Annotated in this window: 60 protein-coding genes and 3 pseudogenes (1 of these 63 cut by a window edge); 35 read left to right on the top strand and 28 right to left on the bottom strand. The window is 62.5% G+C overall.

The window, feature by feature from the left end:
* From HB777_19705 to HB777_19680, 6 genes and pseudogenes are all read right to left on the bottom strand, one after another.
* A pseudogene (locus HB777_19705) lies at positions 1-427 on the bottom strand (SDR family oxidoreductase); it reaches 330 nt to the left of the window's first position.
* A gap of 16 nt (positions 428-443) precedes the next feature.
* The gene (locus tag HB777_19700; protein QND65910.1) at positions 444-1,175 is read right to left on the bottom strand and encodes a sugar ABC transporter ATP-binding protein; all 732 of its coding nucleotides are present in this window, start codon (positions 1,173-1,175) and stop codon (positions 444-446) included.
* A 3-nt stretch (positions 1,176-1,178) separates the two neighbouring features.
* A pseudogene (locus HB777_19695) lies at positions 1,179-2,157 on the bottom strand (ABC transporter permease).
* Between the two features lie 77 nt (positions 2,158-2,234).
* Positions 2,235-3,212 (bottom strand): sugar ABC transporter substrate-binding protein, encoded by a 978-nt coding sequence (locus HB777_19690; protein ID QND65909.1) that lies wholly within the window; start codon positions 3,210-3,212, stop codon positions 2,235-2,237.
* Between the two features lie 25 nt (positions 3,213-3,237).
* A complete protein-coding gene (locus HB777_19685; GenBank protein ID QND65908.1) occupies positions 3,238-4,440 on the bottom strand; it encodes a mandelate racemase/muconate lactonizing enzyme family protein in 1,203 nt (400 codons plus the stop codon).
* On the bottom strand, positions 4,437-5,141 hold the full coding sequence (locus HB777_19680; GenBank protein QND68832.1) for a FadR family transcriptional regulator: 705 nt from the start codon (positions 5,139-5,141) through the stop codon (positions 4,437-4,439). Before HB777_19680 ends, HB777_19685 begins: the two co-directional genes overlap by 4 nt.
* A gap of 118 nt (positions 5,142-5,259) precedes the next feature.
* Between HB777_19680 and HB777_19675 the strand changes: the two genes are divergently transcribed.
* From HB777_19675 to HB777_19635, 9 genes and pseudogenes are all read left to right on the top strand, one after another.
* On the top strand, positions 5,260-6,165 hold the full coding sequence (locus HB777_19675; protein QND65907.1) for an SMP-30/gluconolactonase/LRE family protein: 906 nt from the start codon (positions 5,260-5,262) through the stop codon (positions 6,163-6,165).
* A gap of 111 nt (positions 6,166-6,276) precedes the next feature.
* The gene (locus HB777_19670; GenBank protein ID QND65906.1) at positions 6,277-7,560 is read left to right on the top strand and encodes an FAD-binding oxidoreductase; all 1,284 of its coding nucleotides are present in this window, start codon (positions 6,277-6,279) and stop codon (positions 7,558-7,560) included.
* Positions 7,561-7,664: 104 nt separating this feature from the next.
* Entirely contained in the window at positions 7,665-8,549 is an 885-nt protein-coding gene (locus HB777_19665) for an ABC transporter permease (protein ID QND65905.1), read from the top strand.
* Positions 8,546-9,412, top strand: coding sequence for an ABC transporter permease (locus HB777_19660; protein QND65904.1), 867 nt, complete (start codon positions 8,546-8,548; stop codon positions 9,410-9,412). Before HB777_19665 ends, HB777_19660 begins: the two co-directional genes overlap by 4 nt.
* Positions 9,397-10,491, top strand: a complete 1,095-nt coding sequence (locus HB777_19655; GenBank protein QND65903.1) for an ABC transporter substrate-binding protein — start codon at positions 9,397-9,399, stop codon at positions 10,489-10,491. The genes HB777_19660 and HB777_19655 overlap by 16 nt, the downstream gene beginning before the upstream one ends.
* 269 nt (positions 10,492-10,760) lie before the next feature.
* A complete protein-coding gene (locus tag HB777_19650; GenBank protein QND65902.1) occupies positions 10,761-11,369 on the top strand; it encodes a cupin domain-containing protein in 609 nt (202 codons plus the stop codon).
* Positions 11,359-12,444 carry an ABC transporter ATP-binding protein gene (locus tag HB777_19645; protein QND65901.1) on the top strand — a complete coding sequence of 362 codons (1,086 nt, stop codon included), beginning with the start codon at positions 11,359-11,361 and terminating at the stop codon, positions 12,442-12,444. Before HB777_19650 ends, HB777_19645 begins: the two co-directional genes overlap by 11 nt.
* 178 nt (positions 12,445-12,622) lie before the next feature.
* Positions 12,623-13,227 (top strand): annotated as a pseudogene (locus tag HB777_19640) (2'-5' RNA ligase family protein).
* 147 nt (positions 13,228-13,374) lie between these two features.
* Positions 13,375-13,728, top strand: coding sequence for a nuclear transport factor 2 family protein (locus HB777_19635; protein ID QND65900.1), 354 nt, complete (start codon positions 13,375-13,377; stop codon positions 13,726-13,728).
* Positions 13,729-13,829: 101 nt separating this feature from the next.
* On the opposite strand, the gene HB777_19630 is transcribed toward HB777_19635, so the two are convergent.
* Genes HB777_19630 through HB777_19620 form a run of 3 tightly spaced genes read right to left on the bottom strand, consistent with a single transcriptional unit; the run spans position 13,830 to position 15,231 of the window.
* Entirely contained in the window at positions 13,830-14,309 is a 480-nt protein-coding gene (locus HB777_19630) for an SRPBCC family protein (GenBank protein ID QND65899.1), read from the bottom strand.
* The gene (locus HB777_19625; GenBank protein ID QND65898.1) at positions 14,306-14,662 is read right to left on the bottom strand and encodes a winged helix-turn-helix transcriptional regulator; all 357 of its coding nucleotides are present in this window, start codon (positions 14,660-14,662) and stop codon (positions 14,306-14,308) included. Before HB777_19625 ends, HB777_19630 begins: the two co-directional genes overlap by 4 nt.
* A complete protein-coding gene (locus HB777_19620) occupies positions 14,659-15,231 on the bottom strand; it encodes a dihydrofolate reductase (protein QND65897.1) in 573 nt (190 codons plus the stop codon). The genes HB777_19625 and HB777_19620 overlap by 4 nt, the downstream gene beginning before the upstream one ends.
* 157 nt (positions 15,232-15,388) lie before the next feature.
* Between HB777_19620 and HB777_19615 the strand changes: the two genes are divergently transcribed.
* Complete coding sequence (locus tag HB777_19615; protein QND68831.1) at positions 15,389-15,736, top strand: ArsC family reductase; 348 nt, start codon at positions 15,389-15,391, stop codon at positions 15,734-15,736.
* 91 nt (positions 15,737-15,827) lie between these two features.
* On the opposite strand, the gene HB777_19610 is transcribed toward HB777_19615, so the two are convergent.
* Entirely contained in the window at positions 15,828-17,549 is a 1,722-nt protein-coding gene (locus tag HB777_19610) for a hypothetical protein (protein QND65896.1), read from the bottom strand.
* A 154-nt stretch (positions 17,550-17,703) separates the two neighbouring features.
* Between HB777_19610 and HB777_19605 the strand changes: the two genes are divergently transcribed.
* Entirely contained in the window at positions 17,704-18,054 is a 351-nt protein-coding gene (locus tag HB777_19605) for an ArsC family reductase (GenBank protein QND65895.1), read from the top strand.
* Between the two features lie 215 nt (positions 18,055-18,269).
* Here the strand turns inward: HB777_19605 and HB777_19600 are convergent, their stop codons facing one another.
* Genes HB777_19600 through HB777_19590 form a run of 3 tightly spaced genes read right to left on the bottom strand, consistent with a single transcriptional unit; the run spans position 18,270 to position 20,888 of the window.
* A complete protein-coding gene (locus tag HB777_19600; protein QND65894.1) occupies positions 18,270-18,623 on the bottom strand; it encodes a DUF488 domain-containing protein in 354 nt (117 codons plus the stop codon).
* 19 nt (positions 18,624-18,642) lie between these two features.
* Entirely contained in the window at positions 18,643-19,899 is a 1,257-nt protein-coding gene (locus tag HB777_19595) for an aminopeptidase (protein ID QND65893.1), read from the bottom strand.
* Positions 19,896-20,888 (bottom strand): LysR family transcriptional regulator, encoded by a 993-nt coding sequence (locus HB777_19590; protein ID QND65892.1) that lies wholly within the window; start codon positions 20,886-20,888, stop codon positions 19,896-19,898. Before HB777_19590 ends, HB777_19595 begins: the two co-directional genes overlap by 4 nt.
* A gap of 97 nt (positions 20,889-20,985) precedes the next feature.
* On the opposite strand from HB777_19590, the gene HB777_19585 reads away from it, so the two are divergent.
* The 3 genes from HB777_19585 to sbmA all read left to right on the top strand — a co-directional run bounded on the left by HB777_19585 (position 20,986) and on the right by sbmA (position 23,863).
* Positions 20,986-21,210, top strand: coding sequence for a hypothetical protein (locus tag HB777_19585; GenBank protein ID QND65891.1), 225 nt, complete (start codon positions 20,986-20,988; stop codon positions 21,208-21,210).
* A 117-nt stretch (positions 21,211-21,327) separates the two neighbouring features.
* Positions 21,328-22,488, top strand: a complete 1,161-nt coding sequence (locus HB777_19580) for an MFS transporter (protein ID QND65890.1) — start codon at positions 21,328-21,330, stop codon at positions 22,486-22,488.
* A gap of 115 nt (positions 22,489-22,603) precedes the next feature.
* Positions 22,604-23,863 (top strand): peptide antibiotic transporter SbmA, encoded by a 1,260-nt coding sequence (gene sbmA / locus HB777_19575; protein ID QND65889.1) that lies wholly within the window; start codon positions 22,604-22,606, stop codon positions 23,861-23,863.
* Between the two features lie 33 nt (positions 23,864-23,896).
* Here sbmA and HB777_19570 read toward each other — a convergent pair whose 3' ends face one another.
* Positions 23,897-24,901, bottom strand: a complete 1,005-nt coding sequence (locus tag HB777_19570) for a polysaccharide deacetylase (protein ID QND65888.1) — start codon at positions 24,899-24,901, stop codon at positions 23,897-23,899.
* A gap of 214 nt (positions 24,902-25,115) precedes the next feature.
* On the opposite strand from HB777_19570, the gene HB777_19565 reads away from it, so the two are divergent.
* Both HB777_19565 and HB777_19560 read left to right on the top strand, forming a co-directional pair.
* Entirely contained in the window at positions 25,116-25,781 is a 666-nt protein-coding gene (locus HB777_19565; protein QND65887.1) for a tetratricopeptide repeat protein, read from the top strand.
* Complete coding sequence (locus HB777_19560) at positions 25,778-27,211, top strand: ribosome biogenesis GTPase Der (GenBank protein ID QND65886.1); 1,434 nt, start codon at positions 25,778-25,780, stop codon at positions 27,209-27,211. Before HB777_19565 ends, HB777_19560 begins: the two co-directional genes overlap by 4 nt.
* Positions 27,212-27,239: 28 nt before the next feature.
* Here the strand turns inward: HB777_19560 and HB777_19555 are convergent, their stop codons facing one another.
* On the bottom strand, positions 27,240-28,157 hold the full coding sequence (locus HB777_19555; protein ID QND65885.1) for a LysR family transcriptional regulator: 918 nt from the start codon (positions 28,155-28,157) through the stop codon (positions 27,240-27,242).
* Positions 28,158-28,276: 119 nt separating this feature from the next.
* On the opposite strand from HB777_19555, the gene HB777_19550 reads away from it, so the two are divergent.
* From HB777_19550 to HB777_19520, 7 genes are all read left to right on the top strand, one after another.
* Positions 28,277-29,569, top strand: coding sequence for an MFS transporter (locus HB777_19550; protein QND65884.1), 1,293 nt, complete (start codon positions 28,277-28,279; stop codon positions 29,567-29,569).
* Between the two features lie 142 nt (positions 29,570-29,711).
* Complete coding sequence (locus HB777_19545; protein ID QND65883.1) at positions 29,712-30,893, top strand: cell wall hydrolase; 1,182 nt, start codon at positions 29,712-29,714, stop codon at positions 30,891-30,893.
* A 254-nt stretch (positions 30,894-31,147) separates the two neighbouring features.
* Positions 31,148-31,555 (top strand): ATP F0F1 synthase subunit I, encoded by a 408-nt coding sequence (locus tag HB777_19540; GenBank protein ID QND65882.1) that lies wholly within the window; start codon positions 31,148-31,150, stop codon positions 31,553-31,555.
* Positions 31,556-31,614: 59 nt separating this feature from the next.
* Positions 31,615-32,373, top strand: a complete 759-nt coding sequence (locus HB777_19535; protein QND65881.1) for a F0F1 ATP synthase subunit A — start codon at positions 31,615-31,617, stop codon at positions 32,371-32,373.
* 84 nt (positions 32,374-32,457) lie between these two features.
* Entirely contained in the window at positions 32,458-32,682 is a 225-nt protein-coding gene (locus HB777_19530; GenBank protein QND65880.1) for a F0F1 ATP synthase subunit C, read from the top strand.
* Between the two features lie 63 nt (positions 32,683-32,745).
* Complete coding sequence (locus HB777_19525; protein QND65879.1) at positions 32,746-33,345, top strand: F0F1 ATP synthase subunit B; 600 nt, start codon at positions 32,746-32,748, stop codon at positions 33,343-33,345.
* A gap of 10 nt (positions 33,346-33,355) precedes the next feature.
* Positions 33,356-33,847 (top strand): F0F1 ATP synthase subunit B, encoded by a 492-nt coding sequence (locus HB777_19520; GenBank protein ID QND65878.1) that lies wholly within the window; start codon positions 33,356-33,358, stop codon positions 33,845-33,847.
* Positions 33,848-34,119: 272 nt separating this feature from the next.
* On the opposite strand, the gene HB777_19515 is transcribed toward HB777_19520, so the two are convergent.
* The gene (locus HB777_19515; GenBank protein QND65877.1) at positions 34,120-34,815 is read right to left on the bottom strand and encodes a ribonuclease HII; all 696 of its coding nucleotides are present in this window, start codon (positions 34,813-34,815) and stop codon (positions 34,120-34,122) included.
* Between the two features lie 152 nt (positions 34,816-34,967).
* Positions 34,968-36,122, bottom strand: coding sequence for a PA0069 family radical SAM protein (locus HB777_19510; GenBank protein QND68830.1), 1,155 nt, complete (start codon positions 36,120-36,122; stop codon positions 34,968-34,970).
* A 150-nt stretch (positions 36,123-36,272) separates the two neighbouring features.
* On the opposite strand from HB777_19510, the gene HB777_19505 reads away from it, so the two are divergent.
* Both HB777_19505 and HB777_19500 read left to right on the top strand, forming a co-directional pair.
* Positions 36,273-36,797, top strand: a complete 525-nt coding sequence (locus tag HB777_19505) for a glycosyltransferase (GenBank protein QND68829.1) — start codon at positions 36,273-36,275, stop codon at positions 36,795-36,797.
* A gap of 147 nt (positions 36,798-36,944) precedes the next feature.
* Positions 36,945-37,919 carry a hypothetical protein gene (locus HB777_19500; protein QND65876.1) on the top strand — a complete coding sequence of 325 codons (975 nt, stop codon included), beginning with the start codon at positions 36,945-36,947 and terminating at the stop codon, positions 37,917-37,919.
* 7 nt (positions 37,920-37,926) lie between these two features.
* Here HB777_19500 and HB777_19495 read toward each other — a convergent pair whose 3' ends face one another.
* The 7 genes from HB777_19495 to HB777_19465 form a co-directional block, all read right to left on the bottom strand.
* Positions 37,927-38,370 (bottom strand): aldehyde-activating protein, encoded by a 444-nt coding sequence (locus tag HB777_19495; GenBank protein QND65875.1) that lies wholly within the window; start codon positions 38,368-38,370, stop codon positions 37,927-37,929.
* Between the two features lie 141 nt (positions 38,371-38,511).
* A complete protein-coding gene (moaB, locus tag HB777_19490) occupies positions 38,512-39,066 on the bottom strand; it encodes a molybdenum cofactor biosynthesis protein B (GenBank protein ID QND65874.1) in 555 nt (184 codons plus the stop codon).
* Positions 39,053-39,952 carry a 4-(cytidine 5'-diphospho)-2-C-methyl-D-erythritol kinase gene (locus HB777_19485; protein QND65873.1) on the bottom strand — a complete coding sequence of 300 codons (900 nt, stop codon included), beginning with the start codon at positions 39,950-39,952 and terminating at the stop codon, positions 39,053-39,055. Before HB777_19485 ends, moaB begins: the two co-directional genes overlap by 14 nt.
* 20 nt (positions 39,953-39,972) lie before the next feature.
* Positions 39,973-40,158, bottom strand: coding sequence for a hypothetical protein (locus tag HB777_19480; protein QND65872.1), 186 nt, complete (start codon positions 40,156-40,158; stop codon positions 39,973-39,975).
* Between the two features lie 83 nt (positions 40,159-40,241).
* Positions 40,242-41,105, bottom strand: coding sequence for a S49 family peptidase (locus HB777_19475; protein QND65871.1), 864 nt, complete (start codon positions 41,103-41,105; stop codon positions 40,242-40,244).
* A 77-nt stretch (positions 41,106-41,182) separates the two neighbouring features.
* Positions 41,183-41,983, bottom strand: coding sequence for a methyltransferase (locus HB777_19470; GenBank protein QND65870.1), 801 nt, complete (start codon positions 41,981-41,983; stop codon positions 41,183-41,185).
* On the bottom strand, positions 41,983-42,207 hold the full coding sequence (locus HB777_19465; GenBank protein QND65869.1) for a DUF2007 domain-containing protein: 225 nt from the start codon (positions 42,205-42,207) through the stop codon (positions 41,983-41,985). Before HB777_19465 ends, HB777_19470 begins: the two co-directional genes overlap by 1 nt.
* Positions 42,208-42,407: 200 nt before the next feature.
* On the opposite strand from HB777_19465, the gene HB777_19460 reads away from it, so the two are divergent.
* A complete protein-coding gene (locus tag HB777_19460) occupies positions 42,408-43,424 on the top strand; it encodes a polyprenyl synthetase family protein (GenBank protein ID QND65868.1) in 1,017 nt (338 codons plus the stop codon).
* 25 nt (positions 43,425-43,449) lie between these two features.
* Here the strand turns inward: HB777_19460 and HB777_19455 are convergent, their stop codons facing one another.
* Entirely contained in the window at positions 43,450-44,886 is a 1,437-nt protein-coding gene (locus HB777_19455) for an MFS transporter (protein QND65867.1), read from the bottom strand.
* 100 nt (positions 44,887-44,986) lie between these two features.
* On the opposite strand from HB777_19455, the gene HB777_19450 reads away from it, so the two are divergent.
* From HB777_19450 to HB777_19430, 5 genes are all read left to right on the top strand, one after another.
* Complete coding sequence (locus HB777_19450; GenBank protein ID QND68828.1) at positions 44,987-45,589, top strand: TetR/AcrR family transcriptional regulator; 603 nt, start codon at positions 44,987-44,989, stop codon at positions 45,587-45,589.
* A gap of 77 nt (positions 45,590-45,666) precedes the next feature.
* Positions 45,667-46,335, top strand: coding sequence for a GntR family transcriptional regulator (locus HB777_19445; protein QND65866.1), 669 nt, complete (start codon positions 45,667-45,669; stop codon positions 46,333-46,335).
* Positions 46,336-46,530: 195 nt separating this feature from the next.
* Complete coding sequence (locus HB777_19440) at positions 46,531-47,124, top strand: biotin transporter BioY (protein ID QND65865.1); 594 nt, start codon at positions 46,531-46,533, stop codon at positions 47,122-47,124.
* Positions 47,121-47,564, top strand: a complete 444-nt coding sequence (locus HB777_19435; protein ID QND65864.1) for a DUF1284 domain-containing protein — start codon at positions 47,121-47,123, stop codon at positions 47,562-47,564. The genes HB777_19440 and HB777_19435 overlap by 4 nt, the downstream gene beginning before the upstream one ends.
* Before the next feature lie 235 nt (positions 47,565-47,799).
* Positions 47,800-49,575, top strand: coding sequence for a tetratricopeptide repeat protein (locus HB777_19430; protein ID QND65863.1), 1,776 nt, complete (start codon positions 47,800-47,802; stop codon positions 49,573-49,575).
* Positions 49,576-49,671: 96 nt separating this feature from the next.
* Here the strand turns inward: HB777_19430 and HB777_19425 are convergent, their stop codons facing one another.
* Entirely contained in the window at positions 49,672-50,133 is a 462-nt protein-coding gene (locus HB777_19425; GenBank protein QND65862.1) for a GNAT family N-acetyltransferase, read from the bottom strand.
* Positions 50,134-50,335: 202 nt separating this feature from the next.
* On the opposite strand from HB777_19425, the gene HB777_19420 reads away from it, so the two are divergent.
* Entirely contained in the window at positions 50,336-51,280 is a 945-nt protein-coding gene (locus HB777_19420) for a glycine--tRNA ligase subunit alpha (GenBank protein QND65861.1), read from the top strand.
* A gap of 2 nt (positions 51,281-51,282) precedes the next feature.
* Here HB777_19420 and HB777_19415 read toward each other — a convergent pair whose 3' ends face one another.
* Positions 51,283-51,459 carry a hypothetical protein gene (locus tag HB777_19415; GenBank protein ID QND65860.1) on the bottom strand — a complete coding sequence of 59 codons (177 nt, stop codon included), beginning with the start codon at positions 51,457-51,459 and terminating at the stop codon, positions 51,283-51,285.
* 229 nt (positions 51,460-51,688) lie between these two features.
* Between HB777_19415 and HB777_19410 the strand changes: the two genes are divergently transcribed.
* The 3 genes from HB777_19410 to HB777_19400 all read left to right on the top strand — a co-directional run bounded on the left by HB777_19410 (position 51,689) and on the right by HB777_19400 (position 55,104).
* Positions 51,689-52,090, top strand: a complete 402-nt coding sequence (locus HB777_19410; protein ID QND68827.1) for a DUF559 domain-containing protein — start codon at positions 51,689-51,691, stop codon at positions 52,088-52,090.
* Positions 52,091-52,278: 188 nt separating this feature from the next.
* Positions 52,279-54,657, top strand: coding sequence for a glycine--tRNA ligase subunit beta (locus HB777_19405; GenBank protein ID QND65859.1), 2,379 nt, complete (start codon positions 52,279-52,281; stop codon positions 54,655-54,657).
* A 108-nt stretch (positions 54,658-54,765) separates the two neighbouring features.
* Positions 54,766-55,104, top strand: a complete 339-nt coding sequence (locus HB777_19400) for an ATPase (protein QND65858.1) — start codon at positions 54,766-54,768, stop codon at positions 55,102-55,104.
* Between the two features lie 84 nt (positions 55,105-55,188).
* On the opposite strand, the gene HB777_19395 is transcribed toward HB777_19400, so the two are convergent.
* Entirely contained in the window at positions 55,189-55,578 is a 390-nt protein-coding gene (locus HB777_19395; protein QND65857.1) for a hypothetical protein, read from the bottom strand.
* Positions 55,579-55,743: the final 165 nt, after the last annotated feature.

The following is a 55,743-nucleotide window of genomic DNA, read 5'->3' as shown; positions in this document are numbered from 1 at the left end:
GAAATTGACGATCCTCCCCTGGCCCTTCTTCTTCATGCCAGGAGCGCAGGCGCGCGCCAGCGCGAAGGCAGCCGAGGAATTCACGCAGAATCTGGTCCTCATATTCGGTGAGTGAAAACTCCTCGAACGGACGGTTGATGATAAGCGCCGCGTTGTTGATCAAAATGTCGATCGCGCCTTCTCCGTCGGCGAGCGCCCTGACCGCCGCTTCGGCTTCGGCCAACTGGTTCAGGTCGCAGCCGATATAGACGATCGCACCCTTGTTTGCCGACGCCAATTCAGCTGCGATCCGAGGTCCTTCGACAGTCTCAGGACGGTCAAGCAAAAGCACGCGTGCGCCGGCGCGCGCAAGTGCGGCAGCCTGGGCACGGCCGAGCGAACCAAGACCGCCCGTCAGCAGCGCAACTTTGCCGGAAAGGTCCGTCATCACCATTCCCCGCTTCTCAGAGTACGTTGTGGACTTCGTCGATGGAGGTTTCCTCGATGCGCTTATCGAGCACGACCTCGCCGCGCGCCATCGCGACCACACGATCACAGCAGTCAAAGACGTGATGCATGTTGTGGCTGATGAAGACGCCGGTGACACCCTGCTCTTTCAAGCCCCGGACAAAGCCGATCACCTTGTGCGTTTCCTTGACCGACAGATGGTTGGTCGGCTCGTCGAGAATCATCACCTTCGACTTGAAGTGCATGGCGCGCGCGATGGCGACGCCCTGCCGCTGGCCCCCTGACAGTTCGCCGACCAGTGCATCTGGCGAGCGCAGATGCAGATCGACATTGGCGATCGCCTTGATGCTTTCGCTGCCCATCTTCTTCTGGTCGAGGATGCCCACGCCGAACACGGAAAACCGCGTCGGTTCCCGCCCGATAAACAGGTTCCTGGCAATCGACATGGTGGGAACCATGGAATTGTATTGGTAGATGGTCTCGATACCGAGGTTCATCGCATCGCGCGGCCTGGTGATCCGCACCGGCTTGCCGTCGACCAGGATTTCACCCTCATCGGCTGTTTGGACGCCGGATAGAATGTTGATGAGCGTCGACTTGCCGGCGCCATTGTCGCCAATCAGCCCGAGCGCCTCGCCCCGCTTGAAGTCGAGGCTCACGCCCTTCAGCGCATGCACGCCCGAGTACCATTTGTGAAGATTGCGGACGGAGATGATCGCGTCGTCCATATCTCAATTCTCCATCTTGATCGCCTTGGCGCGCTTGCGCATCCAGGCATTGGCGACGACGGCGAAGATGGTCAGGAAGCCGATCGCGAATTTGAACCAGTTCGCATCGACTTGCGAGAGCACAAGCCCATTGTCGATAATGCGGATCAGGATCGTGCCGATGATACCGCCTGCGACCGTACCGATGCCGCCTGCCAGCGAAGCGCCGCCGATGACCGCTGAGGCGACTGCCTGGAGTTCCAGGCCCTCGCCGATGGAAGGCAGCGGAGACCCCAGTCTCAGCACCTGCAACATGCCGGCGAAACCGGACAGCATCGAGCAAAGCATGAAGCATGCGAGTTTCACTCTCGCGGTCGGAATGCCCATCGAGGCGGCAGCGGGATGGAAGCCGCCGGTGGCCTTTATCCAATTGCCGAAATTGGTCCGGGAAAGCATCAGCGACGTCAGCACGGCAATTCCGGCAAACCACAGGAACGACATGCGGAACATGTGGCCGGGACCGACAAACGAGGTGAACAGCCAGTTCGGCAGATCAGCGGGAAGCAGGGGTGGAAACCCGCCCGAGACGACGATCGTCAGCGAACGGGCGATGAACAGCATGCCGAGCGTGGTGATGAAGCTCGGGATCTCGAACCGGATCGTCACATAGCCGTTGATGAAGCCGATGACCGCGCAAACGCCAAGGCCGGCCAGCAAAGCGAGCGGGAAAGGCACACCCTCGACCATGAGGACGGCCATGGACATCGGCATCAGCGCAAACACCGATCCAACCGACAGGTCGAACTCCCCCGCTGATCATCAGGATCGTGACGCCGATGGCGACGAGGCCCGTCTCCGGCAGAATGCCGAGTATGCCACGAAGGTTGTCCTGGTTGAGGAACACGCCGTCCGAGCGGATCTCGAAAATCACCACCAGAAGCACCAGCAGGATCAGTCCAGCCAGTTCAGGCTTTTCCAGATAGGTCTTGAAGAGGCGTTTCAAGGCAGGCTCCAGGAATTGAGGCGAGGGACCACCCGGCGGCGCGGGCACCGCCGGGTGAACACATGGCGCGTGTAGGCCTAGCGCAGACCTTGCGCGGAAAGCGCCATGATCGCGTCGGCCTGGTCCGGGCGTACGATGCCCTGGCCCGTATCGATGTCGGAGGGCGCCAGACCCACCTTCTTGTTCAGGTAGGCTTCCATCACCGGCATGAAGCCTTGCATGTAGGGCTGCTGGTCCACCAGGGCCTGCACATAACCCTTCTGCATCTGCTGCAGAACTTCCGGCACCAGATCGAAGCCGCCAAGCAGGACCTTGCCGGGCTCGACACCGCGATCCTGCAAGGACCGCGCAACGCCCGCGCACCAGAAGCCGGTGTCGAAATAGGCGGTGGTGTCGGGATGCGCGTTGAGATAGGCGCCGACACGATCGGACGTGATCGCAAGGTCCGTTCCGCTGTCGATCCGCTCCCATGAGACCTGTCGCTCGGGATGGGCCGCCTTGTACTCTTCCAGGAACTGCATCACACCTGCGCCGCGACTTTCCGACCAGTTCTGGCCTGGTGCGGAAATGCCGACCAGAACCTTGATTGGCCCTTCTTTCGGGAAGCTCTCGGAAATCGCCTTGCCGAGCGAATAGCCCGCCGGCTTGAAACCTTGCCCTATGAAGGCCTGCCGGGCATTGCCCTTGGCGCCCTCGGTGTCATCGACATTGACGGCAATCACCAACACACCGGCGTCCCGCGCTTCCTTGATGACGTCGTCGAACGCCTTGTTGTCGACGATCGAGGTCAGCAGCGCATCCGGCTTGGCGGCAAGTGCCGCGCGCATGTTGGCGAGTTGCTGCTCGACCGAACCCTCGGTCTGGGTGAAGATCATGTTGCACTTGGCTTCGACCTTGGCGCAGGCATCGTCATAGCCCTTCTTCACCGCCTGCCAGAAGGTGTTTGAGGCCGACGAATGGTGCGTAAAGACGATGTTGAGCCCGTCGGCGCTGGCGATGGAAGGCCCGGCGAACAGCGTCGTGGCCAGCAAAAGCGTTGCAGTCAGTCGTTTCATTACTATTCCTCCCGTTGAGTGTACTTCAGATGTCCGCCTTGTCGGAGACGCGGCGATGGACGGTGTAGGCCCGACCGAGGTCGGGATTGAGTTCCAGCCCGAGGCCCGGGCCGGGCGGCACGGTGATCATGCCGTCCTTGACTTCCGGCAGCGCGGTCACGAGGTCGCGATACCAGGTCCGGTAGAATGCCCTCACACTCTCCTGTACGAGTGCGTTGGGCGCGTTGAGGGACAAATGTGTGGACGCCGCCAGAACCACGGGCCCGGTGCAGTCGTGCGGGGCGACCGGGAGGTGCCAGGCCTCCGCCATCGCGGCGATCTTGCGTGCTTCCGAAAGTCCACCGCACCAGGAAATGTCCAGCATCACGATGCCTGCGGCGCCGGTCTCCAGCAGATCCCGGAATGCCCAGCGACTGCCCAAGGTTTCTGACGCCGAGATCGGCGCCGGACTCGCGGCCTCATAGCGCTTGAGATCGCCGAGGCTGTCCATGCGGATCGGATCCTCGTGCCAGTATGTGCCGTAAGGTCCGAGCGCTTTGGCGATCTTGATCGCGGGCAGGAGCTGCCACATCGAATGGAACTCGACCATGATGTCTATCTTGTCGCCGACAGCTTTGCGGATCTTCTCGAAAGGCTGTAATGCGGCTTTGAGGTCGGCGGCGCTGATATCCTGCCCCCTGCTTTTCTCGGCGGCATGGTCGAAGGGCCAGATCTTCATGGCCGTGATGCCGTCTTCAAGGAGCTCCGCCGCCAACTCGTCGGCGCGGTGGAGAAACCCGTTCAGATCGTCGTAGCCCTGCTTCGTGCCGAGACCATAATTTACGGTGGTCTGTCCCTTGCCGTCCTTGATGTATTCGGTGCCGGCGCAGGTGTTGTAGGTGCGGATGGACTGCCGTGAAAAGCCTCCAAGAAGCTGCGCTATTGGCTGGTTTGTCGCCTTGCCGAAAATGTCCCAGAGCGCGATGTCGAAGGCGGAATTGCCGCGAACCTCGGCGCCGCTCGAGCGGAAACCGAGATAGCCAACCAGATCCGCGGAAAGCAGATCGATCTGCAGGGGATCGCGGCCGATGACGCGTGGCGCAACATATTCGTGCAGGTATTCCGCGACCGTGCGCGCCATGAAGAATGTTTCGCCAAGGCCGGTGATGCCTTCGTCGGTATGCACCTCGACCCAGAGCAGATTGGGCCGCTCTTCGATGCGAATGGTCTCGATCGCGCGGATTTTCATGCGATCCCCGCGTCGGTCAGCGCCTTGACGCTTTTGTCGAAATGCGCGGCCATGTGTTCGGCGGCAAGTTGCGGATTCCCCGCCATGATCGCCCGGGCAATATCTGCGTGACCCTCGATCATCTTGATCTGATCTTCCACGGAAGCGCGTGTACGCCAGCCGATCACCCAAGTGCGTCGCGTGACCCCGCTGAAGGCGGTGATGATCAACGAGAACACCGGGTTGTGGGAGGCCCGCGCGATCGCCTCATGGAATGAGATGTCGTGCTCCATGACGATCTCGGGCGCATGATAGTTCTCGCGCATCAGTCGCGCGTATTCTTGGATTTCTGCCGCCTCGGCATCGCTTCGCCGGAGTGCGGCGAGCGCCACCGTGCGCATTTCGATGGTGCGGCGAACATCATAAACCTGGTGGACGCTGATCTGTTCGGTGGTGACGCCGTGCTCGATCACCATCGACATGGCACCGATGTCGAGCTTGGCGACGCTGGCGCGCCGACCGGCGCTCATATCGATCAGGCGCATCGCCGACAGCGATCGAAACGCCTCCCGCACCACTGTCCGCGAGACGCTGAGCCTGCGGGTCATATCGGCTTCGCTGGGCAAGAGGTCGCCAGGGCCGAGTCCCTCGACACGGATGTATTGGGTGATCGCCTGAATAGCGGCGCTGACCAACCCAGGATTGGTCTCCTCCGGCATCATGCTACGATTGGCCACCATTTGCCCTCAACCTGTATGACAAGTTTTCTTGAAATGCCTATATCTTTGTGAAATGCTGTCTGTCAAGTGACGTCAACAAGCGCGACAAACGAGGCAATGCATGGATAGCGGAGAGATGCGGGCGGTTCTCGTGTTCGATGCCTGGGATGTCGTCGGGGAGAGCCTGATCTGGGACGAAAACAGGAAAACACTGATCTGGGTGGATATTATCGGGCGGCGTATCCATCAGCTCGATCCGGACACCCTCGATCACCAGAGCTGGCAAGCACCGGACCTCGCAACCTCGATCGGCCTGTGCAGGAACGGTGGCGCCATCGTTGGGCTGCGAAAGGATGTGGCGCTGTGGGATTTCGGGGAAACCTTCAGCACGATCGCGACGATCGAGCCGGATAGCCCGGACACACGGTTGAATGAGGGCGTGGTCGCCCCAGACGGCTCATTGTGGGTCGGAACCATGGAAAACAATATCGGCCGGGACGATCTTCCGCGCGAGATTTCGCGAGATGCGGGGCGGATCTATCGCGTCGACACGACCGGCATTGTGGAGGCGCTCAGCGCCGATCGTTTCGGCATCACCAACACCATGATCTGGACGGCGGATGATGCCTTCGTCACGGCGGACACGATGAAGAACCAGATGTTCCGCTATCGCTGGGACAGGGCGCTATCGCGAATAACCGACAGGCGTCCTTTCTTCTCGGGCTTTCCGCGCGGTCTGCCGGATGGGTCGTGCATGGATGCGGAGGGCTATGTCTGGAATTGCCGCGTTGCGGGCGGCGGCTGCCTCGTCCGCATTTCTCCCGATGGAGTTCTCGACAAGGTCGTGGACCTGCCCTGCAGCTGGCCTACGAGTTGCGCTTTTGGTGGCGAGAATTTCGACACTCTCTTCGTCACGTCGGCGCGATTTACCATGAGCAGGGGACACTTGCAGGCAAATCCGCAAGAGGGCGGATTGTTTGCGGTGCGGACAGGCGTTCGAGGCACGCCGACCAACCGGTTCGGATGAGATAGCTTTTACCCTCGGCTCGATCTGTGAGCCGCCGGATCAAAACCCGCTTTCAAAATGGTGAAATCACATCTAGGATTTTCATTTTGCCAATGAATCCCAGGTGACCCCTTGCCCGCACCATTCTCCGATCCGATCTGGCACAAGCCGCAGGCGGCTTCCAGGTTTCAATCGCTTTTCCCCAGTGGCGAAAAGGCCGATGTCGTCATTGTCGGCGGCGGCATCATGGGCCTGTCGACTGCATTGCATGCTGCCCGGCTTGGCATGTCCGTGCAGGTGCTGGAGGCTGGCGAAATCGGCCAGGGTGCATCAGGCCTCAATGGCGGCCAGGTCATTCCCGGCCTGAAATATGATCCGGAATGGCTGCTGGAGCATTTTGGCCCGGAGCGCGGCGAGGCGCTCGTCAATTTTGCCGCCTCGACCGCCGATGCGGTGTTCGAACTGATCCGCGACGAGAGGCTGGCGGTGCCGTTCGTTCGCAATGGCTGGATCCAGGCGGCGCACACGGAGGTCGCGCTGAAGGCGGCGGCGACCCGTGACCGGCAATGGCGGGCGCGGGGCGCCGATGTCCAACTGCTGAGCGCGACGGAGATTGCAGCCAGGACCGGTGCGCAGGGCTATCTCGGCGGCTGGCTCGACCGCCGCGCCGGTGTCATCGATCCGCTTGCCTATACGTCGGAACTCGCCCGTGTCGCGGCCGCGGCGGGAGTGAGGATAGCCGAGCGCCAAAAGGTCGTGCGGCTCACCAATACCGCCGGCGTTTGGCATATTTCGGCTGAAAACGGTACTGAATTGCAGGCAAAGGCGGTCGTACTAGCGACCAACGCCTATACGGATGGCCTGATCCCTGGTCTCGCCCAGACGATCGTGCCGCTGCATTCCTTTCAGATCGCCACAGCGCCGCTGTCGCCCAACCTGGCCGCAACGATCCTGCCGGAAGGGCAGGCGGTGTCGGACTCCAGGCGCATCCTCGTCTACTACCGCAAGAGCGCCGACGGCCGGCTGGTGCTCGGCGGACGGGGCCGCATGGCGTTGCCGACGAGCGCTGGCGACTGGGCGCATCTCGAGCGTGCTCTGGTACGGCTCTATCCCTCGCTGTCCGGTGTCGCCATCGAGAAGCGCTGGTTCGGCCGGGTGGCGATGACACCGGACCACCTGCCGCACGTCCACGAGCCGGAGCAGGGCCTGCTGGCCGTGGTCGGTTGCCAGGGTCGCGGTGTCGGCCTGATGACCGCGCTTGGCGAGCGCATCGCCGGCTACCTCCAAAGTGGCGACGCCAGGCAATTGCCTTTCCCGGTCTCGCCAATCCGGCCGGTCCCGTTTCACGCCTTCCGCCAGGTCGGCGTCGCCGCGACCATCGCCTGGTATCGCCTGCTCGATGCGCTGGAGCGCTGACCAGGGCGCTTCCTGTCAATGGGATTCCGTTTGGGGATTCTGCTTGACAGTTTCATGAATATGAAAAATTCTAGGCCAATTTCAAAATTTCGATGGACAGGTCGATGTCGGCCATAGTTGCAACATCAGCCCCGGAAGCCCGGTCTTCATCGGGCTTCCGCGTGGCCATGCTGTTGCCGGGCGCGCTGGTCACCTTGCTGCTGATCCTGTTTGCCCTCGGCCTCGTGTTTTTCCTAGCCTTCCGCACCAATGACGGTTCGCTGCTCGGCGCTGGTTTCACCGTGGCGAATTTTGTCACTGTGGTGTCCGATCCGCTGTACTGGACGGTGACGCTGCGCTCGCTGATCATTGCCGCCCTGGTCACGCTGGCCACGGTCGTCACTGCCTATCCCGTCGCCTACTACCTTGCCTTCCACGCCGGCCGGCGGCGCGGCCTGCTGCTGTTCCTGGTGACGCTGCCGTTCTGGACCAGCTATCTCTTGCGCGTCTTCGCCTGGAAGATCGTGCTCGCCTATAATGGCGTGCTGAACTCGGCGCTGATCGAAAGCGGCATCTGGTCCGAGCCGACATTGGCCTTTCTCAACACGCCGGCCGCCGTCGTCGTCACGCTCGCGCACGCCTATGCGCCGTTCGCCATCCTGCCGATCTATGTGGCGCTGGACACGATCCCGAAATCGCTGATCGAGGCCGCTTCCGATCTCGGCGCGCGGCCATTCACCTCTTTCCGCCGTGTCGTGCTGCCCAATTCGATGCCGGGCGTGCTGGCGGCCGCGCTCGTCGTCTTCGTGCCGACGGTCGGCGACTATGTCACGCCGGCTCTCGTCGGCGGTCCGGCCAGCACCATGATCGGTACACTGATCCAGGCGCAATTCGGCAAGGCCAATGACTGGCCGTTTGGCGCAGCACTCTCCGTCGCCGTCATGCTGGTCATCCTCTGTGTGGTGCTGGTCGCGCGCTTCGCCGACCGCAGATTTGGCAGCCGCACATGAGCGAGGGGCGGCACACACAGCGAGGCGGCGGCTGGCTTGGCGTCTACGTCATTGCCTATCTGGTCTTTCTCTATCTGCCAGTCCTGCTGATCCCGCTGTTTTCCTTCAACAACTCGATCCAGGCAGCGTTTCCGCTGCAAGGCTTTACCTTGCAATGGTACGCGACTTTGTTCGGCAATTCGGCGCTGACCGGTGCGCTCTTGAACAGCCTCGTCATCGGTGTCATTGCCGCCACTGGCGCAACGCTCTGCGGCATCACCGTGTCCTACATGGACCTCTATGGCCGCTCGCCGCTGGCCGCCACCATCAGCGCCATCGCGCGGCTGCCGATCCTGATCCCGGGCGTCATCGTCGGCATATCGCTGCTGATCCTCATCAACCTCATCGGTCTCGGTCCATCGCGTATCGCCATCGTTCTCGGCCACATATTGGTGGCGCTGCCGACGACCGTGGTGATCATGCGCAGCCGCTTCGCCGCCATCCCGAAGACCATTCGCGAGGCGGCTCTCGATCTCGGTGCTTCCGACTGGACGACGTTCCGGCGGGTCATGCTGCCGCTCAGCCTGCCGGCCATCGTCTCGGCCTTCATGCTGGCCTTCCTGATCTCCTTCGACGAATTCATCGTCGTCTTCTTCCTCGCCGGCACCGAGCCGACACTGCCGCTCTACATCTGGAGCCAGCTCAGGTTCCCCAGATCACTGCCGACGGTCATGGCGCTGGGCACGACGATCCTGGCTGTGTCCTTCGTCATCGCGGCAGCAGCCGAAATCCTGCGCCATCGCGGCCTGTCCGCGCCGGCGCCCGCCGATCCATCACAACCAAAACAAACCAAGAGAGGAGAACTGCAATGGCATTCGACCTGAAATCTGGCGACCTGAAATCTGGCCACCTGATATCCGGAAAGACGGTCCGGGCCGGCCTGGCCGCCCTGGCCTTGGCGCTGTCGTCGACCGTCGCTTTCGCCGGCGACAAGCTGCAATATTTCACCTGGTCGGGCTATGAACTGCCCGACTTCAACAAGAGCTTCCTCGCCGCCCACCCCGATGGCGTCGAGGCCTCGATCTTCGGTGACGACGACGACGCCTTCACCAAGGTCAAGGCCGGCTTCCGCCCCGACATTGCGCATCCCTGCTATGACAAGGTGGCGCGCTGGAACAAGGAAGGCCTGCTGCAGCCGATCGACACCAAGCGCATCAAGAACTGGGATTCGATCTTCCCGGTGTTCAAGAACCTGCCCGACCTGCAGGCCGGCGACGGCAAGGTCTGGATGGTGCCGTGGGACTGGGGCAACACCTCGATCCTCTACCGCACCGATCTGGTGAAGAACCCGGAGGCGAGTTGGAACCTTTTGTGGGACAAGCAGTATGCCGGCCGCATGGCAACCATCGACGCCGTGCATGACACGCCGATCGTTGCCGCACTTCTGGCCGGCGTCAATCCGTTCGACATGACGCCTGCCGAGATGGACAAGGTGGCCGAGAAGCTGCGCGAGCAGCGCCCGTTGCTCTCCAACTACACCACCGACATGACCTCCGTCGAACAGGCGCTGGCCAGCGGCCAACTGGTCGCCGCCATGACCTGGAACGCGTCGGCCACCTCGCTCAAGAAGCAGGGCGTGCCGGTCGAGTTCATGAAACCGAAGGAAGGCATGCTGACCTGGGCCTGCGGCTTCGTCATGCTCAAGGACGCCAAGAATGTCGATCTCGCCTATGACTTCATCAACAGCCGGCTGGACGCCGACTCCGGCAAATACCTGATCGAGGCCTATGGCTATGGCAGCTCGCTGAGTTCCGCCTTTGCCACCGTGCCAAAGGAGGAGCTGGAGAAATTGCAGCTGCCGTCCGACCCGGAAGTGATGCTGAAGACCACCATCTTCACCGGACCGATGAAACAGAATGACGACCTCGCCAAGATGTTCGAAAAGGTCAAGGCGGGCGGCTGACGCTGGTTCTTCCTTCTCCCCTTGTGGGGTGAGCAGCCGGTTCGCGTAAGCGGAATTCATCGTGCCAGTGGCACGATGAAAGGCCGGCGAACGCTGGGACGCTGCGAAGCAGCGGGGACCCTGCAGGGTGGATCGACTAACCACGCTCGGCCCTTCGCAGGCTCAGGGCGTTCGAAGTTCGAAAAGCCAAGCAATTGGCTTTTCGTTCGCTGCGCAAACCGCTTCTCACCCCACAAGGGGAGAAGGGAAAAGCAAACGAGGACCCATGCATGGACATGCTTAACGAGGCAACCGAGAAGCCGAAGGACGATGCCGATGTGCGGGTCGGCCGGCGCGTGCGGGCGCTACGGCTGGAGCGCAACCTGTCGCTGGCCGATCTTGCGGCAAAGGCCGGCGTGTCGATCGGTGCATTGAGCCAGATCGAGCGCGGCATGTCTTCTCTGCGCGTCAAGGTGATCTGGCCGCTCGCGGCTGCCCTCGACATCGAACCGTCGGCGCTGATCGCCGACGGCAACGATGCCGTCAACGATCTCTATTGCGTGCGTGCCGACAAGCGGCGGCAAATCCCGGTGAAATCGGAAGGCATTGCAAAGGCGCTGCTGTCGCCGCCCGGCGCGACGCTGACCGGCATGCTGGTGACGGTGGAAGCCCGCGGCGGCACGGCCGAGGCCTATGCGCATGCCGGCCATGAATTCGGCTTCGTGCTGGCCGGCGAGGTCGAACTGGTGGTGGATTCGACAAAGTACGTGCTGAAGGCCGGCGACAGTTTTGCGTTCAAGAGCACGCTTTTGCATGCCTTCCGCAATCCGGGCGCCGAGCGCTGCCAGATCCTCTGGGTCAATACCACGAAGCCGTCCGAGGTTCGCGATGGCGCTTGATTCCCTTGTGCGGCTGCAGGCGGTCTCAAAGATTTTTCCCGGCGGCATCGTTGGGCTCGACGCCGTCGACCTCGACATTATCAGCGGTGAATTCATCACGCTGCTCGGGCCGTCCGGCTGCGGCAAGACCACCAGCCTGCGCGTCATCGCCGGCTTCGAAAGCCCGTCGAGTGGCAAGGTGTTGCTCGACGGCCGCGATATCACGGCCCTTCGGCCGTTCGACCGGCCGGTCAACACCGTATTCCAGGACTACGCGCTGTTTCCGCACATGAATGTCGCGGAAAATGTCGGCTTCGGCCTGTCCCTGCGCAAACTGTCTGGAGCCGAGCAGGCAAAGCGCACCGGCGACGCCCTCGACATGGTCGGTCTCGCCGACAAGCTCGGCGCCCGCGTCTCGGAACTGTCTGGCGGCCAGCGCCAGCGCGTCGCACTGGCGCGCGCCATCGTCTGCGAGCCGCGCGTGCTGCTGCTCGACGAGCCGCTGTCGGCGCTCGACGCGCATCTGCGCGAGCAGATGCAGGTCGAACTGAAGCGGCTGCAGTCGCGGCTCGGCACCACCTTCGTCATGGTCACCCACGACCAGACCGAAGCCTTGTCGATCTCCGACCGCATCGTCGTCATGAACAAGGGCCGCGTCGAGCAGATCGCGCCGCCGGCCACCCTTTACGACCGGCCCGCCACGAAGTTTGTGGCGAGCTTCATCGGCACCATGAATCTCCTGCAATCGCGGTTTATTGGCCGCGATGGCGATCGCTTGCGTTTCACCGCCGGCACCCTGCCGCTGGAGGCCATTTCTGAAACCGGCCAGTCACCCGGGCAAGGCGAGGTGCGGACCATTGGCGTGCGCCCGGAGGATTTGCTGGCGATGACCGTGGCCGCGCCCGGCACCGCACCGGCGCGCGTCAACAGCGTCGTCTTTCACGGACGCACGCTGCGCCTGCATGCCGAACTCGGGGAGGGCGCACCTGTCGTCATCGACGCGCCGCGCCAGGCCGAGGGTTTTCAATTCAGCGCCGGCGACGTGGCGCATATCCGCCTGCGCCGTGGCGCCAATTGCCCCATCCTGCCAAGCTAGTCCCACCGATATTTAAGAACCGGAGCCGATTGGGCGATCCACGATTTCCTTGGGTCAAAGGGCATCATCGATTATGGGGCGTAGACTTCGGGTCAATATACGCTTGACTCAAACGAATGTTCCTGTTTTGTTCTAGTTGTAGACCAAAACGGGAGCGTTCCTTGTCGGGCGTATGCGTATGTATCTGCAAGGCGAATTCGATTTCGGAATTCCAGAGCCGCCATGGCGGCCCAAACGGCCGGATCGCGTATTCTACGGCTTGTTCTTGCAGCCGAAGGACTATTCTCGGTTTGCCGATTGTCAAAACGGGTTATGCAGCCAATGCGGGATAACCGGCTCCCGTCTGCTGTACCATCGGTTTCATGTTAGCCTGCAGCACGTCGGTGATTACAAGAGGTTGCGAACGAAAACCGTCTTTGCAGCCGCCCGATCGGGGCGGCGCATCGCTATGCCTGAGTTCGAGGTCACCTTTCGTCATTTCAGGAGCTTTCCCGGCCGCCCGGCGACAAGGGGTAGCCCGCCAAGCATCCGTTCGTGCTTCTCGCCGACGACGGACAGGTTTGTGAATTGAGCAGGAGGCTTGGCGCTGAAATGTTGCGCGAAGGTCTCAAAGCGTCAGACGGATTCGTCCCACATTTGACGCTTGCCTATGACCAGAAACTTATCCCGCAACAGCCTATCGATCCAATCAGCTTTGTTGCACGGGAGTTCGCTCTTGTGCACAGCTTGCGCGGACTGAAGAAGTACGTTTTCCCGGAATGTTGGCCGCTGAGCGCGATGTGACGCGCCGATCGCTCCGTCACGTCGTCGTCACATGTTCCGCGCGATATCCATCATCCTGACACGGCTTGTCAGCTTCGGCGCGGATTGACGATGGCAGGCCAGCAAGCGGTTCCCTATTTGCAATGCGTCTGAACAGGAGGAACACAAATGACCATCGCGGAAATTGCCAAGGATTTCACCGAACTGCTCCAGCAGGGCGATCATGTCGGTGCTGCCGAGAAATACAATGCCGATGATATCGTCAGCCTCGAAGCCATGGAGGGGCCGATGGCCATCGCCCGTGGCAAGGAGGCTCTCAGGCAGAAGGGCCAGTGGTGGCAGGAGAACAACGAAGTGCATGGCGGCTCGGTCGAGGGCCCCTATGTCAACGGCGACCAGTTCGCGGTGCGCTTCAAGTTCGACATAACGCCTAAGGCCACCGGCGAGCGTGTCACCATGGATGAAGTTGCCCTCTACACGGTCAAGGACGGCAAGATCGCCGAAGAGCGCTTCTACTACTAGGGCCGGGAATGCCACCGGCTTCCTGGAGCCTGCTCTCTTCGCTGCCGGGTTGAGAACAAGCATGGCGGTCAGGACAACGTCCTGGCCGCCATGTGAGAAGATCAGATCGTCTTCACATACTGCGCAAGCTGATCGGCCACCGTGCCCCAACCGTCGAAGAAACCCATCTCTTCGTGATTGTTGCGGGTCGCCTCGTCGCGATGGATGGCGGTGGCGGTGTAGCGCGTGCCCCGGCCATCCGGCTGGAGGGAAATGACCGCGGTGATGAAAGGCTCGCCTGACGGCCGGTAGCCCGGCAGCAGCGCATCCGTCCACACCAGCCGCTCGTTAGGCACGATTTCGAGATAGCAGCAATGGCGGTCGTTGACTTCCTTGCCGTCTGGCGACTGCATGCGTGTGCGGAACAATCCACCCGGCCTGAGGTCGATCTCGCAGTCGGTGATCATCCACGGCTTCGGCGTGAACCACTGCTTGACATGCTCCGGTGTCGTCCAGGCGCGCCACAGCAATTCGCGCGGCGCATCAATGACGCGCTCCAGCACAAGGTCCAGTCTGGGATCCGGCTTGAGGGGATAGCTCATTTTTCCTGCTCCTTGAGGGTCATCACATAGGCGTCGAACTGGTCGAGGCGGCGCTCCCACAGCGTGCGCTGTTCGGCGAGCCAGTTTTCGGCGAGTTTCAGCGGCTCGGGCGCCAGTTGATAGGTCCTGACCCGGCCGGTCTTTTGCGAGCGCACCAGCCCGCACACCTCAAGCACCTTGAGATGCTCGATGAAGGACGGCAGCGCCATCTCGAAAGGTTCTGCGAGTTCGCTGACCGAAGCGGGGCTGCGGTTCAATCGTTCGACAACGCGGCGTCGCGTAGGGTCGGCAAGCGCGCGAAAGATGCCGTCGATTGGCGGAAGTGTCGGCGTTGCAGGCTGCAAGCTGGTCATGGCTGTGCCCGCTCGACATGATAGGTGAGCACCACGGCGCCATTGTCGAAGGCGCGCGTGTCGACGAGCTTGAGGTCGGTCGCGTCCTCAGTCCGGTCGAAAAGCTGCGCACCGCTGCCGAGGATGACGGGAAACACCATCAGCCGGTACTCGTCGACCAGATCGTGTCGTTTGAGTGCGTTGACCAGCATGCGGCTGCCGCCAACGACGATATCGCCTTTCAACTCGTGCTTGAGCTTGCGGATAGCGGCCATCGGCTCGCCCTGAAGCACGGTCGTGTTGTTCCATGCCGGCTTGTCGAGCGTCGAGGAGACCACGTATTTCGGCATGCTGTTCATGCGGTCCGCAAACGCGCCCTTGTAGCTCGGCCAGCCGCCAGCGAAGCTTTCATAGGTAACCCGGCCGATCAGCAGCGCCTCGTGGTCGAGCACTTCCTGGAATTTGTATTCGATTTGTCCGGCTTCGTGCCGCTTGCCGACCCAGTTGGTGTGCCGGTAGCCCGGTTCGCCGCCGGGCGCCTCCATCACGCCATCGATTGAGATCAATTCCGAAACAACGATCCTGGCCATGGCTCTTTCCTTTCCCAGTTTTGCATTACTTAGGAAAAATCCTTAGTATTGGCAAGCGCAAAAATCCGCCGGCGTGGGCCACGGTGCTGGCAAAGCGGGAAGGGTGGTTTTAGGCTGTCGTTCGGATTCGGCTTTGTCAGCCAAGGGAAGCACGCTTTTGACGATCACCATGTACGGCATCACCACCTGCGACACAGTCAGGAAGGCGCGCGTCTGGCTGGAGGGCCATGACGTTGCCTACAGGTTTCACGATTTCAGGGCTGAGGGCCTGGACGCCAGGCGGCTGGATGGCTGGGCGGGCAAGGTCGGCTGGGAAAAGCTGCTCAACAAGGCGAGCACGACGTTCCGCGAACTGGCGGACAAGGACAAGCAGGGCCTCGACGAAAAGAAGGCCAAGGCGCTGATGCTGGCCAAGCCGACCATGATCAAGCGGCCGGTGCTGGAGGTCGGCGACCGGATTCTGTTGGGGTTCAAGGCTGATGTTTATGAGGAGGCGGTGAAGTAGCGTAGCGAGACCAAAAGGCCTGAGGGGGTGTGAAGGATCGCCTGATCGAGGTGGCGCTCCCACGATCCATTATTTCGCCAAGGTCAAACACTTAGAATACATTTCTGCACATGCTCGGTCTGTTTTCAGGCCTCCAGTTTCCCTGTTTTGCGTACGCAGTAAAATTCATCGCCGATTCGCGTTTAGCATAATGTGAGAATATCGCACGGAACTCCTCATTCTCGCTGAAGAAAGCGACGAGATCAAAAGTCCCGGCTTTTGACCTGCTCAGATCATCCACTAGGATCATGTCAGGTGGATTGCATATAAGATCGTCGGCCGTTTGAGTTCGAACGTTCTCCGCCATTACCTCTAGCGTAGGCGTCAGCCGGCCGGCCGCTTTCAATTGCTTCGCCATCACGATGGTCATCCAGAAGCTGAAATGCCTCGAAGGCCAGACGAGGCCTTGGTTCTCGATCATGGGCCAGATGTTGCTTGGATTCGCGGTCAGCATGATCACGGGAGATCCGGGCGGGACCGTGTGGAGTAATGCCAGGACTGGTTCTTCATTGGGATTTCTGTAAGGGCCTAGAAGAGCGGCCAAGAGAACTGGTATTAATCCAACGACCATGATCGCGGTTTGTCGGATAGCCGCGCCGGCTGTACGTTCGTGCAGGTTCAACATTGCGCAGAGCGCGAAGAAAGCCAGCCCGGTTACCGGCACCGTATGATAGCGAAATCCTTTCTGCTGTGCGAAGTACGCTAGAGCAAATCCAATGGCCGCCACGCCCGCCGCAATCGATTCAGATGGCGCGCGCTTCCGGAGGCAAGCGATGACGATCGCTGCGAGGCCCCAGAAAAGAACGCGCGGGTTGAGCAGTTGCGTTTGAAGTGAACTGTTGTAGCCGTCATAAGCTGCTGCAAGCATAGGCACGATTGTTCGGAGGTATTCTTGCGCAAAGACGAATACCGCTATGGCATAGACCGAGGCGGCGGCTCCCAACACCATCGTTTCGGGTCGGAAAGGTCTCCAGGTCCGCCGCAGCCGGAATATGAGCCAGAGTTCCAGCAGGATCGGCACCATGACAAAATAGTGCTTTAGAGCAAAGCCGGCTGCAGCGAGGGCACCGGCAGTCGCGGCTGTCTTCAAAGACACGACGGCGCCGTCGGCGCGCCGCGCAATGAGGAAGGCATATGGCAATGCTCCAATGAGCGCCAGGTGCTCGCGTTGCCCGAAGTCGGCCAGCGGGATGAGCAGCATCGAAAGACCCGCCGCGCTTAACAGGACCATTCTTCGGCCTATTGTGTCATCAGATATGATGGCAGCAAGAGACGCCAAGGCGAGCGCCGCGAACGCTGTGACCGCCGTCACGACCGCAGCGCCGGCGGTCGCGCCTAGAATTTGAGCCATGCGCTCGATCGGAACCGCCATCCAGAACCAAAGCGGCGGATTCAGCTCGACAATCTCGCCATAGAGTCTAGTCCCGCCGATCAACTGTCGGGCGACCCACATCTGGTAGACTACATCATGCGAAAGCGACATTCTGAGCATGAGAGCCCAGCTGACAAGCAGCAAAATTGCCAGGATGCTTTCTGGACAACGGCGACGCATGATGGCTGTTCCGCTGCCGAAAACAAACATCGCAGACCCTGGAAGATGGGAACGGTATCGAGATTTGACGATGAACAGGGTGGCCACTTGGCCCCCATATACATCCGCCAGAGATGACACCTCCACGTTAGCATCTTGCCAATCCAGACGCAAAATGGGATCAGGTGCGCCACTGATGGCGTTGGCCGTGTCGCATGCGCAGCGCGCCGAGATGCCGCCCATTGATCGACCCGATCGGCTTGGTAGCTTGGGATTCATTGTCGTTCATGGCTGCGCGGTCTGATCAAATCGTGTTCCTCGATTGCAGGGCCATGGCGGTCACCTTGTTAGGTCAACCGGTTGCCGGTGAATTTAACACCCGATCGAGGAGCATCCTTTGACGATCACCATGTACGGCATCGCCACCTGCGACACAGTCAAGAAGGCGCGCGTCTGGCTGGAGGGCCATGACGTTGCCTACCGGTTTCACGATTTCAGGGCTGAGGGGCTGGACGCTAGGCGGCTGGATGGCTGGGCGGGCAAGGTCGGCTGGGAAAAGCTGCTCAACAAGGCGAGCACGACGTTCCGCGAACTGGCGGACAAGGACAAGCAGGGCCTCGACGAAAAGAAGGCCAAGGCGCTGATGCTGGCCAAGCCGACCATGATCAAGCGGCCAGTGCTGGAGCAGGGGGATCGGATTCTGGTTGGATTCAAGCCGGATGTTTATGCGCAGGCGGTGGTGAAGTAGAGCCAACGCTCGCCCCGCCGCGCTCTACGGCGCCCCCCTCTGTCCTGCCGGACATCTCCCCCACACGGGGGAGATTGGCGGCTTCAGCGCCTTCGCCCTTCTTATCGTTGAAAATTGGCGAAAGCGCCGCGACGTCCAATCTCCCCCTCGTGGGGGAGATGTCCGGCAGGACAGAGGGGGGCGCTGTCCCGCCGGCATCAGAAATTCCAGCAGCCTCAACCCCCGCGCATATACCCCGCCAGCGCCACCGCGTTGTTATGCGCCTCATCATGCGCGCCATAGAGCAGCGTCACCTTGCCGTGGCGGAGCAGGCCGCGCAATTCACCCACCGCCTCTTCATTTCCATCCAGCTCAGCACGATACCGCTTCTGAAACTCCGCCCAGCGGGCCGGCTCATGTCCGAACCATTTGCGCAGATCGTCGCTCGGCGCGATGTCCTTCAACCACAGCGCCAGCGCGGCGTCCTGCTTGCTGATGCCGCGCGGCCAGATCCGGTCGACCAGAACCCGCTGCCCGTCATCGGGTGCCGGTGGCTCGTAAATCCGCTTGACCGCCAGGTCGAAGGTCATCGGACCCTCCGCAAGCGGCTCAGGCCCATTCGCCCTTGCGCATCAATGGCACCTTTCGGCCATCCTTATGGACGCCGTCTATGTCGATCTTGTCGGAGCCGATCATCCAGTCGATGTGGATGAAGCTCTTGTTGCCGCCGCGCGCCGCGATCTCGTCCTGGCTGAGCGAGGCGCCGTCGACGAAGCACTTCGAATAGCACTGGCCGAGCGCGATGTGGCAGGCGGCGTTCTCGTCGAACAGCGTGTTGAAGAACAACAGCCCGCTGGCCGAGATCGGCGAGGAATGCGGCACCAGCGCAACCTCGCCGAGGCGGCGCGCGCCCTCATCGGTGTCGAGCACTTTCTTCAGCACGTCCTCGCCCTTCGATGCCTTGGCCTCGACAATCCTGCCCGCTTCGAAACGAACCGAGATCTCATCGATCAGCGTGCCCTGGTAGGACAGCGGCTTGGTCGAGGAGACATGGCCCTCGACCCGCCTTGCATGCGGCGTGGTGAAGACCTCTTCGGTCGGGATGTTGGGATTGCAGGTGATGCCGTTCTTGGCGGTCGAGGCGCCGCCCATCCATTCATGGCCGTCCGCCAGCCCAACCGTCAGGTCGGTGCCGGGTCCGGTGAAATGCAACGCATGGAAATTATGGCCGTTGAGCCATTCGGTGCGGCTGCGCAGCGCTGCATTGTGCGCCTTCCAGTTGCCGATCGGATCCTCCACATCGACCCGCGACGCGGCGAAGATGGCGTCGGCGAGTTTCACCACCGCGACATCGTCAGCATCGCCCGGAAAAACCTGCCTGGCCCACGCGAGGTCCGGATAGGCGACGATGTTCCAGTTGATGTCGAAGCCGGTGATCTTTTCCAGCGCCGGCTGATACGCCATCGAATTGGCCTTGTTGGCGCGCGCCACTTTCGCCGGATCCTGTGCGGAGAGCAGCGACGGATCCTCGCCGCGCACGGCCAGCCTGGCCGCATTGTTGGAAAAGGCTTTCGCCATGCCCTCATAGAGCCAGCCGGCGGCGTGGTCGAAACCGGCATCGGCGCCGAAGCGGTAGCGCGCCAGCGTCATCTCGTCGTCGTTGAAGATCGGCGTCACCAGGCCGGCGCCGGCCTTGTAGGCATGCTCGACGATCCGCCTGGTCAGCGGCAATGCCGCGATGGAGGATGTCAGCACCAGATCCTGTCCCGGCTGCAATTGCAGCCCGACCTTGATGGCGACTTCCGCCAGCCTGTCGAGCTTCACCGGGTCGATCGATGCGGAAACGCCGCGCGAATGTGTGGTCATGATCCTGCCTGTCGTAGTTTGATGTCCTTCTCTACATAGACCGGTGCCACGGTGCTTTCCACCGCGATCGCGCCGGCGGGTTCTGGATTCGCGGACCCGAACTGCGCCATGGTCGCCTCGATCTCTTCCTTGATCCAGGCCTTGAAATCCCGGACCTTGCGGCTTTCGGTCCTGGCGGACGAGGTCACCAGCCAATAGCCGAGTCCGCTCTGGGCGCGGATTCCGAAAGGCGCCACCAGCCGCCCATCGGCCAGCGCATCGGCGGCCAGCAATTGCCAGCCCAGCATCACGCCATGGCCGGCAATCGCCGATTCCAGGCACAGCATCGGGTCGGTGAAACGCGCGCCCTTCAGGAAGGTGACAGGGGGAACGCCGGCCGTCTCGAACCAGCTTTCCCAGTTGATCATCGCGCGCTCATCGGTGATCGCGCAGGTCTGGGCAAGATCCTCGATCGACTTCAGTTTTTGGGCGATCGCCGGCGCGCAGACCGGGAAGACTTCCTGCGCCAAAAGCAGTTCCGTCCGTCCGCCCGGCCATTTGCCGTCGCCGAGCCGGATGGCGATGTCGATGTCGGAATGATCGAGATTGGCCAGCCGCACCGACGCGTCGATGCGCAGCAGCACGTTGGGATGCCGGGCGAAGTGACGCGACAGTCGCGGCAAAAGCCATTTCGAGGCAAAGGCCGGCGCCACCGAAACCACCAATGTGCACTGCGTCGCGTCGTCGGCCAGCGCCACGGCATGGGCAAGCTCGCGAAATCCGGCACCAAGGCGGGTCGCGAAGATGGCGCCGAATTCGGTCAACACCAGACCGCTCGCCGTTCGTTCGAACAGCGCCTGGCCAAGCTGCTTCTCGGTGCGGCTGATCTGCTGGCTGACGGCACTGACGGAAACGTTGAGTTCACCGGCGGCGGCCGCCAGCGATCCGAGGCGGGCAACGGTTTCGACGGCGCGCAGGCCGTTGAGATGGACGCGGTTGAGCATAGCCATTTGAGTTTTTCTAAACCGATCCGGCTGAAATCTCAATTGTAAGAGAGGTCGAAACGGCAGACTTTATCAGGGGAGACAGAGACCTGTGGAGCCGGAAATGCTGAGGATCTTGTCGTCGTCGCTGAAGGTCTTTTTCGCCAGCACGCCATATGAACCGCGCCGGGAGAGCGAGGCGCAGAGATGGCTGACCGATCCGCTTTCGCATCCCGTGCTGAACACCATGTCGGAGCGCGAGCTTGGCGACGTGCCGTTCAGGCTGACGGCACGGCGGACCGTGCACGAGACGGCTTCATTGCATGCCGGTTTCGGCGGACGCTGCTGAGCGGATGACACCCCTTCCGATTTAGGCACAAGTCCAGGCGATCACGGCGCCCGCGAGGGCCCTGGCCCAACCAAAGGCGGATTGTTTCACCGGCACGCGCACCTATTGTGCACTGCAATGACATCCGTCGCCTCAACAGCGCTGCGTTTCGCTCTCGCCGGCATGATTGCCATGGCGGTTGCCATGGGCATCGGCCGTTTCGTCTACACGCCGATCCTGCCCGGCATGATGGAGGAATTGCATCTGTCGCCGGCCGATGCCGGGTGGATCGCGTCGGCCAACTATCTCGGCTACCTCGTCGGCGCGCTGGCCGCGGCCGGCGGCTGGGCGCATGGGCGCGAGCGCCTGCTGATGCTGGCGGGGCTTGGCGCCAGTGCGGTCCTTGCCGCGCTGATGGGGCTGACCGATGCGATGGCCGCCTTTCTCGTCATCCGCTTTCTGGCCGGTCTGGCCAGCGCCTTCGTCATGGTGTTCATGGCCAGCATCGTTTTCAGCCACATAAACGCTGCCGGGCGCAGCGACCTGCAGGCGTGGCATTTCGGCGGCGTTGGCCTCGGCATCGCGGTGTCCGCGGCGATGATGGCGGTGCTGGTCACCGAACATGCAGGCTGGGCGGCGGGCTGGCTGTGGTCGGCGGCAATTTCGGCCTGTGGTTTCGTGCTCGTGGCGTTGTTGGTCGACGAGGGTCCGCTCAGCAATGGCGAAGTCGCCCGTGAGCCGGCACTGCGGATGGACCGGTCGTTGGTCAAGGTCATCATTGCCTATGGCCTGTTCGGCTTTGGCTATGTGGTGACGGCGACATTCCTGGTCGCCATCGTCCGGCAAGGCGGCGGCAGCCGCGTCTTCGAGGCGATGGTGTGGATGGTCGCCGGTCTTGCCGGCTTTCCCTCGATTTGGCTGTGGCAGAAGATCGCCGCGCGGATCGGGCTCTATGCCGCCTATGTGCTGGCATGCTTCATCGAAGTTGTCGGCGTCACCGCAAGCGTTGCCATCGGCGGGCGCACCGGGCCGCTGCTTGGCGGTGTTTTGCTCGGCGGCACCTTCATTGCCATCACCGCCTTTGGCCTGCAGGCCGCCAGGCAGCAGGCGCCAAGCGCGCCGCGTCGGATCTTCGCCCTGATGACGGCTGCGTTCGGCCTTGGCCAGATCATCGGTCCGGTCGCCGCCGGGTTTCTGGCGCAACTGTCCGGCGGTTTCTTCCTCGCCTCGATTGTTGCGGCCGGCGTCCTCGTCGTCTCCGGCGCTATCACGTGGTCGGCTGCGCCAAAATCGCCATGATTATGGGCTTGCTCGATGCGAGGCATCAGGCACGGGCATTTTCTTTCCCTCTAATGTGTGACTTTATGCCCGCAATAGTCAGCTGATTTGCGCCCAGATCGAGGAATTCGCCACAGTGTTCGTATCCTTTTTCCCGCAGCCGAAGCTCTTTTTCTCTTCGGCAGCCGTCTGGAGCCTTGCGGCAATCCTGTTCTGGTTCTTTGGAGGCGAGCAGTTGGGAGCCGTCTTCGGGCTGCCGCCCGCCGCCGCCGGCGCGCCGCCCATCATCGGCATCGCAATCCTCATATCGCCGCCGTTTCTGTGGTTTTATCTCTACTTCGCGTTTTGCGTGCTCGTCTTCTACGCATTCTGGAGCTGGTATTCCCCGCATCCGTGGCAGCGCTGGTCGATCCTGATGACCGCGGTCATCCTGTTCTTCATCTATTTCAATGTGCAGGTCAGTGTCGCCGTCAACGCCTGGTACGGGCCTTTCTTCGACTATGTGCAGGGACTGATGTCGGGGACTGGAAAGTCGACCAACGGCGAATTCTATATCGGATTGGCCGATTTTTCGTGGCTCGCGCTGGTTGGCATGAATGTGCAGGTGGTCAATGCCTTCATCGTCAGCCACTGGATCTTCCGCTGGCGCACGGCGATGAACAACTACTTCGTCGAGAACTGGGGCAGGCTACGCCATATCGAGGGTGCCTCGCAGCGTATCCAGGAAGACACGATGCGGTTCTCGCAGATCATGGAAGATCTCGGCTCAAGCTTCGTCCAGTCGATCATGACCTTGATCGCATTCCTGCCGGTCATGATCCAGTTGCAGGCCCATATCACCGAGTTGCCGATTATCGGCGCTATCCCGCAGCCATTGGTGGTCGCAGCCCTTGCCTGGTGTCTGTTCGGAACGATATCGGTCATGGTTGCCGGCCTGAAACTTCCAGGGCTGCAGTTCCGCAACCAGCGTGTCGAAGCCGCCTATCGCAAGGAACTCGTCTACGGCGAGGACCACGCGGACCGGGCCCAGCCAGCCACCACCGCCGAGCTGTTCGAGAATGTTCGTCACAATTATTTCAGGCTCTATTTCCACTACATCTATTTCAACGTCGTCCGTTACACCTACCTGCAGGCTGACAACATTTTCTCGCTGCTGATCCTGGGGCCCTCACTGGTAGCGCACAAGATAACGTTCGGCGCGCTGAACCAGATTTCGAACGCGTTCGGCAAGGTGACGGGGTCGCTGCAGTTTCTGCTCACCTCCTGGTCGACCATCGTCGAACTGCAATCGGTCCACAAACGCCTGCGCGCTTTCGAGGCGACACTGCAAGGCGAGCCGCTGCCGGCTATCGATCAACGCTATCTGGCAAGACAGGGCGCCGAGGACCCGGCCTAAAACCGTGGTTGGAAATCGAAGCGGGTTGGCGGCTCAGCCGCCGACCGAAGCCTGCTTCTGGGCAGCATCCTGGCGCGATATATAGTCGCGAAAACTGATGCATTCGACATTCTGCTTCACGCAGACGTCGCCGGCAAAGCGCTCCAGCGCGTTCCAGTAGGCGCCGTCATTCATCAGCGCGAAGTGGAAGCCGAGCTCCAGCGGAATGCGCTTGCCGGCATACTGCTTGTCGAAGGCGGCGCGGAAGGCATCATAGGTCCGGTTGGCGAACTCGTCCGCCTTGCTCGGCCGCTCGAAACCGCCGGAATGGCGGACATAGAGATTGTAGTCCATGGCGATCACCGGCCGCGACTTCGGTCCTTCCGGAATCTGCGGCAGCGAAAAGTGCATGATGCCGTTGCTGGCCGTCGGTCGGGCAGGGCCCTGTGAGACGCCGCTCGCGTCGAATTGATAGCCGGCCGCCGGCAGCGCCTCATAGAGCGCTTTGCCTGTCGACAGATACGGCGCGCGGAAACCGACCACTGCATGCCGCGCGAAATCGCGCCAGCCCTCAGGTTCGGGCGCAATACCGTTGATCGCATAGGCGTTCTCGAGAATGTGCTCGAACGAACTGAACTCTTTCAACCAGTCGGCCTTGCTCCAGTCCTTGCCGTCGAAATGGCCGCAGCCATGGCTGGCGATATCGTGGCCTTCATGCGCGGCAAGGCCGATCTGCTCGAGCCGCTCGGTGACTTCCTGCTTCGAGGCGGCAAAGCCGATGTTGGATTTGCCGGCGCTTTTGCCGGGTGCGGTGTATTCCTTGCGTGTTTCCTGCGACAGCAGGAAGACGCAGGAGAGAAAATAGGTAAAATGCGCGCCGGTACGCTGCGCCAGCGCCCGGCTGCGCTTCCACTGCGAAATGTCGCGGGCACTGTCGAACGAGATGATGACGACCTGTTTCGGCTTTGCCGGCGCTGGTGGCGCGGGCGGATCGGCCAAAGCCCCACCGGTGTGGAGCGCGGCAAGCGAAAACGCAACAACGCGGAACGGACGAGGCATAGGCAATCTGATCTTTACTCGGGGAACGTTTGCAAGCCGGCTATCGCCTAAATGTGGCGTGGGTGCGATTGGCCTTTTCAGCTGCTTGCCCGGGGCAAACATCCGTTTGCCCCGGGGAATAGGCGATTTTCCGGTTGAACCCCTTCCATGCCGACAAAATTTCGCTAAAACGCGGGCTGACAAAGGCCCGACCGGGCAGGAATGGTTTTGATAGATGTCCGACGACAGTTTTATCCGTGAAGTCAACGACGAGATGCGTCGCGAACAGGCGCAGAAGCTTTGGGACCGTTTTGGCCCCGCTTTGATTGTCATTGCGATTCTCGTGGTGCTCGGCACCGCCGCCTTCGTCGGCTATCGCTATTGGGACGAGACGCGCGCCAACCGCTCGGGCGACGCGTTCTCGCAGGCGCTGAAGCTGGCCAATGACGGCAAGAACGATGAAGCGCTGACCGCACTGGATCAGTTGGAGAAGGATGGCTACGGCGCCTATCCGCTGCTCGCCCGCATGCGCGGCGCGACCGTCAAGGCCAACAAGGGCGACATCGACGCCGCCGTCAAGGATTTCGACGAAGTCGCCGCCGACACGGCTATTCCCCAGGGCATTCGCGACATGGCGCGGCTGCGGGCAGCGCTCCTGCTTGTCGACCATGGCTCCTTCGCCGACGTCTCCAGCCGTGTCGAAGCGCTCACATCCGACACCAACACGCTGCGCCATACGGCGCGCGAGGCACTAGGCCTTTCCGCGTGGAAGGAAGGCAAGACCCAGGATGCGCTAAAGCTGTTCGACCAGATCGCCGCCGATGACGGCGCCCCGCGCAACACCCGCGAGCGCGCAACGTTGATGTCCGAGCTGATCCGCGGGTCGGGCAGTGCGTCGTGACCTTCAAAGTCGCCATCATCGGCAGACCTAACGTCGGCAAATCGACTCTTTTCAATCGGCTGGTGGGAAGGAAGTTGGCGCTTGTCGACGACACGCCGGGCGTCACCCGCGACCGTCGCGTCCATGCCGCCAAGCTTTACGACCTGCATTTCGATGTCATCGACACCGCCGGCTTCGAGGACGCGGGCGCCTCGACCTTGCCCGGCCGCATGCGTGCGCAGACCGAGATCGCCATCCGCGAGGCCGACCTGATCTTCTTCACCATCGACGCCAAGTCCGGCCTGTTGCCTGACGACAGGACCTTCGCCGAGATCGTGCGCAAGTCCGGCAAGCCGGTCGTGCTGGTCGCCAACAAGGCCGAGGCGAAGGGCGCCCAGGGCGGCATGCTGGAGGCCTGGGAACTCGGCCTTGGCGAGCCGATCCCTGTTTCGGCCGAACATGGCCAGGGCATGCCCGACCTGCGCGACGCCGTGATCGGCGCGCTCGGCGAAGCGCGTGCTTTCGGCGAAGAAGAAGATGGCGAAGACGAAGACGTCGCTGCCGGCGAGGTTCTGATCGGCGAGGATATCGCCGATCCGGATGCCGAGCACAGCTATGACGACACCAAGCCGATGCGCATCGCTGTCGTCGGCCGTCCCAATGCCGGCAAGTCGACGCTGATCAACGCGCTGATCGGCGAAGAACGTCTGCTCACCGGACCGGAAGCCGGCATCACCCGTGATTCGATCTCGGTCGACTGGGATTGGCATGGCCGCCGCCTGAAACTGTTCGATACGGCCGGCATGCGCCGCAAGGCCAGGATCCATGAAAAGCTGGAAGTGATGTCGGTGCAGGACGGCCTGCGCGCCATCCGCTTCGCCGAGATCGTCATCATCGTCCTCGATGCCACCATTCCCTTCGAGAAGCAGGATCTGCAGATCGCCGACCTGATCATCAGGGAAGGCCGGGCGCCGGTGATCGCCTTCAACAAATGGGATTTGATCGACCATCCCCAGGAGCTTCTGGCCGAATTGCGCGAGAAGACGGAACGGCTTCTGCCCCAGGCGCGGGGCCTCCAGGCGGTACCCGTCTCCGGCGAGACCGGGCGCGGCCTCGACAAACTGATGGATGCCGTCATCAGGACCCACAAGGTGTGGAACAGCCGTGTCTCGACCGGCAAGCTCAACCGCTGGCTGGAAGGCATCCTGGCGCACCACCCGCCGCCTGCCGTGGCCGGGCGGCGGCTGAAGGTCAAATACGTCACCCAGGCCAAGACCCGGCCACCGGGTTTCGTTGTCCAGTGCTCGCGGCCCGATGCGATGCCGCAATCCTATGTCCGCTATCTCTCCAACAGCCTGCGCGAAGCCTTCGACATGCCCGGCGTGCCGATCCGCATTGCGCTGCGCACGTCGGACAATCCATTCGCCGGCAGGTCCAAGAAACGCAGCTGATTGCCGGCGCCCCCTTGGCGCCCAATGATCATGCCACGGCGCGCAGGTCGCTGGCCCGGGCATTTTCAGGCAATGCTTGCCGCGCGGCGTCCAGCAATATGTCGGCGAGGCGGGCCGCCACCGGCTCGGCCTCTGCGTCCTTGCGATGCAGGAACAACGACATCTTGGGCAGCGCCGGCAATCCGGCGATTTCCGGCGTCATCGCGCTGACGCTGGCCGGCAGGCCGATGTCGGTGCGGATCGTCAACCCCAGCCCCGCCGCAACCGCCGCCCAGATGCCGCCAAGGCTCGGGCTTGAAAAGGCCATCCGCCACGACAGCCCCGCCCTGTCGAGCGTCTCGGTCGCCACCGTGCGCAAAAGGCATGGCGCTTCGAGCGCCACCAGCGGCAATGGCTCACCGTTGCGCAGGCTGGTCTCGATGCGTTTTGCCGGACCGATCCAGCGCATCTGCACATCGGCGACATGCTCGCCGTAGGGCAGCGTCTCGCCGCTGTGCCAGGCGAGCGCGATGTCGAGACTGCCTGACATGATCCGTTCGGCAAGGTCGTGGCTGCGCGCGATCCTGGCTTCGATCTTGACCTTTGGGTGCGCCCGGGCGAAGCGGCCGAGCACGTCAGGCAGCACCGCCTCGCCGAAATCCTCCTGCAGGCCGAGCCTGACCCAGCCCTCCAGTTCGACATCGTGGATGGCGGATGCCGCTTCGTCATTGAGCTCGATCAGCCGGCGCGCATAGCCGAGCATGGTCTCGCCGGCTTCGGTCAGAGCAAGGCCGCGTCCCGACTTGCGGAAGATCGGCGTCGCCGCCTGTTCCTCCAGTTTCTTCAATTGCGCACTGACCGCCGACGTCGATCGGCCAAGCCGGTCAGCCGCCTTGGCAAAGCTGCCCAGCTCCATACCGGTGACGAAACTGCGCAGGACGTCGAGGTCGAATGTCACGCGTCGCATATGTTAGTCCTGTTTTTCAGGATAGTAAGTTCAAAAGTTCCTGATTTTAAGGATGAAACTATGGCGCTAGAGACAGACCGTCAAGGCCAGACCGCCGGCCAAGAAACAGGAATGAAATCATGTCCGCCATCGCCGATTGCACCGACCGACAGCTGCCGGAACTCTCGGAAGATACCGGTTCCGCCGCGAGGGCATTCAAGCCCGGCCATCGCTGGAAGGTCCTGGGCATCGGCGTTGCCGCCAATGCCAGCTTCTCCGCCACTTTCTCCGGCATACCGGCAACCGCGGTCGTGCTTCGCCAGGGCTATCATCTGGGCAATGCGGAACTCGGCCTGGCACTCGGCCTTCTCGGGCTGGGGGTCGCGCTCAGCGAACTGCCCTGGGGCCTGCTCACCGACCGCTGGGGCGATCGCCGCGTGCTTTTGATCGGGCTCGGCGCGACGGCTGCGTGGCTCCTGGTCATGGCGATGCTGGTCGTGCCGACAAGGACCGCTATTCCCGGCGTCACGCTGCTCTCCGCGAGCCTGCTCATCACCGGACTGCTGGGCGGCAGCGTCAACGGTTCGAGCGGCCGCGCCATCATGGGCTGGTTCCGGGAAAACGAGCGCGGCTTTGCCATGAGCATCAGGCAGACGGCGGTGCCGCTTGGTGGCGGCCTTGGCGCGCTCGTGCTGCCTGCGCTTGCCTTGGCTTTCGGCTTTGGCGCGGTGTTCGGGGTTCTGGCGGGTGCATCCGCACTCTCGGCCCTGTTCGCCTGGCGCTGGCTGCACGAGCCGCCGACGGCGGGCGAGGGCCATCTTGCTGCGGCAACTGTGGCCGGACCGGCGCCGCTGCGCAATCGCGACGTCTGGCGTATCGCGACCGCCATCGGCCTGCTCTGCTTTCCGCAAGTCGCCGTGCTCACCTTCGCCTCCGTGTTCCTGCATGATTTTGTCGGACTGGGAACGGCAGCGATCAGCGCGAGCCTCGCCGCCGTGCAGATCGGCGCCATGGTCATGCGCATCTGGAGCGGGCGCTTTACCGACCGTCACGGCAACCGCCGCAAATTCCTTCGCTTGTGCAGTGCGCTCAGCGCGCTCGCCTTCTTGGTGCTTTGGTTGCTGGTTCTGGCCGGTCCCGCCATCCCAGGCGGACAGCTCTTCCTGATGGCTGTCCTTCCCGTCGTGCTGATCGTTGCAGGCATCTCGGTCTCCGCATGGCACGGCGTCGCCTATACCGAGCTTGCCACGCTTGCCGGCGCCGGCCATGTCGGAACCGCGCTCAGCCTTGCCAACAGCTTCGTTTTCGTCGGCTTCTTCCTGGTGCCGATCGCCATCCCGGGGCTCTTGCACCTCTGGTCATGGTCCGGCGTCTGGCTGGCTGCGGCCATCTGCCCCCTGATCGCCTGGCCGATCTTCCTGCGGCCGGCCTGAGTTCGGCCGCAAAACCGCCCGACTTCGGAACCACGACGTCGGGCCGATCGGGACAACCCGATCGAACCCGTTAACGTCCCATCAAGGTTAATGCATCATTTTGCTCTCCAGTGGGGTCTGTAGCGTTCCTGGAGAGAGTTCCGTGCATCGACGTGTGTTGAAGCGGCTGGTTGCCGCCGCCGGTGAGAGAAAACGTGGCTTTCTGCCCCCGTTCATCATCGGCCTCGGCATCTGGATCGGCTTTCCGACCATCGTCGCCTACCAGGACATGGCGAGCCTTGTCTCCGGCCTCGAAGCGAACACCCGCTGGAATTCCTATGTCGAGAAATCCGTCGCCGGCTCGACCCATGCGGCCGAGATGCCTTTCGTCGATTCCGACATCACCGGCTCCATCTCCGGATCGGGTATCCACCTGGCCGGTGTCGGCAGCGTGTCCTTTCGCGGCAAGGGCGGCAAGGTCAGCGGCACGCCCGACGAGGATCGCGTCGTGCGCGCCGAGAAGAAGGGGCGCATCGTCCAGATGTCTCCGGTGGCGCCGCCGAAGAACTTCAATGCCGGCTCGATCTTCGAGCGCACCTCCTCCTTGCTGCGGCCCAGCATGGACAGCGGCCTGAAGATGGCCTTTGCCAAGCCGCAGATCAAAGGCAAGGAAATCCAGATCGCTGCCGCATTCCATGCGCGCGAGGACAAGAAGCCGGATCCCGGCGTGCCGGCTATGCTCGCTTCGCTGGTCAACAATGACCATCCGGATGTGCTGGCGACCGCCTATGCGCAGTCCGAACCCGACTATGCCAAGGCATCGCCCTTCGAAGCCCTGCTTCAGGACGAGCAGCCCAATGATGGCCGCTTCATTCCGCCGATGGTCAAGGGCGACCATTCGTGGATCCAGAACCCGCTGCCGGCGAGCGTCTTCTCCAAGAAGGAGCAGGCATGCCTTGCCAACGGCATCTATTTCGAGGCGAGGAGCGAATCCGTGCGCGGCCAGGCCGCCGTCGCCCAGGTCATCCTCAATCGCGTCCGCAACCCGGCCTATCCGAATTCGATCTGCGGCGTCGTCTACCAGAACGACAGCTGGTTCAACCGTTGCCAGTTCTCCTTCGCCTGCGACGGCAGGAAGAAGCGCATCGATAGCCCTGTCGCCTACAAGACCGCCCAGGATATCGCCATGGCCGTCACCGCCGGCAAGATCTTCATCCCGGAAGTCGGATCATCGACCCATTACTATGCCCAATATGTCCATCCCGTCTGGGCGCGCACGATGCAGAAGATGACCAAGATCGGTCTGCATATCTTCTATCGGACCTATGGCGGCGGCTGGAGCTGAGCGCGCAACAGCCGCTGATCTTTGGTGCGGTGCGCGGTCGATCGAAGAGCCATTGCCCGGGGGATTCGCGCCATGCATCCCCACCATCGCGGCGGGCACGATGTCGCACCTTTCTAATCTATTGATTTTGTTGCCTAAAATACATGGCAATGAACTTCCGCCCGTGGCTTGACGGGCGCAAACCCTCTAACTATGTTGCCGGCGACTTTAGAAGCGGACGGACGGTGACGGTCTGACCGGGCAGGGGGGTTGCGATGGCCGACAAGAATGGGCCAGACGGAACCGGAGAAACCGGCCGCGGCAAGCAACATGAACCCGGCATCCGCGACGACGATCTTGAGCGCCGCCGGCGTGACCTTGAAGCTTCGCTCGCGACAAGGCGGCCGGACCGGCTCGAGGGGAAAGACGACGCGAAAGCGGGCAGTGCGGCCGGTTATGGCCAGGCGGTCAAGCTCTCCAGCGAATTTATCGCTGGCGTGGTGGTGGGCGCGGGCATCGGCTGGATCATCGACCGAATGGCGGGGACATCGCCGTTCGGTTTGATCGTTTTCCTGCTGCTTGGTTTTGGCGCCGGAGTGCTCAATGTGATGCGTTCCGCCGGCGTTGTGGCAGAATTCGGACAGGGCGATAAATCGCGTCCTGGCCAAGACGACAAGAAATGACCGCGCACGATGTGCGGTAATGCTAACGAGGCCGTACGCGGCATTGACGGGGTTTGAACGTGGCAGCTGACAAGGTCGATCCGATCCACCAGTTCCATATCAACAAGCTGATTCCGATCGACATCGGCGGCTACGATCTGTCTTTCACCAATTCGGCGCTGTTCATGGTCGCAACCGTGGTCGTTGCGGCGGCGTTTCTGTTTCTCACGACCTCGAGCCGCAGCCTGGTTCCTGGCCGGCTTCAGTCGGTCTCCGAGATGGCCTACGAATTCGTCGGCAACATGTTGCGCGACGCCGCCGGCACGCAGGGCATGAAGTTCTTCCCGCTTGTGTTCTCGCTGTTCATGTTCGTGCTGGTCGCCAACCTGCTCGGCCTGTTCCCGTATTTCTTCACTGTCACCAGCCACATCATCGTCACCTTCGGCCTTGCCGTGCTGGTGATCGCAACCGTGGTCATCTACGGCTTCATGAAGCATGGTTTTGGGTTCCTGAAGCTGTTCGTACCGCATGGCGTGCCGGTCTTCCTGCTGCCGCTGGTGGTGCTGATCGAGGTGATCTCGTTCGTGTCGCGCCCGGTCAGCCTCTCGGTTCGTCTGTTCGCCAACATGCTCGCCGGCCATATCACGCTGAAGGTGTTTTCCGGGTTCGTCGTCAGCCTGAGCGCGCTCGGCGCGGTCGGCGTCGCAGGCTCGATCCTGCCGCTGGCCATGGCGGTGGCGCTGACGGCACTGGAACTGCTGGTCGCCTTCCTGCAGGCCTACGTCTTTGCCGTGTTGACCTGCATGTATCTCAACGACGCCCTGCATCCGGGGCACTGACCAAGAGTTTCCGGCCCAAGAGTTTTCCAACATTGGCGCCGGATGGAATCGCAACGGAATTTTAGATCCAAAGGAGTTGAACAAATGGACGCAGAAGCAGCAAAGTACATCGGCGCCGGCATCGCTTGCCTGGGCATGGGTGGCGCAGGCATTGGCCTCGGCAACATCTTCGGCAGCTACCTGGCGGGCGCTCTGCGCAACCCGTCGGCTGCTGATGGCCAGTTCGGCCGTCTGATCTTCGGCTTCGCCGTGACCGAAGCTCTGGGCATCTTCTCGCTTCTCATCGCGCTTCTGGCCCTGTTCGGCTGAGCACTCGGGAAGATTGGACAGGCCGGCCGCGCAAGCGGCGGGCCTGAATTTCGGGGATAGTCCATGTTCGTGACATCTGCCTTTGCGCAAGAGTCCGCGCCATCAGCCGATACCAGCCACGCTGCAACGGAAGGCGACACGCATTCCGGCACCAGCGTGCCTGCTGAAGCGCATGGCACGTTTCCGCCATTCGATCCGGCGACGTTCCCGTCGCAGCTTCTGTGGCTGGCGATCACCTTCGGGCTGTTCTACCTCTTCCTGAAGCGGGTTGTGATGCCGCGCGTCGGCGGCATCATCGATGTCCGCAACGATCGCATCACGCAGGACCTCGACCAGGCAGCCAAGTTGAAGGGCGAGGCCGACGCCGCCGTTGCTGCCTACGAGCAGGAACTGGCGGAAGCCAAGACCAAGGCCAACGCGATCGGCCAGCAGGCCAACGATGCGGCCAAGGCCGAGGCCGAGACCGCACGCAAGAAGGTCGAGGCCGCGCTCGACGCGAAGCTTGGCGAGGCCGAAGCCCGCATTTCTTCCATCAAGGCCAATGCCATGAAGGAAGTCGGCAGCATTGCCGAGGACACCGCTTCGGCGATCGTCGAGGCCCTGGTCGGCGGCAAGGCCAGCAAGGCCGAGATCGCGGCCGCGGTCAAATCCGTGGCCCGGTGAGGAGCGCATCATGGATTACACATCTCTCGCGACGCTGTGGGCCACGATAGCCCTCATCATCTTCCTGGGCGTTGCCGTCTACATCAAGGTGCCTGGCATGATCGCCAAGGCGCTCGACGCCCGCGCCGCCAGGATCAGCAATGAGCTGGATGAAGCGCGCCGGCTGCGCGAGGAGGCCCAGCAGCTGCTCGGCCAGTACCAGCGCAAGCGCAAGGAAGCCGAGCAGGAGGCCGCCGACATCGTCGCCGCCGCCAAGCGCGAAGCCGACATGCTTGCCGCCGAAGCGCACAAGAAGACCGAGGACTATGTCGTCCGGCGCACCGCGCTTGCCGAGCAGAAGATCGGACAGGCCGAGCGTGACGCCATCAGTGAAGTCCGCGCCAGCGCCGTCGATATCGCCGTCGAGGCAGCACGCACGCTGCTCGCCGGCAAGATCGACGCCAAGGCCGGTGCCGATCTGTTCAAGGCTTCGCTTGCCGACGTGAAGTCGAAGCTGAACTAGGCGGTCCGTCCAGCCAAGCATCAAAGCCGCCCGGGCAACCTGGCGGCTTTTTTGTTGGGCGCTGAAGCTGCCAATCTCCCCCCTCGTGGGGGAGATGCCCGGCAGGGCAGAGGGGGGCGTGAAGAACGCTAACCTTTGTTGTCCTGCGATCTATCGGATAAGCCCAAGGGCGTGATTGCAATCGATTGAGAGGCCGGCGGGACAGCGCCCCCCCTCTGTCCTGCCGGACATCTCCCCCACGAGGGGGAGATTGCCTTGTCGCTGCCGCCCGCTCAATCCAACCCGACAAAACTCTCTTCTTCAACCACCTCAGCGCCGCCCAATCTGAACGGCGAGAATGACACACGGTGCAGCCGCGCGACCGGGCCATGCGCCTCGATCGCCGTGCGATGGCGGACCGTGGCGTAGCCCATATGGACTTCGAAGCCGTAGCGGTCGTGATGGTTGCCGCAGCCGCACATCATGCGGTCACGCATCACCTTGGCGACGATCGAGGCGGCGGCGATCGATTGCGAACGCTGATCGCCCTTGATCAGCGCGCGCCCTTCGCAGGGCAGGCCCGGCGGCACGTCGCGCCCGTCGGCGAGAGCGAGCTTCGGTTGAACCGACAGGCCGACCAGCGCGCGGCGCATGGCCTCGAGGCTGGCCTTGAGGATGTTGCTGCCGTCGATGCCCTCCGCACTGATGGAGGCCATGGAAATCGCCTGCGCGGAGCCGAGGATGCGCAGGAACAGCGCCTCACGCTGCAAATGGCTGAGCCGCTTGGAATCGTCGAGCCCGTCCGGAATGTTGGCGGGATCGAGCACCACGGCCGCGGCGACCACCGGCCCGGCCAGGGGACCGCGGCCGGCCTCATCCATCCCGGCGACTGGCCACAAACCGTCCGCCATCGCCTTCGTCTCGAAGGAGAAATCAGGTTTCTCGATGATCTCAAAGAGAAGCGGAGAATCGGAACGCGCGCGAGCCATGTTGCGGCGAGGTTCGCATCGGCTCCGATTCTCCGCAAGTCCCTCCGGGTCGGGTGGGGCGCCGGACCGGGAGGGCACCGTCTGCAGGCCGGGGCAGGCCGGACGGAATTCTTGTGCTGCGGCAGATCAAACCGCCGCGGTGATTTGCATTCTCAAAGCAGCGTCAGCTGCAATTGATCCTTGGCAGCGGCAACGAACTGGTCGGTCCGCAGCGTGCGCCGTTCGGCATTGAGGCCGAGCCGCTTGGCGGTGATCTCGAAGCGCCGGCCGATCTGCCAGGCATAGGGGCCGGCGCCCTTCATGCGCTTGCCCCATTCCGAATCGTAGTCCTTGCCGTCGCGCATCGAGCGGATCAGCGACATCACGTGGCGGTAGCGATCCGGATAATGACGCAGCAGCCAGTCCTTGAAGATCGGGCTGACTTCCAGCGGCAGGCGCAGCACGACATAACCCGCCTCGCGCGCGCCGGCGGCGCGTGCCGAATCGAGGATGCGTTCCATCTCCTGGTCGGTCAGGCCGGGGATGATCGGCGCGACCATGACCGAAGCCGGGATGCCGGCGTCCGAAAGCTGCCGGATAGCCTCCAGCCGCTTGGTCGGCGTCGACGCGCGGGGCTCCATGGTACGCGCCAGCATCCGGTCCAATGTCGTCACCGACAGCGCGACCTTGGCGAGCCCGCGCTCGGCCATGCGCGACAGGATATCGATGTCGCGCGTCACCAAAGCGGATTTTGTCACGATGCCGACCGGATGGCCGCGCGCTTCCAGCACTTCGAGGATCTCGCGCATGATCCGGTATTGCTTCTCGATCGGCTGGTAGGGGTCGGTGTTGGTGCCGATGGCGATGGTGCGCGGCTGGTAGCCGTCCTTCGACAGCTCCTTGTCGAGCAAGCGCGCCGCGTCCGGCTTGGCGAACAGCTTGGATTCGAAATCGAGACCCGGTGACAGGCCCATGAACGAGTGCGTTGGCCGGGCAAAGCAATAGACACAGCCATGCTCGCAGCCGCGATAAGGATTGATAGAACGGTCGAAGGAGATGTCGGGCGATTCGTTGCGGGTGATGATGGTGCGCGGCTTCTCGACCTGCACTTCGGTCTTGAAGGGCGGCAGTTCTTCCAGCGAATTCCAGCCATCGTCGAAGACATGCCGGCTGACCGGCTCGAACCGGCCGGACGGATTGATGCCCGCCGACCTGCCGCGGTTGCGGTCCGGACGGACACGCACGCCACTCTGCTCGATCATCGCATTGGCCATCTCGGCTCTTCCTGCTCCGAAAGCTGCAATGTCGGCGCGCACGATCTGTTCCATCTTCGCCCGCTCCCAGGGACTGTCCATGTTGTGTCGAATCGCTCTGTTCATGAAATTATTCCTATTTTGTAGATGAGAACAAATCAAGAACTTTTTATGGTGCGCTGCAGTAACTGGCGCAGTGCCGCACTTTCCGCTATTCGGCTAATGATGCTCAGTGTTCTCATCGAAACCCGCAATGACGAGGAAGGCCTTACCCGCACGCTTGCCTCGCTGATTGGCGGCGCGGTCGAGGGCGTGGTGCGTGAAGTCATCGTCTGCGACACGGGTTCCACCGACCAGACGCATCGCGTGGCCGAGCATGCCGGCTGCCAGTACGTGACTGGCGGCGTTGCTGCCGGCATCCGCCAGGCCAAGGGGGACTGGCTGCTGCTGCTGGAGCCCGGCGCGCGGCTGGTGGAGGGCTGGATCGACGTTGTGGTCGACCATACAGCCAGGCAAACCATGGCGGCACGGTTTTCGCGGGCGCGCGGCAGCCGCACGCCGTTCCTGGCCCGCGTCTTTTCGGGAAACCGTGCCTTGGCCGACGGATTGCTGATCAGCAAGCGTCAGGCCGCGGCCTCGGCCAAGAGTGCCGGCAGCGCCGAGGCCATCGCCCGCGGCCTCGCGACAAAGCGGCTCGACGCCGAAATCTGGGTGGCGCCGGTAAAGCAGAAGCATCGCTCCCCGAAATGATTTTTTTGCAGCTGCTCTCTCTATTGTGCATTGCACAAAATCAGACGCGGGATTAGCTTCCGGCTTACGCGGGTGAATTGGGTTTGGGTCATGCCGAGTGGCGAGCACCGATGCGGCATCGGTGGCGCTCTCATAGCCGAGGACCCAATGAAGCTTTCAACCCCCGACACATCCGGCACGGCCAGTCTCGAGGCCATAGCGCGCAACGGCAGCCTGCTGCGGCGTATAGCCGTGCGCATTCCAACCTATCTGACGGATCTGCGCGAAAACCCAGCCTGGCTGCCGATGTTCGTGCTGGCGCGCACAATGCCTGGACGCCGCATGCATTGGCTGGGTGCAAAACGCGCCGAGCCGGCCGACAAAGCGGGGGATACGATGTTTGCCGGTGTCGAACGCGAGGCGGTGGTCGACGCGCTGCGCTCCGACGGGCTGTTTTCGGGCCTGGTCCTGCCGCCTGATATCCATGAGGAGATCGCAGACTTTGCCGGGCGTACGGCTTGCTTCGGCAATTTCGACCGCCGCCTCGAATTCATGCCGGGTGAACATGCCGAGGCCGAGAAGCGCTTCGGCCGCTCGCTGCTCAGCGGGCACTTTTTCGAGCGCATCCTCGACTGTCCGGCAGCACTCGCCATCCAGCGCGATCCGCTGCTTCTGGATGTTGCCGCGCACTATCTCGGCGGCCAGGCAAAACTGATTACGACGCGCGTCTGGTGGAGTTTTCCGACGGGTGCCGCCTCTGATGCCGACAAGAACCTTGCCTCGCTCGGCAAGTATCATTTCGACCTCGACGACTGGCGCATGCTGAAATTCTTCTTCTATCTCAAGCCGGTCGATGCCGACACCGGTCCGCATGTCTATGTCAGGGGCAGCCACAAGCGCCGCAGCCTCAAGCATCAGCTCACCCTCCTGGTCGGCCATCCCGCGCAGGAGGTTCTCGATGTCTATGGCGAGCAGAGCCCGGTGACACTGACTGGCGAGGCCGGTCTCGGCTTCGTCGAGGACCCCTTTGGCTTCCACATGGGCACCGTGCCGGCACGCACGCCGCGGCTGATGATGGAAGTCGGCTTCGGCGTATCGCCGCCGTCGCGCCGGCGGTTTCATGGCGAGCCGGTCATCCGCTGAGAGTTGACTATCCGAAGCTCATCTCGACAGGCATCCAGTGTGTGCGGCGCCTTTCTTGGCGCTGCGCCCTGCTTTCGGCATCGAAGTCGACACGGAGCGGCTCCCGATTGAACCACTCCCGGTCGTCCAGGGCGTTGATGATGACGATCGCCCTGGCATCGTCATCTCTGGCGATTGCATTGTCCTTTCCGGCGATTGCGGCGACGTAGACGCCGCACTCCCGGCAGATCAGATAGTCGGCCGTCCTCAACCCGAATTGATATCTCCGCAATCGCGCCTCGTCCTTGACCGAGATGATCAGTCTGCCGTCCGGATCGGCAACAGCGCGCGAACCATGTCTGATACAGAACGAGCACTGGCAGGCGCGAACTTCGATTTGCGAGGGGGCGAGCTCGGTTGAAAATCCAAGGCGAACGTTGCCGCAATGGCATCCGCCAGTATGCACGGTCATTGGATCTGCCTTGTCGTGTCGGCGATGATCGCCTTCAGGCAGGGTACCTTTTTCGGGAACAGGTTTGGAATGGCGTTTCGAAGGCGCCGGTGCTGTTCTGCCTGGCAAAGGTGGCGTGAAACCGGCGCTTTGCCTTGGCTCTTACGAAGCCGATTTTCCGCGCCGCAAATGCTCGTCCAGGCGCGGCATGATCTCGACGAAATTGCACGGCATGTGCCGGTAGTCGAGCTGCGCCTTCAGGATGCCGTCCCAGGCGTCCTTGCAGGCGCCTGGCGAGCCCGGCAGCACGAAGACGAAGGTGGCGTTGACGACGCCGCCGGTCGCCCGGCTCTGGATCGTCGAGGTGCCGATCTTGTCGTAGGAGATGCGGTGGAACACTTCCGAAAAGCCATCCATGCGTTTTTCGAAGATCGGCTCCAGCGCCTCCGGCGTCACGTCACGGCCGGTGAAGCCGGTGCCGCCCGTGGTGATGACGACATCGACACTTTTGTCCCGTGACCACGCCAGAACGGTGTCGCGGATTTTTTCGCGGTCGTCGGTGACGATATCGCGGGCAGCCAGGATGTGCCCGGCTTCGGTGATGCGATCGGCCAGCGTCTGGCCGGATTTGTCGTCGGCGAGGCTGCGTGTGTCCGAAACGGTCAGCACCGCGATGCGCACGGGAACGAAGGAGCGGCTTTCGTCAATTGTGGCCATCAGCGCCCTCCGATGCGATGCTGCGCGTCGCCGCGACGAACCAGTCGGGCTGGCGGCCGCGGATCTCGGCAGCCGCGCGCTTGGCGACATTGCCGGTTTCGAACAGGCCGAAGCAGGTCGCGCCGGACCCGGACATCCGTGAAAAACCCGAACCAGCCTTGTTCAGCCAGGAAAGGGCCCTGCCGATGGCCGGCTGCATCGCCAGTGCCGCAGGCTCGAGATCGTTGCGGGTGATCTCCAGCCAGTTGCGCAGGCTGTGAAAATCGATGCTGCGCGGCAGTGGCGGCAAGGCTTCATTGTCACGACGCGAAAGCGCTGCAAAGACATCCGCCGTCGAGATCGGCGTGCCTGGATTGACCAGCACCAGCCCAAGCGCCGAAAAATTCGGCACCATCGACAGCTCGTCCCCAATGCCGCGTGCGACCAGAGGCTTTGCCGCCAGGCACATCGGCACATCGGCGCCAAGCGAAAGTCCGATCCGCGCCAACTCTGTGCCTTCGATGTCCAGGGCCCAAGTCTGCGCCAGCCCGCGCAGCACGGCTGCCGCGTCGCTAGACCCGCCGCCGACGCCGGAGGCGACCGGCAGGTTCTTTTCGAGCCGGATGGCGACCGGCGGTGTTCTCTCGTGCCCGACCGCCTGTCGCAGGGCATCGCGTGCCCTAGGCACCAGATTGCTTGCATCGAGAGGAACGGCCGGGGCGTAACGGCCGGACACGGTGAACTCATCGCTGTCGGCGAGCGCGATTTCGACCCTGTCGCCAAACCGCGTGAACACCGCCAGGCTCTCGATCAGATGATAGCCGTCAGGGCGCCTGCCGGTGACATGCAGCGCAAGATTGATCTTGGCGTGCGCGTGCCAGCTACGCGACCCGATGTCGGTGTCCACAATGGTATGCGAGATGATGCTCAGTCCTTGGCCAGCCGGTATTCGCCGGTCTTCGGATCCTTGACCAACGTTCCCATCGCGCCGTTGGCTGCCTGCTTTTCGGTGCGCCGCACCTTGGCGGTCACGCGCTCGGCTTCACGGATGAAGGTGCGGTAGCCGAAATAGGCTGCGACGCCGACGACGGTGAAGAAAATGATCTGCGGCATGCCAAAACTCCTCCCACGCTGGGCCGGCTAAGGCGGCCGGTCGGGTCGGTTAAGCTCTTATGCTAGACGGTTTTGCCGGGTTTTCAAAGCCCGAAGCGAGACCACAATGCGCGCTCTTCCGCCGCATCGATCACGCCGCTCGCGGCAGCGGCTGCGATATCGGGCACTGAGAAGCCCTTGCTCGAGCCGAACAGGCCGAAGCGGCTGAGGAAACCGCGCGGCGCCGTGATCAGCCTGAGTTGGGTTTTTGCCCCGAAACGGGTCTTCAGCACCGTGCGCATGTCGCCGAGCGCATCGACCAGCCCGAGTTCGAGTCCCTTGATGCCGGTCCAGAACAGGCCGGTGAACAGGTCCGGATCGTCTTTCAGTTTGGTGCCGCGCCGCTCCTTGACGAGATCGATGAACGTGCCGTGCACCTCGAGCTGCAGCGCCTTCAGGCGTTCGACGTCTTCCTTCTTCTCGGGTTTGAACGGATCGAGCACCGCCTTGTTCTGGCCCGCGGTGTGGACACGGCGCTCGACACCGATCTTCTTCATCAGTTCCGGGAAGCCGAACGAGGCCGAGACCACGCCAATCGAACCGACAATGGAGGACGGATCGGCGAAAATCTCGTCACCCGCAACCGCGATCATATAGCCGCCCGATGCCGCGACGTCCTCGACGAAGACCAGCACCTTCTTGTTCTTCTCGGTCGCCAGGTCGCGGATGCGCTTGAAGATCAGCCGCGACTGCACCGGCGAGCCGCCCGGTGAATTGATCGAGATGGCAACAGCCGGCGCGTCGTAGGAAAACGCCTTCTCGATGAGGCCAGCGGTAGAGGCCAGCGACAGGCTCGGCCGGAATTGGCCACCGCCGGCCATGATCGTGCCGTGCAGCCGGATGACCGGAATGGTGACGATGGTGGAGCGCCAGGATTTCGGCAGCAGGCGGTTGATAAGTCGTTTCACGAGGGCGCGGTCTCCGGTCGATGTTGCAGGCATGTAGGGATTTCCCGGCCAACGGCAATGTGGCCGGGCAGAATAGCTCAGTCTCCAAACAGCGAGGCGAGGCCGTTGGTGATCATTTCGCTGCGCTCGTCGAGACCGTTGCCCGACTGCGCGTGCAGCATCAGGGGCGGGCGGATGGCCAGCTTTCCCCGCGCCCCGAGCGCTGCCCGCACGACGATGCGGATCGCCGCCGCGTCCGGGCGAGGGTGGACGGCAAGCATCTCGGCGTCGCCGAAGCGCCCCGCGATCGCATCGAGAATGGCGCCGAGTTGCTCGGGGCGGGCAATCACGGCAAGCCCGCCGCGCGGCCTCACAACCGCCGCAGCACTGCGGATCCAGCTCTCGAACAGCCCATCCTCCATGACATGGGCTTCCTTTCTCAGCCGATCGGGGGTGGCGCGGTCCCGTGCGGCGTTGAAGGGCGGGTTCATGATGACGAAGTCGAAGTCGTTGTCGGCGAGGCCGACGGCCGCCCGCGCTCGTCCCGACACCGTGACATCGGCGACGAGCACGGAGGCACGATCGCTAAGATGGGCATTGCCGGGATGGGCAAGGGTGGCCGCCGCGAAGGCCGCCATTTCCGGCGCCTTTTCGACAAGCATCGCCTCTGCCGCCGGGCAGCGCGACAGCACCGCCAGTCCGGCAGCCCCGGCGCCGGCACCGAAATCGGCGAGACGCCCGCCGAAGGAGGATGGCACGGACGCCGCCAGCATCATTGCATCCATGCCGGCGCGATGGCCGCCTTGCTTGGGCTGCACGAGCCAGAACCGGCCGCGATGGAAGGCGTCGACCGTATGGGCCGGCGTGTCCGGGACAAGGGCGGCGGGCGCGGCGGACATTATTTTCCGCGGATTTCGTTGGCGATGCCGGCATCCGTCAGGATGCGCCGTGCCGCGTCGGCCTGGTCGGCGTCGACCATGACGCGCTTCTGCAAAAGACCGATCGACCCTTCGAGAATGCTCATATTCTGATCGGCTACAAAGCAGGCGATGCCGGCGTCGCGCATCAGCGATTCGACAAAGGAGATGATCACGGCATCGTTGGTGCGGACAAGTTCTATCATCGTGTGAAACTCGCAGTTTGCGCTATTGATGTAAACGGGCAGGGGATTCCGAGGCAGCCCGCTCCCTCCCGGGTCGTTGACACGCTGTCATCGCCGCCGCGCCAATTCGCCACTTGCCGTGGCCGTGTCCGCCGCCCTAGAGTCCGTGCAGGGACTAAGGGTGCCGTCGCACGCGTTATACCAAGACGGGAGTGATTGTCGTGGGTGTCGTTCTCAACATCGAAAACGGGAAGCGGGAGCCCGCCTCCATCAAGGATTTGATCGATCTGACGGCTGCCGACATGGGGCGCGTCAATGAATTGATCCTGTCCAAGGCCGGCTCCGACGTCGAGATGATCCCGGAGGTCGCCAATCATCTGATCTCGTCCGGCGGCAAACGGCTGCGGCCGATGCTGACGCTCGCCGCCGCGCAGATGTTCGGCTATACCGGCGAGGGCCACGTCAAGCTCGCCACCTCTGTCGAATTCATGCACACGGCGACGCTGCTGCACGACGACGTCGTCGACGAGAGCGGCATGCGCCGCGGCAAGAAGACCGCCCGCATGATCTGGGGCAACCAGGCGAGCGTGCTGGTCGGCGACTTCCTGCTCGGCCAGGCCTTCCGCATGATGGTTGATGTCGGCTCGCTCGAAGCGCTCGACATCCTGTCGAGTGCGGCCTCGATCATCGCCGAGGGCGAGGTGATGCAGCTTGCCGCCGCCAAGAACCTCGAAACCACCGAGGACGAGCATTTTGCGGTGATCAAGGCCAAGACCGCGGCGCTGTTTTCGGCGGCGGCCGAAGTCGGCCCCGTCATTGCCCAGGCGACGCGCAACGACCGTGCCGCGCTGCGCTCCTATGGCATGAATCTCGGCCTTGCCTTCCAGCTGATCGACGATGCGCTGGACTATGGCGGCACCAGCAAGGATCTGGGCAAGAATGTCGGCGACGATTTCCGTGAGGGCAAGGTGACGCTTCCGGTCATTCTCGCCTACCGGCGCGGCACCAAGGCCGAGCGCACCTTCTGGAAGCGCGCCATCGAGGACAATGTCACCGATGACGCCGGTCTGGAAAAGGCGACCGGCCTGATGACCCGCCACGGCGCCATTGCCGACACGATCGGGCGTGCCCGCCATTTTGGCGAGATCGCCCGCGACGCGCTGGCGCCGCTGGAAGCGACGCCGCAGAAATCGGCGCTGATCGACGTCATCGATTTCTGCATCAGCCGGGTGAACTGAGCGGCGCCACCCGCGACGGAGCCGCCTATTTCGCTTTTGCAGGGAGGACCATCGCGGCAAGCAGGCTGACGACGATGCCCGCCGCCGCCAGCCAGAAGGCAATCTGTATGCCGTCGGCTATCGCGGCCTTCAGTGCATCGCCAGTCAATCCGCCGACATAGCTGTTGGCGATCGCGATCAACGTCGCCATGCCGATCGCGTTTCCGATGTTGAGCGTCGTGCATGCCATCCCCGAGGCAACGCCCTGTTCGTCGTGAGCCACGCCCGACGCGGCCGCGATCCACATGGCGGTCCAAACGATGCCCTGTCCGACACCGGAGATGATCAGCCCTGGAACGAGAGCCAGATAGCTGCTGTCGGCTGATGCTCCCAGGACCATCAGCGCTGTGCCGGCCGCCCCTATGACCATGCCGCCGACCAGGGTCGAGCGGGTCGAAAAGCGCGTCGCCAGGCGTTCACCGAGCTGCGTGCCGGCGGCGATGGCGATCGACGGCACCAGGAACGCAAGGCCGGTTTCCAGCGCGGTAAAGCCGTGCACGATCTGCAGCAGGACAGTAAGGAAATAGGGCAGGGCCCCGAACGTTCCCATGAACAGAAAGGTGATCGTCATGCCGGCGACGAGGCTGCGATTGCGGAACAGCCGCAGCGGCATCAGTGGGTCGGCGCTCTTTGCCTCAATCAGCGCGAAGGCGATGATGAAGATCGCTGCCAGCGCGGCGCTGGCGATGATCGCTGGCGAACCCCAGCCATATTCAGGTCCCTGGACCAGCGTGAAGACCAGCAACGTGGCGCCTGCGGTGACGGTCAGCGCGCCCGGCAGATCGAAGTTGCGGTGCTCGTGCCGCTTGGGATCGCGTGGAATGATGGCAAAAGCGGCGATGATGGCGATGCCAGCCAGCAGCACATTGACGTAGAAGACCGACGACCAGCCGAAGGCGCCTGTCAGGAATCCGCCGGCCAACGAGCCAAGGGTGAGGCCGCTTGCGCCGGCACCGCCCCACACCGCCAGCGCCCGGTTGCGTTCCGGTCCTTCGGCAAACAGGCGGTTGATCAGCGAGAGCGTCGCCGGGAACAGGAAGGCGCCGCCAATGCCTTGCACGGCACGGGCGGCGATGATGATTTCCGGCGACCCGGCGAGGCCGCCAACCAGCGACGAAAGCGCGTAGAGCCAGAGCGCGAAGATGAAAATGCGGCGCTGACCGATGAGATCGGCGGCGCGGCCGCCAAACAATAGAAAGCCGCCGGTAAACACGGTGTAGGCGCTCACCACCCATTGCAAGGTCTGGCCGGAAAAGCCCAGCCCAGCCCCGATTTCGGGCAGCGCCACGAAGACGATGTTGATGTCGAGAGCGATGATAAGCTGGGCGAAGGCGAGCAATGCCAGTGTGGCGCCTCGCTTCGCGCCCGTCCCTCCCTGTGTCGCCGTGGCGCCGAACGGCACCCCTTGATCGAGTGTGCTCATACAAATCTCCTTTTGATTCTTGATCGATCGACAAAGAATTGAATTTGCAATCTTGAGTCAAGCGGATTATTTGTTGATCGATAAAGAAATGGAGACGGCGATGGCGGGACGGCCAAGAGAGTTCGACAGGGACCAGGCTCTGCAGAAAGCGCGCGATGCCTTCTGGACGCGCGGCTACGAGGGCACCTCGATGGCCGATCTGGTGTCCATGCTTGGCCTGGCATCGGCGCGCATCTATGCCGCCTTTGGCTCGAAGGAGGACCTGTTTCGCGAGGCCGTTGTTCTCTACGAAACCAGCGAAGGAAGCTTCGCCGTCAGTGCGCTTGCCGAGGAGCCGACCGCGAGGCGATTTGTCGAAAGGCTGCTGCGCGATGCTATCGATATCTATACGAGGCCGGATCTGCCGAAGGGCTGCATGGTTGTCTCGGCTGCCACCAACTGCGCCACCGAAAATGACGGCGTGCTGCACTGGCTGGCCGAGCGCCGACTGGCGCGCAATGCATTGATTGTGGAGCGCCTGAAAAAGGGTGTTCGCGACGGCGACCTCAAGCCGGACACCGATCCGGAAGCGCTTGGCGACTACTACACCACGCTGTTGTTTGGCCTCTCTGTGCAGGCGCGCGACGGGGTGCCGAAGAAGCGGCTGCATGACCTCATCACCGTGGCGATGCCGGCGCTCGACGGTTTCGTCTCGCAACGTTGAGTGTTGCTGCTGGCGCCTTCGCGATTTCGACTGCGATTGGCTCGACAAGCGGCCCCGGCGCAAATTATCTATAAAACATGGCAAAGGGCACGGACGACACCATCGCGGTGCGCATCAGCAAGATCTTGGCGGATCGCATCATCTCGGGCGCGATCGAGCCGGGGGCCAGGCTTCGGCAGGATCACATCGCCGAGGAATTCCAAACCAGCCATGTTCCAGTGCGCGAGGCCTTCCGCCGCCTCGAGGCGCAGGGCCTGGCCATCAGTGAGCCGCGCCGTGGCGTGCGCGTGGCGTCTTTCGATCTGGGCGAGGTCAAGGAGGTCGCCGAAATGCGGGCGGCACTCGAAGTGCTGGCGCTGCGCCACGCCGCGCCACACCTGACGTCGGCCATTCTCAATCTGGCCGAGGAGGCGACCAAGGCCGGCGACAAGTCCCGCGATGTCAGGTCATGGGAGGAAGCCAACCGCACCTTCCACCGCTTGATCCTGGCGCCATGCGGCATGCCGCGCCTGCTCGCCACCATCGATGATCTGCATGCGGCAAGCGCCCGTTTCCTATTTGCGGCATGGCGCTCCGAGTGGGAGACACGCACCGACCAAGACCACCGCGCGATACTTGCCGCCTTGCGGCAGGGAAACACCGAATCGGCCGCAGCGACACTGGGGCGGCATGTCCAATGGATTGGCGGCAAGCCGGTCAGGACGGCTTCGGGGACGACGCGCGAAGCCTTCGCCATCGTGGGTTAGTGCAATTTCAAGAAACGTCTGAACCGGTTTTCCCGGGAAAGCGCACGGCGCTTTCCCTTGGAAACTGCGGAAAACAAAAGGTGCTGGACGGCCTCCGCCAAAGCCAAGGCTTGCAATCTCCAAGGAAGTGTGGATTCGATAATAGATCGAAAATAGAAATTATCTATAATTCGCAATCGATCGAAGGGAATCCCTATGACAGACGTCGCATTCTCATCCGGCAAGCCGTCGTTCAGCCCGCTCAGGCTCCAGGATCGTTCTCTTGCCTGGCGGGTCGGAGCCGTCGTGCTCGGCACGCTGTTCCTGGCGCTGGCGTCCTACATCGAAGTGCCGATGGTGCCGGTTCCGGTGACCATGCAGACCTTCGCGGTGACATTGATCGGCGCGCTTTATGGCTGGCGGCTTGGTGCCATCACCATCGCCGCCTGGCTGGTCGAGGGCGCGGTCGGCTTTCCGGTTCTGGCCGGAGGCGCTGCCGGTGCGTCGTTTTTCGTCGGCCCGACGGGCGGTTATCTCTTTGCCTTCCCGCTTGTCGGCGCCCTGGTCGGCTGGCTGGCCGAACGCGGCTGGAACGGCAAAAGGGTGATGCTCGCCTTCGCCGCCATGCTGCTTGGCAATCTTGTCTGTCTGGTGCTCGGCACGCTCTGGCTTGCTGTTTTCATCGGCGCCGAACAGGCCATCACCTTCGGCTTCCTGCCGTTCATCGTTGGCGGACTGCTGAAATCGGCGCTTGGTGCCGCGACCCTCATGGCCCTTCCCGGCGGCAAGGCGAAATCGATCAAGCCGTGACGATCAGGCTGCGCACCCATCACCTCCTTTGCCTGCTCACCTATGTGGGCAAGGGATACAGTCCCGCCTTCACCGCCAATTATGATGGGATCGCGGAGCGCCTGAGCCGGGGCGAGGACATCCTCCTCGTTTCCGGTCCCGACGATGTCTGCGCCCCGTTGCTCGACGACCCGGAACCGCATTGTCTCAACGAGAGCGTTGTGGAGCGGGACCGGCTCGCTACGCAGGATGTGGAGGAGTTGCTGGCTCGGCCAATCCTCGTCGGCACCCGCCTTGATCTCGACACGGCAACCTTGGCCCGGATGCGGCAGGCGTTTGCGGCTGACCTTGTGCGCAAGGCTTGCGGCGGCTGTGAGTGGAACGAACTGTGCAGCACGATAGCGGCCGGCGGATATAGCGACACGCTGGTGCAGCGATCTGCCTCGCCAGGTGAGCGCTGATATTGGCGCTGACCTCACTGGCCGAATCTGTGATATATTAGGCTCCGCGCAGGCCATGGCCGAATTCAAGATCGGAAAACTGGTGCCTGTCGCCATGGTTTGTTAATCGGGTGCCCGGATTGTGAATTCGAGGCGAATTGAAGCGCGACCCCAAAAAGGCCATGCTTTATCCGGAAAGATCGAGTCTACGCCGATCCCGCTGACGCGGAGATGGCGCCTGGCTGAAAGGGATACGATGCGGCAAGGACGTGCGCGCTGGCTGACAAGGCTGGCAATTGTGACAGGCATGGCGATCTCGACTTTGCCGGCCTATGCCAAGCAAACCGCCGAACCGGTCAAGATCACATCGTTTTCGGGCGCCTATCTGGCAGCCCGGATCGCCGAAGGCGACAACGACCTCGACAGCGCCATCGCCTACTACAAGCAGGCACTGGCCTTCGACCCGAGCGACACCGGCCTGCAGCAGAGCCTGATGCTGTCGCTGATCGCGCAGGGGCGCTTCGACGAATCCCTCGTTTATGCCGACAAGCTCAAGGAAGTTCCAGATGTCGAGCGCTTCTCGCGCTTGGCACTCGCCGTCGATTCCTTCCACAAGAAGGATTTCACCAAGGCGCAGTACTGGCTGAAGCTGTCGCTGGAATCCGATCTCGACCGGCTGATCTCCGGGGTCATGTCCGGCTGGGCCCAACAGGGCGCCGGCGAGGCCTCTGATGCGATGACCTCCATCGACAAGCTGCAGGGGCCGGATTGGTTCGGCCTGTTCAAGTCGTTCCATCGCGCGCTGATCGCCGATGCGTCCGGTATGCCCGAGAAGGCGGAAGCGATCTACGCCGCGACCATGCAGGACACGGCCGCCGGCGGTGCCGCTCCCGAAACCTGGATGCGCAATGCGCAGGCCTACGCGTCGTTCCTGGCCCGCAAGGGCGACAAGGCCAAGGCGCTGTCGGTGCTCGACCAGGCCGAGGCGTTTTCGCCGGGCAAGCTGGAAATCGTCGCCTTGCGCGACAGGATCGCCAAGGGGGACAAGATCGCGCCCTTCGCTGCCGGCCCGTCGGATGGCGCCTCCGAGATTTTGCTCGACCTTGCCACCGCGCTCAACCGTGGCGGCGGCGAGCCGTTCGTGCGCCTCTATCTGCAGTATGCGCTCGCCCTGAAGCCTGACAGCGACGCCGCCCTCGTGCAGCTCGCAGCCGTGTCCGAGCAGCTGAAGGACGGCGAGGGCGCCATCGCGCTCTATCGACGGATCCCCGCCACCTCGCCGCTGAAGGAGCTTTCGGACCTGCAGCTCGGCCTCAACCTTGCCGATCTCGACCGTCATGAGGAGGCGATCACCCATCTGAAGGCGTTCGTCGACGCCCATCCGAACGACATGCGCGCCTATCTGGCGCTCGGTGGCGTCTATTCCTCGAAGGATGATTTCCGCTCGGCCGCCAATCTCTACGACAAGGCCGTGGAGGCGCTGAAAACACCGACGGCGGCCAACTGGAACATCTTCTACCAACGCGGCATCGCCTATGAGCGCCTGAAGGAATGGCCCAAGGCCGAGCCGAACTTCCGCAGGGCGCTGGAATTGTTCCCCGACCAGCCGCAGGTGCTGAACTATCTCGGCTATTCCTGGGTCGACATGAACACCAACCTCAAGGAAGGCCTGGCGATGATCCAGAAGGCCGTCGACCTCAGGCCAAGCGACGGTTACATCGTCGATTCGCTGGGTTGGGCCTATTTCCGCCTCGGCAGGTTCGATGACGCCGTGCGCGAAATGGAACGCGCCGTGTCGCTGAAGCCGGAAGATCCGGTTCTGAACGATCACCTCGGTGATGCCTACTGGCGCGTCGGCCGCAAGCTGGAAGCCACTTTCCAGTGGAACCAGGCTCGCGACCTGAAGCCGGATCCCGATGTGCTGGCCACCTTGCAGCAGAAGCTGATGAAGGGTCTGCCGCCAATCGAATCCAACACGGCGCAGGAAACCCCGAAGGTCAAGCCAGAGCCGGTGCCCGCCCCGAAGGGGTGAAGTCGACTATTTTGATTGCGAACGGGGCTTTTTCGGGCCCCGTTTCCGTTTGGGCGACATGCGCTCGGCCGGACACGTCGATGCCCCAGGGCGACCTCAGAACAGCTTCCGGTAGACGACGAATCCGGAGTGCTCGGCGACCTTGTCATAGAGCTTCATCGCGGTGTGATTGGTCTCGTGCGTCAGCCAGTACACCCGGCCCGAGCCGGCGGCCTGGGCGCGCTCATAGACGCCCTCGATTAGCGCCCGGCCGATGCCTTTGCCACGCGAGGCCTGGGTGGTGAAAAGATCCTGCAGGTAGCAATTCGGCGCGATCGCCGTGGTGCTGCGATGGAAGAGATAGTGCGCCAGGCCGAGAAGCTGTCCTTCGCTTTCGGCCACCAGCGCGTGGACCGGCTCATAGGCATCGAAGAAGCGAGACCATGTCATCTGGGTGATCTCGCCCAGTAGCGCCGTTTCGCCCGAGCGGCCATAAAACGCATTGTAGCCGTCCCACAGCGGAAGCCATTGCTCGAAATCCTGGCGCGCAACGGGGCGGATGATGATCGGACTGGGCATAGCTGGACCTGTTTGTCATTGACACGGACGATGCATCGAACAGACCTCAGGCTTCCATGGCCGGCAATGGGCCAAGCCTTCCCAATGCTTTCAACATCGTCCCGCACGCTCCCGGCGATCCACACCGGTGCGCCTTGCTTGACGCTTCGCCGCCGTGTCTCTAGGACGTGCCGGCAAGCTAGCCTGTGCTGTCGAGGCCCCCGTGACAATTGAAATTCCCGCCCATATGCATCCCAGCCGCTCGTTTCAGGGGCTGATCCTGACCTTGCACAACTATTGGGCGGCCTATGGCTGCGTCATCCTGCAGCCCTACGACATGGAGGTCGGCGCCGGCACCTTTCATCCGGCAACGACGCTGCGCGCGCTCGGCCCAAAGCGCTGGAACGCCGCCTATGTCCAGCCTTCGCGTCGTCCCAAGGATGGCCGCTATGGCGAGAACCCGAACCGGCTGCAGCATTATTACCAGTATCAGGTGATCCTGAAGCCGAACCCGCCCAACTTGCAGGAGCTCTATCTCGGCTCGCTGGCGGCGATCGGCGTCGATCCGCTGCTACACGACATCCGCTTCGTCGAGGACGATTGGGAAAGCCCGACACTGGGCGCCTGGGGGCTGGGCTGGGAATGCTGGTGCGACGGCATGGAAGTGTCGCAATTCACCTATTTCCAGCAGGTCTGCGGCATCGAATGCGCGCCGGTTGCCGGTGAACTGACCTACGGGCTGGAGCGGCTGGCCATGTATGTGCAGGGCGTCGACAATGTCTACGACCTCAACTTCAACGGCCGCGAAGGCGCCGACAAGGTCACCTATGGCGATGTCTTCCTGCAGGCCGAGCAGGAATATTCGCGCCACAATTTCGAATACGCCAACACGGCGATGCTTTTGCGCCACTTCGAGGACGCCGAGGCCGAATGCAAGGCGCTGCTCGATGCCGGCGCGCCGGCGTCCAACGACAATCTGCCGATGCACCGCATGGTTTTCCCAGCCTACGATCAGTGCATCAAGGCCAGCCATGTCTTCAACCTGCTCGACGCGCGCGGCGTGATTTCGGTCACCGAACGGCAGAGCTACATCCTGCGGGTGCGCAATCTGGCCAAGGCCTGCGGCGAGGCATTTCTGAAGACGCAGGCGGGTGGCTTGGCGGCCTGAGTTCAGGTCCGCTTCATCATCTCGAGGGAAACGTTGATCGGCGGTACGCTCTGACCGCTGGCACCGTCGATCGTGCGCAATGCCTGCCGCACACCCGGCATCGAGAAGGCGCCGTGAGCCTGCGCGGTGAAGCAGGCGCTGAGTGCGAGGATCTGCAGAAGTCTGGATGCCGTTTTCATGGTCGTTGAGCCAAATGTTCCCTGCCTGAGCGTGGGTCGCTTCAGCGCTGCGTTCGGTTCATGGAAATCTTTGATCCAAGGACGGGTGGCATCGCCTCGTCCCGACAGCACAGCCAAAATTTCTGGAAAGGGTGACAGCGGCCAGCCGAGTTGCTATGCCCTTCTTACCTCCCCCTCGATGGGGGAGGTCGCCGCGAAGCGGCGGGTGGGGGTGCTAGCGCGGTTTTCTATGCCGAAGCTTGACCGGTTCAAGTTGCAATCCGCGCAACGGCTCCGTGCGGCAATGACCGACGAGGAACGCATCCTGTGGCGGCATCTGTGGCGCATTCCAGTCGAAGGCACTCATTTCCGCAGGCAGGCGTCGGTCGGGATCTACTTCCCCGATTTCATCTCGCACCGCCTGAAGCTGATCATCGAGGTAGACGGTGCCCATCACAGCTTCGATGACCAGCAACGCCATGACGAGCGTCGAACAAAATGGTTCGAGAGCCAGGGTTATCGCGTCGTCCGCTTCTGGAACCATGAAATCAAAAACGAACTGGATTCCGTGCTCGATACGATCTATGCGGCGGTGGAAGAACAGAAATCACACCTGCGTTTGCGTGATGGTGCCGAAGGTATCGGCGGCTGAGAGGCCGCCACCCCACCCCGGCGCTACGCGCCGACCCTCCCCATCAAGGGGAGGGTGGGGAGCTTAGCTATGCCTGACCTGCTTCTAGAACTCCGCTCGGAAGAGATTCCTGCCCAGCCGCGCGACCGCAGCGCCGGAGGCGTGAGGACGCGCAAACAGGAAAATGGCATGCGGGCGGAGACACTCTGATGCCGGATTTGTTGCTCGAACTTCGCTCCGAGGAAATCCCCGCCCGTATGCAGCGCAAGGCGGCGGGCGATCTCAGGAAGATGCTGACCGACGGTCTGGTCGAGGCGGGGCTGACCTATGACGCGGCGCGCGAGTACTGGACGCCGCGTCGTTTGACGCTCGATGTCAGGGGCCTGACCGCACGCTCGAAGGATATCCGCGAGGAGATCAAGGGTCCGTCGACATCAGCGCCGGAACAGGCGGTCCAGGGTTTCCTGCGCAAGGCCGGGCTTTCATCGATCGCCGAGGCGCATGTCCATTCCGACCCGAAGAAGGGGGATTTCTACATCGCCCATATTTCGAAGCCGGGCAGGGCGGCGGAAGAGATCATCGCCGAACTGGTGCCGGGCATCATCCGCAATTTTCCGTGGCCGAAATCGATGCGCTGGGGGCCGGCCTCGGCCAAGCCAGGCTCGCTGCGCTGGGTGCGCCCGCTGCAATCGATCCTGTGCACCTTCGGCCCGGAGACCGAGGAGCCTGTCGTGGTCGATTTCGAGATCGACGGCATCCGCTCCGGCAACATCACCTACGGCCACCGCTTCCATGCGCCTGATGCCATCACGGTGCGCCGCTTCGACGACTATGTGTCCAAGCTGGAAGCGGCGAAGGTCGTGCTCGATGCCGACCGGCGCAAGGAGATCATCCTTGCCGATGCCCGCAATCTCGCTTTTGCCAACGGGCTCGACCTGGTCGAGGACGACGGGCTGCTGGAAGAAGTGTCCGGGCTGGTCGAATGGCCGGTCGTGCTGATGGGCGAGTTCGAAGAGGCTTTCCTGGCCATTCCGGCCGAGGTGATCCGGCTGACCATCCGCGCCAACCAGAAGTGCTTTGTGACGCGGCCGCAGGGTGTCGCCGAGGCGCTTTCCAACCGCTTCATCCTCACCGCCAACATCGAGGCGAAGGACGGCGGCAAGGAGATCGCCCACGGCAACGGCAAGGTGGTGCGCGCTCGCCTGTCCGACGCGCTTTATTTCTGGACCACCGATCAGGGCGATTTGCCTGACCTCGGCGAGCTCGAGGCATCGGCGGAAAAGTTCGGGCTTGATCTTGGCAAGCCGCTCGATCAGCGCATGGCCCGGCTCGACCATCTTGGCGTGACTTTCCACGCCAAGCTCGGCACGCAGGGCGAGCGAGTGGAGCGGATCAAGTACCTGGCCGAGGAACTGGCGCCGATCATGGGCGCCGATCCCGCGCTGGCGTGCCGCGCTTCCGTGTTAGCGAAGGCTGACCTCACCACCGAAGTGGTTGGCGAGTTTCCGGAACTGCAGGGCGCAATGGGCCGCAAATATGCATTGCTGCAGGGCGAGCATGCTTCGGTCGCCGCTGCGGCGGAAGAACACTACAAGCCGCAAGGCCCTTCCGACCGCGTACCGAGCGATCCGGTTTCTATCACCGTGGCGCTCGCCGACAAGCTCGACACGCTGGCCGGCTTCTGGGCCATCGACGAGAAGCCGACCGGGTCGAAGGACCCCTATGCGCTGCGTCGAGCGGCGCTGGGTGTGGTGAGGATCATACTGGAAAACAGGATCAGGCTTTCCCTGGGTGTCGCCATTGCGGCGACGGTGGCCTCGGCGCTCGCCGCCTATGAACGGTTCGGCGAGGGGGCCGAGAGCCGTGGTGTGGTCACGATGCTCGATTCCCGCATCCGCGAGTACAAGGGGGCAAGCCAGCTGTTGTCGGAAGCGGGCTTGATCTCCAGATTGTTGAAAGGTGGGCTGGCCAACGCAAATTCGCAAACCTTTGGCTCGGCCGATCAGGAACGAGAGTTCTTCGACGGCCAGCGTATGATGGAGTTGGAAGCATCGCTTTCGCCATTCATCGCCGATCTCGTCGCCTTCTTCCACGACCGCCTGAAGGTCTACCTCCGTGACCAGGGTGCCCGCCACGACCTCATCGATGCCGTCATCACACCGCAGTCCGACGACCTGCTGCAGATCGTGCGCCGGGTCGAGGCGCTCGGCTCCTTCCTCGACACAGAGGATGGCAAAAACCTGCTTGCCGGCACCAAGCGTGCCGCTAACATCCTGGCTGCCGAGGAGAAGAAGAAAACGGCGGTCGCCGAAAACGTTGAGCCGGCGCTGTTTCGCGAGAATGCCGAGAAATCGCTGTTTGCGGCGGTGAATCAGGCTGAGAAGCAAGCCGGCGAAGCGATTCAAAACGATGACTTTTCCGGCGCTCTGCTGGCGCTTAGCGTTTTGCGTGAACCGGTTGATTCATTCTTTGAGCATGTCCTCGTAAATGACGAGGACTTGTCCGTTCGCGCCAACCGCCTGGCGCTGCTCGCCCGCATCCGCGCGGCGACCGGTCAGGTCGCGGATTTCTCGAAGATAGCTGGTTGAGAAGCTAAGAAAAAATCTTCCGGTCGGCCGTTCGAGCCGGCTTACAGTCATATGACGATGATCTCTCCGTGGCAAAAGGGACATGTTCCCCAACCCACGGAGGCTTCCATGAATTCCGATCACGAAATCGAAGTGACAGAAGAAACCCCGGCTCCCGCCGAGGTGCTTGAATCCGCTTCCGAAACCATCCTCGATCACGCCGCCGCCGCTGCGGTCGAAGCCGCTGACCTGTCGGATGACGACGAAGACGGCGATGAGTCCGGCGACGCCGAAGCTGCCACGCTCTCGGATGACGACGAAGAAGACGACGAAGAAGACGAAGATGAAGATGAGGACGAAGACAACGCCGACGACAGCGTGAAGGCTGAAGCCGACGACGAAAAGTCCGAAGAAGAAGCTGAAGACGGCGAGTCCGAAGAAGACGACGACACGGAAGAAGCGGCCTGATTTTTTCAGCCGCCGATTCTATCGATGGCAGGGCGGCGCTGACGCGCCGCCCTTTTCTATCAGTCGTCCCGGGCGACGGCCCGGTCAGTTCTCAAGAATGTTGACGCGCACGCTGTTTTCGTAGACGTCGACCTGAATCAGCGGTTCACCATTGACGATGGCGCGCTTGGTCGACGAACTCATCGCGCCGCCACGCTCCAGCATGCGTTGCAGGTCGGCGCGCTGGTCGTTGGTCCTGAACCAGCCATCGCCCTCATCGTCGCTGTCACGGCGATGGAATTTGTGCCAGTTGGCGCGATCCTGCCGCACCATCTGCGCGGCATTGTCCAGCGCATAGCCGTCACTCGCCTGATGGTCGCGATCGGAAATGCGCGCGACGTAAGATCCCAGCATGTCGTCGGCATGAGCCGCTCCGACGCCAAGCAGTGACGTCAGCAGAAGGCCTGCCGCGGTGACGATTCCAGATTTTCTCATGATCAATCCCCCTTTACCCCTAGCGATGAAATCCCGTCTGCCAGAACCGCCTGACGAAATCTAGGCTATGGCGTTCCACGGCAGACATAAACCGGGACGGAGTTTGCGTGGCAATGGTGCGCCGGGCGCCAGACCGCAGTCAAGCCATGTGGCAGCCGGGTAGGG

This window comes from Mesorhizobium loti, from assembly GCA_014189435.1.
Classification (GTDB): Bacteria; Pseudomonadota; Alphaproteobacteria; order Rhizobiales; family Rhizobiaceae; genus Mesorhizobium; species Mesorhizobium loti_G.
This window is presented reverse-complemented; position numbering and strand designations above follow the sequence as displayed.

Excerpts from the sequence above, each read along its gene's own strand:
- HB777_19700 (QND65910.1), bottom strand. The coding sequence starts at position 1,175 with ATGGACGACGCGATCATCTCCGTCCGCAATCTTCACAAATGGTACTCG.
- HB777_19690 (QND65909.1), bottom strand. The coding sequence starts at position 3,212 with ATGAAACGACTGACTGCAACGCTTTTGCTGGCCACGACGCTGTTCGCC.
- HB777_19685 (QND65908.1), bottom strand. The coding sequence starts at position 4,440 with ATGAAAATCCGCGCGATCGAGACCATTCGCATCGAAGAGCGGCCCAAT.
- HB777_19680 (QND68832.1), bottom strand. The coding sequence starts at position 5,141 with ATGATGCCGGAGGAGACCAATCCTGGGTTGGTCAGCGCCGCTATTCAG.
- HB777_19675 (QND65907.1), top strand. The coding sequence starts at position 5,260 with ATGGATAGCGGAGAGATGCGGGCGGTTCTCGTGTTCGATGCCTGGGAT.
- HB777_19665 (QND65905.1), top strand. The coding sequence starts at position 7,665 with ATGTCGGCCATAGTTGCAACATCAGCCCCGGAAGCCCGGTCTTCATCG.
- HB777_19660 (QND65904.1), top strand. The coding sequence starts at position 8,546 with ATGAGCGAGGGGCGGCACACACAGCGAGGCGGCGGCTGGCTTGGCGTC.
- HB777_19655 (QND65903.1), top strand. The coding sequence starts at position 9,397 with ATGGCATTCGACCTGAAATCTGGCGACCTGAAATCTGGCCACCTGATA.
- HB777_19650 (QND65902.1), top strand. The coding sequence starts at position 10,761 with ATGGACATGCTTAACGAGGCAACCGAGAAGCCGAAGGACGATGCCGAT.
- HB777_19645 (QND65901.1), top strand. The coding sequence starts at position 11,359 with ATGGCGCTTGATTCCCTTGTGCGGCTGCAGGCGGTCTCAAAGATTTTT.
- HB777_19635 (QND65900.1), top strand. The coding sequence starts at position 13,375 with ATGACCATCGCGGAAATTGCCAAGGATTTCACCGAACTGCTCCAGCAG.
- HB777_19630 (QND65899.1), bottom strand. The coding sequence starts at position 14,309 with ATGAGCTATCCCCTCAAGCCGGATCCCAGACTGGACCTTGTGCTGGAG.
- HB777_19625 (QND65898.1), bottom strand. The coding sequence starts at position 14,662 with ATGACCAGCTTGCAGCCTGCAACGCCGACACTTCCGCCAATCGACGGC.
- HB777_19620 (QND65897.1), bottom strand. The coding sequence starts at position 15,231 with ATGGCCAGGATCGTTGTTTCGGAATTGATCTCAATCGATGGCGTGATG.
- HB777_19610 (QND65896.1), bottom strand. The coding sequence starts at position 17,549 with ATGGGCGGCATCTCGGCGCGCTGCGCATGCGACACGGCCAACGCCATC.
- HB777_19600 (QND65894.1), bottom strand. The coding sequence starts at position 18,623 with ATGACCTTCGACCTGGCGGTCAAGCGGATTTACGAGCCACCGGCACCC.
- HB777_19595 (QND65893.1), bottom strand. The coding sequence starts at position 19,899 with ATGACCACACATTCGCGCGGCGTTTCCGCATCGATCGACCCGGTGAAG.
- HB777_19590 (QND65892.1), bottom strand. The coding sequence starts at position 20,888 with ATGGCTATGCTCAACCGCGTCCATCTCAACGGCCTGCGCGCCGTCGAA.
- HB777_19585 (QND65891.1), top strand. The coding sequence starts at position 20,986 with ATGCTGAGGATCTTGTCGTCGTCGCTGAAGGTCTTTTTCGCCAGCACG.
- HB777_19580 (QND65890.1), top strand. The coding sequence starts at position 21,328 with ATGACATCCGTCGCCTCAACAGCGCTGCGTTTCGCTCTCGCCGGCATG.
- HB777_19570 (QND65888.1), bottom strand. The coding sequence starts at position 24,901 with ATGCCTCGTCCGTTCCGCGTTGTTGCGTTTTCGCTTGCCGCGCTCCAC.
- HB777_19565 (QND65887.1), top strand. The coding sequence starts at position 25,116 with ATGTCCGACGACAGTTTTATCCGTGAAGTCAACGACGAGATGCGTCGC.
- HB777_19555 (QND65885.1), bottom strand. The coding sequence starts at position 28,157 with ATGCGACGCGTGACATTCGACCTCGACGTCCTGCGCAGTTTCGTCACC.
- HB777_19550 (QND65884.1), top strand. The coding sequence starts at position 28,277 with ATGTCCGCCATCGCCGATTGCACCGACCGACAGCTGCCGGAACTCTCG.
- HB777_19540 (QND65882.1), top strand. The coding sequence starts at position 31,148 with ATGGCCGACAAGAATGGGCCAGACGGAACCGGAGAAACCGGCCGCGGC.
- HB777_19530 (QND65880.1), top strand. The coding sequence starts at position 32,458 with ATGGACGCAGAAGCAGCAAAGTACATCGGCGCCGGCATCGCTTGCCTG.
- HB777_19525 (QND65879.1), top strand. The coding sequence starts at position 32,746 with ATGTTCGTGACATCTGCCTTTGCGCAAGAGTCCGCGCCATCAGCCGAT.
- HB777_19520 (QND65878.1), top strand. The coding sequence starts at position 33,356 with ATGGATTACACATCTCTCGCGACGCTGTGGGCCACGATAGCCCTCATC.
- HB777_19515 (QND65877.1), bottom strand. The coding sequence starts at position 34,815 with ATGGCTCGCGCGCGTTCCGATTCTCCGCTTCTCTTTGAGATCATCGAG.
- HB777_19510 (QND68830.1), bottom strand. The coding sequence starts at position 36,122 with ATGGAACAGATCGTGCGCGCCGACATTGCAGCTTTCGGAGCAGGAAGA.
- HB777_19505 (QND68829.1), top strand. The coding sequence starts at position 36,273 with ATGCTCAGTGTTCTCATCGAAACCCGCAATGACGAGGAAGGCCTTACC.
- HB777_19500 (QND65876.1), top strand. The coding sequence starts at position 36,945 with ATGAAGCTTTCAACCCCCGACACATCCGGCACGGCCAGTCTCGAGGCC.
- HB777_19495 (QND65875.1), bottom strand. The coding sequence starts at position 38,370 with ATGACCGTGCATACTGGCGGATGCCATTGCGGCAACGTTCGCCTTGGA.
- moaB (QND65874.1), bottom strand. The coding sequence starts at position 39,066 with ATGGCCACAATTGACGAAAGCCGCTCCTTCGTTCCCGTGCGCATCGCG.
- HB777_19480 (QND65872.1), bottom strand. The coding sequence starts at position 40,158 with ATGCCGCAGATCATTTTCTTCACCGTCGTCGGCGTCGCAGCCTATTTC.
- HB777_19470 (QND65870.1), bottom strand. The coding sequence starts at position 41,983 with ATGTCCGCCGCGCCCGCCGCCCTTGTCCCGGACACGCCGGCCCATACG.
- HB777_19465 (QND65869.1), bottom strand. The coding sequence starts at position 42,207 with ATGATAGAACTTGTCCGCACCAACGATGCCGTGATCATCTCCTTTGTC.
- HB777_19455 (QND65867.1), bottom strand. The coding sequence starts at position 44,886 with ATGAGCACACTCGATCAAGGGGTGCCGTTCGGCGCCACGGCGACACAG.
- HB777_19450 (QND68828.1), top strand. The coding sequence starts at position 44,987 with ATGGCGGGACGGCCAAGAGAGTTCGACAGGGACCAGGCTCTGCAGAAA.
- HB777_19445 (QND65866.1), top strand. The coding sequence starts at position 45,667 with ATGGCAAAGGGCACGGACGACACCATCGCGGTGCGCATCAGCAAGATC.
- HB777_19440 (QND65865.1), top strand. The coding sequence starts at position 46,531 with ATGACAGACGTCGCATTCTCATCCGGCAAGCCGTCGTTCAGCCCGCTC.
- HB777_19430 (QND65863.1), top strand. The coding sequence starts at position 47,800 with ATGCGGCAAGGACGTGCGCGCTGGCTGACAAGGCTGGCAATTGTGACA.
- HB777_19425 (QND65862.1), bottom strand. The coding sequence starts at position 50,133 with ATGCCCAGTCCGATCATCATCCGCCCCGTTGCGCGCCAGGATTTCGAG.
- HB777_19415 (QND65860.1), bottom strand. The coding sequence starts at position 51,459 with ATGAAAACGGCATCCAGACTTCTGCAGATCCTCGCACTCAGCGCCTGC.
- HB777_19410 (QND68827.1), top strand. The coding sequence starts at position 51,689 with ATGCCGAAGCTTGACCGGTTCAAGTTGCAATCCGCGCAACGGCTCCGT.
- HB777_19405 (QND65859.1), top strand. The coding sequence starts at position 52,279 with ATGCCGGATTTGTTGCTCGAACTTCGCTCCGAGGAAATCCCCGCCCGT.
- HB777_19400 (QND65858.1), top strand. The coding sequence starts at position 54,766 with ATGAATTCCGATCACGAAATCGAAGTGACAGAAGAAACCCCGGCTCCC.
- HB777_19395 (QND65857.1), bottom strand. The coding sequence starts at position 55,578 with ATGAGAAAATCTGGAATCGTCACCGCGGCAGGCCTTCTGCTGACGTCA.